Annotated in this window: 33 protein-coding genes, 3 tRNA genes, 3 rRNA genes, 1 other RNA gene and 1 pseudogene (1 of these 41 running past the window's edge); 23 read left to right on the top strand and 18 right to left on the bottom strand. The window is 43.1% G+C overall.

Annotated elements, in window-relative coordinates; genetic code table 11:
* From F597_RS22735 to F597_RS0116700, 8 genes are all read left to right on the top strand, one after another.
* A partial coding sequence (locus tag F597_RS22735; RefSeq protein ID WP_026327029.1) for a hypothetical protein occupies positions 1–266 on the top strand: 266 nt, incomplete at its 5' end.
* Between the two features lie 113 nt (positions 267–379).
* Positions 380–1,910: ribosomal RNA gene (locus F597_RS0116725) — 16S ribosomal RNA — on the top strand.
* 209 nt (positions 1,911–2,119) lie between these two features.
* Complete coding sequence (locus F597_RS23000; RefSeq protein ID WP_281167170.1) at positions 2,120–2,245, top strand: hypothetical protein; 126 nt, start codon at positions 2,120–2,122, stop codon at positions 2,243–2,245.
* Positions 2,223–2,296: transfer RNA gene (locus F597_RS0116720), tRNA-Ile, on the top strand. Before F597_RS23000 ends, F597_RS0116720 begins: the two co-directional genes overlap by 23 nt.
* 50 nt (positions 2,297–2,346) lie before the next feature.
* Positions 2,347–2,420: transfer RNA gene (locus tag F597_RS0116715), tRNA-Ala, on the top strand.
* 510 nt (positions 2,421–2,930) lie between these two features.
* A 23S ribosomal RNA gene (locus tag F597_RS0116710) occupies positions 2,931–5,851 on the top strand.
* 172 nt (positions 5,852–6,023) lie between these two features.
* Positions 6,024–6,135, top strand: a 5S ribosomal RNA gene (gene rrf / locus F597_RS0116705).
* Together the 16S, 23S and 5S rRNA genes with 2 tRNA genes alongside form the textbook arrangement of a ribosomal RNA operon.
* A 312-nt stretch (positions 6,136–6,447) precedes the next feature.
* Entirely contained in the window at positions 6,448–8,457 is a 2,010-nt protein-coding gene (locus F597_RS0116700) for a retaining alpha-galactosidase (RefSeq protein ID WP_425413907.1), read from the top strand.
* A gap of 89 nt (positions 8,458–8,546) precedes the next feature.
* Here F597_RS0116700 and F597_RS0116695 read toward each other — a convergent pair whose 3' ends face one another.
* Entirely contained in the window at positions 8,547–9,413 is an 867-nt protein-coding gene (locus F597_RS0116695; protein WP_019540904.1) for an AraC family transcriptional regulator, read from the bottom strand.
* Between the two features lie 346 nt (positions 9,414–9,759).
* Here F597_RS0116695 and F597_RS0116690 point away from each other — a divergent pair, with 346 nt between their 5' ends.
* Genes F597_RS0116690 through F597_RS0116655 form a run of 8 tightly spaced genes read left to right on the top strand, consistent with a single transcriptional unit; the run spans position 9,760 to position 22,306 of the window.
* A complete protein-coding gene (locus F597_RS0116690) occupies positions 9,760–11,337 on the top strand; it encodes a sodium:solute symporter (RefSeq protein ID WP_019540903.1) in 1,578 nt (525 codons plus the stop codon).
* Positions 11,338–11,389: 52 nt separating this feature from the next.
* Positions 11,390–12,406, top strand: a complete 1,017-nt coding sequence (locus F597_RS0116685) for a glycoside hydrolase family 130 protein (RefSeq protein ID WP_019540902.1) — start codon at positions 11,390–11,392, stop codon at positions 12,404–12,406.
* A 49-nt stretch (positions 12,407–12,455) separates the two neighbouring features.
* Positions 12,456–15,596: a SusC/RagA family TonB-linked outer membrane protein gene (locus tag F597_RS0116680; protein WP_019540901.1), complete on the top strand. Its 3,141-nt coding sequence runs from the start codon at positions 12,456–12,458 to the stop codon at positions 15,594–15,596.
* Positions 15,597–15,610: 14 nt separating this feature from the next.
* Positions 15,611–17,149: a RagB/SusD family nutrient uptake outer membrane protein gene (locus F597_RS0116675; RefSeq protein WP_019540900.1), complete on the top strand. Its 1,539-nt coding sequence runs from the start codon at positions 15,611–15,613 to the stop codon at positions 17,147–17,149.
* Between the two features lie 30 nt (positions 17,150–17,179).
* The gene (locus F597_RS0116670) at positions 17,180–18,139 is read left to right on the top strand and encodes a hypothetical protein (RefSeq protein ID WP_044060419.1); all 960 of its coding nucleotides are present in this window, start codon (positions 17,180–17,182) and stop codon (positions 18,137–18,139) included.
* A 4-nt stretch (positions 18,140–18,143) separates the two neighbouring features.
* A complete protein-coding gene (locus tag F597_RS0116665; RefSeq protein WP_019540898.1) occupies positions 18,144–19,613 on the top strand; it encodes a hypothetical protein in 1,470 nt (489 codons plus the stop codon).
* A 5-nt stretch (positions 19,614–19,618) separates the two neighbouring features.
* On the top strand, positions 19,619–21,109 hold the full coding sequence (locus tag F597_RS0116660; protein WP_044060417.1) for a glycoside hydrolase: 1,491 nt from the start codon (positions 19,619–19,621) through the stop codon (positions 21,107–21,109).
* Between the two features lie 3 nt (positions 21,110–21,112).
* A complete protein-coding gene (locus tag F597_RS0116655) occupies positions 21,113–22,306 on the top strand; it encodes a glycoside hydrolase family 26 protein (RefSeq protein ID WP_019540896.1) in 1,194 nt (397 codons plus the stop codon).
* Positions 22,307–22,384: 78 nt separating this feature from the next.
* On the opposite strand, the gene F597_RS0116650 is transcribed toward F597_RS0116655, so the two are convergent.
* The 4 genes from F597_RS0116650 to F597_RS0116635 all read right to left on the bottom strand — a co-directional run bounded on the left by F597_RS0116650 (position 22,385) and on the right by F597_RS0116635 (position 24,696).
* Positions 22,385–22,795: an SH3 domain-containing protein gene (locus F597_RS0116650; RefSeq protein WP_019540895.1), complete on the bottom strand. Its 411-nt coding sequence runs from the start codon at positions 22,793–22,795 to the stop codon at positions 22,385–22,387.
* A 7-nt stretch (positions 22,796–22,802) separates the two neighbouring features.
* Positions 22,803–23,288, bottom strand: coding sequence for a BON domain-containing protein (locus tag F597_RS0116645; RefSeq protein WP_019540894.1), 486 nt, complete (start codon positions 23,286–23,288; stop codon positions 22,803–22,805).
* 108 nt (positions 23,289–23,396) lie between these two features.
* Positions 23,397–24,245, bottom strand: coding sequence for a bifunctional methionine sulfoxide reductase B/A protein (locus F597_RS0116640; protein ID WP_026327559.1), 849 nt, complete (start codon positions 24,243–24,245; stop codon positions 23,397–23,399).
* A 124-nt stretch (positions 24,246–24,369) separates the two neighbouring features.
* Positions 24,370–24,696, bottom strand: a complete 327-nt coding sequence (locus F597_RS0116635) for a hypothetical protein (RefSeq protein WP_019540892.1) — start codon at positions 24,694–24,696, stop codon at positions 24,370–24,372.
* 173 nt (positions 24,697–24,869) lie between these two features.
* On the opposite strand from F597_RS0116635, the gene ahcY reads away from it, so the two are divergent.
* Together ahcY and F597_RS0116625 are read left to right on the top strand one after the other, a co-directional pair.
* A complete protein-coding gene (gene ahcY, locus F597_RS0116630; protein ID WP_019540891.1) occupies positions 24,870–26,288 on the top strand; it encodes an adenosylhomocysteinase in 1,419 nt (472 codons plus the stop codon).
* A 345-nt stretch (positions 26,289–26,633) separates the two neighbouring features.
* Positions 26,634–26,706 (top strand) — tRNA-Lys (locus F597_RS0116625).
* A gap of 85 nt (positions 26,707–26,791) precedes the next feature.
* Here the strand turns inward: F597_RS0116625 and F597_RS0116615 are convergent.
* The 6 genes from F597_RS0116615 to F597_RS0116590 all read right to left on the bottom strand — a co-directional run bounded on the left by F597_RS0116615 (position 26,792) and on the right by F597_RS0116590 (position 34,989).
* Positions 26,792–27,022: a hypothetical protein gene (locus F597_RS0116615; RefSeq protein ID WP_019540890.1), complete on the bottom strand. Its 231-nt coding sequence runs from the start codon at positions 27,020–27,022 to the stop codon at positions 26,792–26,794.
* Positions 27,023–27,029: 7 nt separating this feature from the next.
* Positions 27,030–28,256 (bottom strand): S8 family peptidase, encoded by a 1,227-nt coding sequence (locus tag F597_RS0116610; protein ID WP_019540889.1) that lies wholly within the window; start codon positions 28,254–28,256, stop codon positions 27,030–27,032.
* Positions 28,220–28,840: a hypothetical protein gene (locus F597_RS0116605; protein WP_019540888.1), complete on the bottom strand. Its 621-nt coding sequence runs from the start codon at positions 28,838–28,840 to the stop codon at positions 28,220–28,222. Before F597_RS0116605 ends, F597_RS0116610 begins: the two co-directional genes overlap by 37 nt.
* Before the next feature lie 662 nt (positions 28,841–29,502).
* Entirely contained in the window at positions 29,503–31,818 is a 2,316-nt protein-coding gene (locus tag F597_RS0116600) for a response regulator (RefSeq protein ID WP_169337994.1), read from the bottom strand.
* Positions 31,819–32,215: 397 nt separating this feature from the next.
* Positions 32,216–32,602, bottom strand: a complete 387-nt coding sequence (locus F597_RS22475) for a helix-turn-helix domain-containing protein (protein ID WP_157279209.1) — start codon at positions 32,600–32,602, stop codon at positions 32,216–32,218.
* A 749-nt stretch (positions 32,603–33,351) separates the two neighbouring features.
* Entirely contained in the window at positions 33,352–34,989 is a 1,638-nt protein-coding gene (locus F597_RS0116590) for a tetratricopeptide repeat protein (protein WP_019540885.1), read from the bottom strand.
* 538 nt (positions 34,990–35,527) lie between these two features.
* Between F597_RS0116590 and F597_RS0116580 the strand changes: the two are divergent.
* Positions 35,528–36,067: pseudogene (locus F597_RS0116580) on the top strand (30S ribosomal protein S16); the annotation flags it as partial.
* 221 nt (positions 36,068–36,288) lie between these two features.
* On the opposite strand, the gene pdxB reads toward F597_RS0116580, so the two are convergent.
* The 3 genes from pdxB to F597_RS0116565 form a co-directional block, all read right to left on the bottom strand.
* Positions 36,289–37,398 carry a 4-phosphoerythronate dehydrogenase PdxB gene (gene pdxB, locus F597_RS0116575; RefSeq protein WP_019540883.1) on the bottom strand — a complete coding sequence of 370 codons (1,110 nt, stop codon included), beginning with the start codon at positions 37,396–37,398 and terminating at the stop codon, positions 36,289–36,291.
* 66 nt (positions 37,399–37,464) lie between these two features.
* Positions 37,465–38,937, bottom strand: a complete 1,473-nt coding sequence (gltA, locus tag F597_RS0116570) for an NADPH-dependent glutamate synthase (RefSeq protein ID WP_019540882.1) — start codon at positions 38,935–38,937, stop codon at positions 37,465–37,467.
* A 53-nt stretch (positions 38,938–38,990) separates the two neighbouring features.
* Entirely contained in the window at positions 38,991–39,776 is a 786-nt protein-coding gene (locus F597_RS0116565) for a sulfide/dihydroorotate dehydrogenase-like FAD/NAD-binding protein (RefSeq protein ID WP_019540881.1), read from the bottom strand.
* Positions 39,777–39,934: 158 nt separating this feature from the next.
* Between F597_RS0116565 and F597_RS0116560 the strand changes: the two genes are divergently transcribed.
* Together F597_RS0116560 and ssrA are read left to right on the top strand one after the other, a co-directional pair.
* Positions 39,935–41,218: a DUF3472 domain-containing protein gene (locus F597_RS0116560; protein WP_019540880.1), complete on the top strand. Its 1,284-nt coding sequence runs from the start codon at positions 39,935–39,937 to the stop codon at positions 41,216–41,218.
* Positions 41,219–41,481: 263 nt separating this feature from the next.
* Positions 41,482–41,881: a transfer-messenger RNA gene (ssrA, locus tag F597_RS22110) on the top strand.
* 638 nt (positions 41,882–42,519) lie between these two features.
* Here ssrA and F597_RS0116545 read toward each other — a convergent pair.
* The 4 genes from F597_RS0116545 to F597_RS21075 are packed head-to-tail and all read right to left on the bottom strand — an operon-like array spanning position 42,520 to position 45,185.
* Positions 42,520–42,990 (bottom strand): hypothetical protein, encoded by a 471-nt coding sequence (locus F597_RS0116545; RefSeq protein WP_139224199.1) that lies wholly within the window; start codon positions 42,988–42,990, stop codon positions 42,520–42,522.
* Between the two features lie 37 nt (positions 42,991–43,027).
* Complete coding sequence (locus F597_RS21795) at positions 43,028–43,444, bottom strand: hypothetical protein (RefSeq protein ID WP_019540877.1); 417 nt, start codon at positions 43,442–43,444, stop codon at positions 43,028–43,030.
* A 53-nt stretch (positions 43,445–43,497) separates the two neighbouring features.
* Positions 43,498–44,043: an RNA polymerase sigma factor gene (locus F597_RS0116530; RefSeq protein ID WP_019540876.1), complete on the bottom strand. Its 546-nt coding sequence runs from the start codon at positions 44,041–44,043 to the stop codon at positions 43,498–43,500.
* A 56-nt stretch (positions 44,044–44,099) separates the two neighbouring features.
* Positions 44,100–45,185 carry a tetratricopeptide repeat protein gene (locus F597_RS21075; protein WP_019540875.1) on the bottom strand — a complete coding sequence of 362 codons (1,086 nt, stop codon included), beginning with the start codon at positions 45,183–45,185 and terminating at the stop codon, positions 44,100–44,102.
* A 388-nt stretch (positions 45,186–45,573) separates the two neighbouring features.
* Here F597_RS21075 and prmA point away from each other — a divergent pair, with 388 nt between their 5' ends.
* Positions 45,574–46,413, top strand: coding sequence for a 50S ribosomal protein L11 methyltransferase (gene prmA, locus F597_RS0116520; protein WP_019540874.1), 840 nt, complete (start codon positions 45,574–45,576; stop codon positions 46,411–46,413).
* Positions 46,414–46,482: 69 nt separating this feature from the next.
* Positions 46,483–47,671, top strand: partial view of a putative transporter gene (locus F597_RS0116515; protein WP_019540873.1) — the 5' portion only. It continues 482 nt past the right edge of the window; the window shows 1,189 of its 1,671 coding nt (coding positions 1–1,189); the start codon lies at positions 46,483–46,485; its stop codon lies off the right edge, out of view.

Here is a 47,671-nt window from a genome sequence, read left to right as displayed (position 1 = left end):
AGTCTCTATCTTTGCACCCGCTTTCAGGAAATAATTACTGGGAAGCGGAATATAAAAAGCGATCTTTAGGATATTTACATATACGTTTTAAAGAAGACAAAGCAGAGTATACAAGGGATCTCGGGGCGTTAAGCCGCCGAGATCAAATTGGTACCCGTTCAATAAAAACAGGAACTATTTCGATAAGCCGGGGACAGAGGCAAACTTGTTTTGCCATGACAAGGCGCGGAATAGTGTCCGGCAGGAAAAAAAGAGATAAATCGTGAATTCGGAGGGTCCGGGGGAGAGAGTCTTTGCGTGGTTTTTTGTTTGTCCGCTTCACGGTTCAGTCCGTGGAGGCGGGGGAGGATATTTCAAGGAAATATAAAAAAACAAATATACAACGAAGAGTTTGATCCTGGCTCAGGATGAACGCTAGCGATAGGCCTAACACATGCAAGTCGAGGGGCATCACATGAAGTAGCAATACGGATGGTGGCGACCGGCGCACGGGTGAGTAACACGTATGCAACCTGCCTTCAACAAGGGGATAACCCGTTGAAAGACGGACTAATACCCTATAACACAGGGGCCCCGCATGGGGATATTTGTTAAAGATTAATCGGTTGAAGATGGGCATGCGTTCCATTAGCTAGTTGGTGGGGTAATGGCCCACCAAGGCAACGATGGATAGGGGAACTGAGAGGTTTATCCCCCACACTGGTACTGAGACACGGACCAGACTCCTACGGGAGGCAGCAGTGAGGAATATTGGTCAATGGACGCAAGTCTGAACCAGCCACGTCGCGTGAAGGAAGACGGCCCTACGGGTTGTAAACTTCTTTTGCAAGGGAATAAAGTGAGTCACGTGTGACTTTTTGCAAGTACCTTGCGAATAAGGATCGGCTAACTCCGTGCCAGCAGCCGCGGTAATACGGAGGATCCGAGCGTTATCCGGATTTATTGGGTTTAAAGGGTGCTCAGGCGGGCGATTAAGTCGGCGGTGAAATTTTGCGGCTCAACCGTAAAAGTGCCTTCGAAACTGGTTGCCTTGAGTGTGGATGAGGTAGGCGGAATTTGTGGTGTAGCGGTGAAATGCATAGATATCACGAGGAACTCCGATTGCGCAGGCAGCTTACTAAGCCATAACTGACGCTCAAGCACGAAGGCGTGGGGATCAAACAGGATTAGATACCCTGGTAGTCCACGCAGTAAACGATGATTACTGGCTGTTTGCGATATAATGTAAGCGGCTGAGCGAAAGCGTTAAGTAATCCACCTGGGGAGTACGTTCGCAAGAATGAAACTCAAAGGAATTGACGGGGGCCCGCACAAGCGGAGGAACATGTGGTTTAATTCGATGATACGCGAGGAACCTTACCCGGGCTTGAAATGCATCTGGCGTCTCCAGAGATGGGGATTTCCTTCGGGACAGATGTGTAGGTGCTGCATGGTTGTCGTCAGCTCGTGCCGTGAGGTGTCGGCTTAAGTGCCATAACGAGCGCAACCCTCATCGTTAGTTGCCATCAGGTCAAGCTGGGGACTCTAACGAGACTGCCATCGTAAGATGCGAGGAAGGTGGGGATGACGTCAAATCAGCACGGCCCTTACGTCCGGGGCGACACACGTGTTACAATGGGTGGTACAAAGGGCAGCTACATGGCGACATGATGCCAATCTCCAAAACCACTCTCAGTTCGGATCGGAGTCTGCAACTCGACTCCGTGAAGCTGGATTCGCTAGTAATCGCGCATCAGCCACGGCGCGGTGAATACGTTCCCGGGCCTTGTACACACCGCCCGTCAAGCCATGGAAGCTGGGGGTGCCTGAAGTCCGTAACCGGTGAGGAGCGGCCTAGGGTAAAACCGGTGACTGGGGCTAAGTCGTAACAAGGTAGCCGTACCGGAAGGTGCGGCTGGAACACCTCCTTTCTGGAGAAATGCCGCCTTGCTTGAGGCAAACGGAAATACAACCGGCAAAAAGCTTTATTGACGGAGCTTCCGGTTCACGGTTATTTTTTTTCTGAAAAGAAAAGGAAGAAGACAGGGTACCAATGGTATAGATGTATAAAGCTTTGTGAAAAGATGAAAGGTCCTGATTTTGAATCTTGAATCTTGAATTGACGTAAACGTATATTTAAATGAATGATATAATCCACTATAAGGGAAGACATCCCCCCGTTGCAGACGGCAAGCAAGTATGGAACGAGGCAGAAAAAGAGGGATGCCGACACGAAACCAGCCAGTCCTATAGCTCAGTTGGTTAGAGCGCTACACTGATAATGTAGAGGTCGGCAGTTCAACTCTGCCTGGGACTACTTGAAAATCAATTGACAATTGACAGTTGACAATTGACAATGAAGGAAACGGGGAATTAGCTCAGCTGGCTAGAGCATCTGCCTTGCACGCAGAGGGTCAACGGTTCGAATCCGTTATTCTCCACCGTTTTTTTAAGGGTGAAAAGGTGACAGGGCGGGAAGGCTTGAAAAGCAGTGGACAAGAAGGCGGGAGGCATGCGAGCCCGAAGCGCGAATAAAGGAAATATTGATGTTTGAAGTCCGTCGGGGACACGAATAATGGAAGCATGGACAGGATGCGGTGGAAAACCGGAGGATCCTTCATTTTCAATTGTCAACTGTCAATTGTCCATTAGGGAAGAGCGGTTCGACTCCGTGCCAGACAGCTATCGATTGCCCGTGTGACCGAAGGGACGCACAAGGGGATGACAATTGAAGAGAGATCTTTGACATGATGAAATAAAAACAAGAGCAAAAAACAAAAAAAAGAGTTCATTGAAAATGGCTTTCCCGCCATGGCAGACGTCAAGTTTGCCCCCATATGGCAATAAGGGGAAAGACAGACAGATCAAAGACGCTAAAGTATATTTATCATACCCGGCTGTCTTTTTATCCGGTGCGAGCACTGAAAGGAAAAGACATACCGGACGGCGAAATAAAAGTGAATAAGGGCACATGGGGGATGCCTAGGCTCTGGAAGGCGAGGAAGGACGTGATAAGCTGCGAAAAGCCGCGGGGATTGGCAAATACGAATCGATCCGCGGATATCCGAATGGGGCAACCCGGCACGCGAAGAGCGTGCCATTCCGTTGAATGACGGGAGGCGAACGTGGGGAACTGAAACATCTAAGTACCCATAGGAGGAGAAAACAAAAGTGATTCCCGGAGTAGTGGCGAGCGAAACGGGAGGAGCCCAAACCGGATCTGTTTCGGCAGATACGGGGTTGTAGGACTGAGGCATGGCAAGAGACCAGGAAAGTGGAACCATCTGGAAAGTTGGATCATAGAGGGTGAAAATCCCGTACACGACTTTCTGGCGAAGCCTATCAGCATCCTGAGTAACGCGGGACACGAGAAATCCTGTGTGAAACCGGCGGGACCATCCGCCAAGGCTAAATACTCTCCAGAGACCGATAGTGAACCAGTACCGTGAGGGAAAGGTGAAAAGAACCTCGAACAGAGGAGTGAAATAGACCCTGAAACCATGTGCCTTCAAGCGGTCGGAGCCCGTTTACGGGTGACGGCGTGCCTTTTGCATAATGAACCTACGAGTTACTCTTGCCTGGCAAGGTTAAGTACAACGATGTATACAGCCGCAGCGAAAGCGAGTCTTCACAGGGCGCACAGTCAGCAGGAGTAGACGCGAAACCAAGTGATCTACCCTTGGGCAGGTTGAAGTATTGGTAACACAATATGGAGGACCGCACCGGTAAACGTTGAAAAGTTTTCGGATGACCTGAGGGTAGGGGTGAAAGGCTAATCAAACTTGGAGATAGCTCGTACTCCCCGAAATGCATTTAGGTGCAGCCTCGGACTACGAACTTATATGAGGTAGAGCTACTGATTGGATGCGAGGGCTTCGCCGCCTATCAAGTCCAGCCAAACTCCGAATGCGTATAAGTGATATCCGGGAGTGAGGGCGCGGGTGCTAAGGTCCGCGTCCGAGAGAGGAACAACTCAGACCATCAGCTAAGGTCCCGAAATATATGCTCAGTTGCATTTAACGAAGTCCTGCCGCAGCGACAGCTAGGATGTTGGCTTGGAAGCAGCCATTCATTTAAAGAGTGCGTAACAGCTCACTAGTCGAGTGGCGGGGCGTGGATAATAATCGGGCATAAGCATATTACCGAAGCTATGGAATTGGCAAATCGCCGCAAGGCAATTTGCCACATTGGTAGGGGAGCATTCCATCACGGCGTTGAAGGCGCACCGCAAGGTGTTCTGGAGCGGATGGAAAAGCAAATGTAGGTATAAGTAACGACAAAGGGGGAGAGAAACCCCCTCGCCGAAAAACCAAGGTTTCCTGATCAACGCTAATCGGATCAGGGTTAGTCGATCCTAAGGATAAGCCTAGAGGCGATTCCGATGGAAGAAACGGTTAATATTCCGTTACTGTCATGATAAGCTACGCGGGGACGCAGGAGTGACACCACTGCCCACTGACGGAAATGTGGGTTGAAGGGGGTAGGCGTCGAGAGGGGTAGGCAAATCCGCCCCTCGAGCCGAACCTGAAAGTATGGCAAGTCTTCGGATGAGCCAATAACGTGGGTAAGCCGACTGCCAAGAAAAACCGCTACGCGCCAATTATCATGGCAATCGTACCGCAAACCGACACAGGTGGTTGGGTTGAGAATACTAAGGCGCTCGAGTGATTCACGGTTAAGGAACTAGGCAAAATAGTCCTGTAACTTCGGGAGAAAGGACGCCGGCAGCAATGTTGGCCGCAGAGAAATGGAGAAGGCGACTGTTTAACAAAAACACATGGCTATGCAAAGTCGAAAGACGCGGTATATAGCCTGACACCTGCCCGGTGCTGGAAGGTTAAGAGGAGATGTCATCTGTCAAAGGAGAAGCATTGAATTGAAGCCCCAGTAAACGGCGGCCGTAACTATAACGGTCCTAAGGTAGCGAAATTCCTTGTCGGGTAAGTTCCGACCTGCACGAATGGTGTAACGATCTTCTCACTGTCTCGACCGTGAGCTCGGTGAAATTGTAGTATCGGTGAAGATGCCGATTACCCGCGATGGGACGAAAAGACCCCGTGAACCTTTACTATAGCTTTACATTGATGTTGGGCATCCGATGTGTAGGATAGGCCGGAGGCAATGAATCGGTGACGCCAGTCATCGTGGAGCCGACGTTGAAATACGGCCCTTCGGGTGTTTGACCTCTAACCCCTTTTGAAGGGGGACACTGTATGGTGGGTAGTTTGACTGGGGTGGTCGCCTCCAAAAAAGTAACGGAGGCTTCTAAAGGTGCGCTCGGGACGATTGGTAACCGTCTTTGTAGAGTGTAATGGCATAAGCGCGCTTGACTGGGAGACCCACAAGTCGATCAGGTAGGAAACTAGAGCATAGTGATCCGGTGGTTTCAGCATGGAATGGCCATCGCTCAAAGGATAAAAGGTACTCCGGGGATAACAGGCTGATCATTCCCAAGAGCTCATATCGACGGAATGGTTTGGCACCTCGATGTCGGCTCGTCACATCCTGGGGCTGGAGAAGGTCCCAAGGGTTGGGCTGTTCGCCCATTAAAGTGGCACGCGAGCTGGGTTCAGAACGTCGTGAGACAGTTCGGTCTCTATCTATCGTGGGCGTTAGAGATTTGCGAGGCCCCGACACTAGTACGAGAGGACCGTGTTGGACAGACCTCTGGTTTGCCGGTTGTTCCGCCAGGAGCACTGCCGGGTAGCTAAGTCTGGGCAGGGATAAGCGCTGAAAGCATCTAAGCGCGAAGCCTACCTCAAGATTAGATCTCTTTATAAGGGTGGTTGCAGACTACGACCTTGATAGGCTGCAGGTGTAAAGGCGGTAACGTCACAGCCGAGCAGTACTAATTGCCCGTAAGCTTTGTTTTGTCAGGTCCCTGCAGGGTTTGATAAATAGCATTTGGAGCGTCCGGAAGGATTTGAAGGTGATCTTGGATATTTTTGGATAATTGCTCTTGTTTTTCGTCATGTCAATTTTATGGATTAAGGGTTAAGGGTGAAGAATTTCATTATTCACTATTCATTATTAACTTACAATATTAAGGTGGTTATAGCGTTGGGGATCCACCTCTTCCCATTCCGAACAGAGAAGTTAAGCCCAATGGCGCCGATGGTACTGCATCATTTGTGGGAGAGTAGGTAGCCGCCGTCCTTTACACAGTCAAGCCTCCGAAGTGAACTCTTCGGGGGCTTTTTTATTGCCATGCCGTGGAACACTGTTTTTTAGCTATGGCCTATTTTTTGTGCCATGCGGTTAACGGCTTGATCGATAAAACAATTTTTTCATTATGAATGTAATAAAATCGATTAATAGATGCTACATTTGCATTAGGAGGGGATATGAGTGTATAAATTCTTTATTTGGAGATTCTTTAGGGTATCGTTTCTAAAGAAATATACTTAATTATCTTTTCCGGTTCTCGGTTTGGTTTTGAGATTTAATTTCTATTTATATATAATTATCATGATGCAACAATTTAAATTCATCGTCGTTTTAGCTTTTTTATTTTCTGTGAGCTATTCTTTTGCCGTAAAGCAGCATACTTTGAACTCCCCGAACGGGAAAATCCAGGTGGGTATTTCGATAGGACATTCGATAGAATATACCGTAAAGCATGCTTCGGATGTAATAATTGCTCCGTCTCCCATATCTATGGAATTAGATAACGGTATTGTTTGGGGTGCAGATCCTGAATTACAGAAAGTTTCGACCCGTGCCGTAAACGAAGTTATTCCTGCGGCCATTTACAAGAAAAAGGAAGTGTCAGATCATTTCAATGAATTGACACTGGCCTTTAAAGGTGATTACTGGATTATCTTCCGGGCCTATGATGATGGGGTAGCATATCGTTTCGTCTCCACATCAAAAAAGCCTTTCCGGGTGAAGTCAGAACAGGCGGTATTTAATTTCCCTTCCGATTATAAAGCTTATATCCCCTACGTAAGGGAAGACCGTACAAACAGTTTTGAAGAACAGTTTTTTAATTCATTTGAGAATTTGTATACTTATACTAACTTGTCGGCTTGGGATAAAAAGAAATATGCATTTGCTCCTCTTCTGATAGAAGCAAATAACGGAAAAAAGATCTGCCTGACAGAAGCGGACCTGATAAATTATCCTGGTATGTATCTTTATAATGAAGACGGCTCAAATTCGTTGAAGGGTGTTTTTGCTCCTTATCCCAAAGAGGTTGAACAAGGAGGGCACAACGAGTTGCAGATGCTCGTGAAATCACGTGAAAATTACATTGCTGCCTATGATAAAGGAACCGGGTTCCCATGGCGTACGGTTATTATCGCTGAGAATGACCATGAACTCGCAGATAATGATATGGTGTACAAATTAGCGACTCCTGCTATCGACATGGATTTCTCCTGGGTAAAGCCAGGAAAAGTGGCCTGGGAATGGTGGAACGACTGGAATTTGTATAATGTCGATTTCAAAACCGGAATAAATAACACGACCTATAAATACTATATTGACTTTGCTTCCAAACATGGAATTGAGTATGTAATATTAGATGAAGGCTGGGCTGTGAATAAGCAAGCCGACCTGTTTCAGGTGGTTCCGGAAATAGATTTGCCGGATTTAACTGCTTACGCCAAATCAAAAAATGTGGGTTTGATCATTTGGGCCGGTTATCATGCTTTCGACCGGGATATGGAAAGAGTGTGCAAGCATTACAGCGAGATGGGTATCAAAGGCTTTAAAGTGGATTTTATGGACCGCGACGATCAATATATGGTAGATTTTCATCGGCGTGGAGCCGAAATGGCCGCCAAATATAAACTATTGATAGATTATCACGGGACATATAAGCCTACAGGACTACACCGCACCTATCCGAATGTAATCAATTTCGAGGGAGTACATGGACTGGAACAGATGAAATGGTCATCTCCTTCGGTGGATCAGGTTGTTTACGATGTGACAATACCTTTTATTCGTCAGGTGGCAGGCCCCCTGGATTACACTCAGGGAGCAATGCGCAATGCCTCGAAAAACAATTATCGCCCTGTAAATAGTGAAGCTATGAGCCAGGGCACAAGATGCCGGCAATTAGCGCAGTATGTTATATTTGAATCGCCATTGAATATGCTTTGCGATAGTCCTTCCAACTATGAAGGTGAAAAAGAATGTACAGAATTGATTGCTTCGATTCCGACAGTATGGGATGAAACCAAGGCCCTGAATGGTAAAGTAGCAGAATATGTCAGTATTGCAAGGAGAAGAGGGAATAATTGGTATATAGGTTCCATGACCAACTGGGAGTCACGCGATCTGGAGATAGACCTTTCTTTTTTGGGAGAAGGGGAGTATAAGGCTGAGATATTCAGGGATGGCGTGAATGCCGACAGAGTGGCAAGAGATTATAGAAAGGAGATCATTACTATTCCGGACAACCGGAAATTAAAAATACATATGGCTTCAGGCGGAGGGTGGATTGCCCGTGTTTATCACGTTGAACAATAGAGAAACGGCATATGAGTTAAGTAAATGATTAATCTGACAATATAGTTGAATCTGTACAAACAAACGAGGGTGAGATCATCCTCGTTTGTTTAATACTTATTGAGCATCTGTTCCATCAATGCCCGGTATTCACCGGGAGTGGATCCTTTTCTTTTCTTGAATACCCGAATAAAATTGGAGAGATTATTAAAACCGCATTGGAAGCAGATCTCTGCTACTGAATGAGTGGTTTCAGATAACATCTGGCAAGCTTTCGCAACACGTAGATTGATAACATAATCTATGAACGATGAACGTGTTTTCCTCTTGAAAAAATGACTGAAAGCCGATTCCGACATATTCACGCTGGCTGCCACTTCACTAAGCACGATCTTCTTGTCAAAATTCTTCTCGATATAATCGCATACCTTGGCGATTCGTCTGCTTTTGGACGTTCTTACGATAGATTGGGTGTCGTAGATATTTTCCATCAATAGCCGCTTTTCTGAGATAGATAAACGGTGTAGGATCATCAGAAATTCAATAACTGTCTGGAAACCACTCAACGTAGTGAGATTCAATACCTTGTCCCGTATTTCAATCTGTGTCTCCTGAGGAAAACAAATACCCTGTTGTGAAGCATATAGCAACTCCTTTATTTGTTGGAAAAGGCGTTTCTCAAGCATGGGATAGTGCAATATCTTATCGGAAAACTGGATTGTGATCACGTGATTTCCCTCAATTATTTCGCCCTGCCATGCATGAGGAATGTTAGGACCGATCATTACCAAATCGAGTTCTGAAAACTCTTCCTGTGAATTTCCTACTATCCGCTTACCGTATGTATCCATTACCAGGTTTATCTCATAGTCTGAATGATGGTGTATGGGATAATCGAATTTTGCAGAAGGATGATTGAGTACGATAAAAAGATCATTATCGGACAGCGGTGTGATTTCTTTATGTATTCCTTTCATGATGTATATAACGTCTAAATAAGCAGTATAATAGGTTATATCTATATCTCACAGGCAATTATATCGGAAATAAAGTCTGATACCTGCAAATATATGGCTAATTTTTATATAAAGTGGCAAAAATGTTCACTAATATTTTTCTTTTATATTTTTTATCTTATAGTTAAATCACATGCATGTAATTGATATATAGTTAGGAATAGATGTTTTTGTCACTATTGTATCTGATCCTACCGTGTAGAACATTTCTAAAGTGTCAAAAAAGTACAATGTTTTAGTTGAATTGTATACAGAACAGGAGAAAAGGGGCAATATCTTTGCATCGTGAATAAATTTTAAGAAGAGTATGCAAAATTTTTCAATCAGTACGCTGGACATAATCATATTGGTAGGTTACATCCTGTTTATTATTTGGTGGGGACTGAAAAACGGGAAAAGTACCGATTCTCAATCTTATTTTCTTGCAGGTCGTTCCATGAAGTGGTGGATCGTGGGACTCTCACTCTTTGCTACAAGTATATCAAGTACCACCCTGATAGGGCAATCCGGCGATGCCTATGATACAGGGCTTGCCGTCTTCAATTATAATCTGACCGGAGTAATCGTGATGGTGTTCTTTGCCATCTTCCTGTTACCACTTTATATCCGTTCCAAGGTTTTCACTATTCCTGAATTTTTGGAGAAACGTTTCGATAAACGGTCGAGATTTTATTTCTCCGCCATTTGTATTATCGGGAATATTTTTCTGGATGCAGCAGGAGCGCTTTACGCATCGGCACTTATTATTAAGTTGATATATCCTGCAGCCGACTTACAGGTGATAATCCTGGTTTTTGCTGCTATTTCCGCATCTTACACCATTCCGGGAGGATTAACCTCAGTAATCAAGACCGAAATTATCCAGGCAGTGATCCTGATTGCAGGCTCTGTGTTGCTGACAGTCTTTTGTATGAAAGCAGGAGGAGATTATTTTGTAGATCTTTACCGGGAGGGAGATATCCTCTCCAAACTGATCAGGCCAATGGATGATGTGGCAACACCCTGGCTGGGACTTATTGTGGGGATGCCGGTATTGGGTCTCTATTTCTGGGCGAATAACCAGACTATGGTGCAAAAGGTACTGAGCGCGAGAAGCGTGGATGAAGGAAGAAAAGGGTTGATGCTAAACGGATTTCTTACCATTTCAACTCTTTTTATCATCGCTATCCCCGGTCTGACTGCAAGAGGGCTATTCCCGGGGCTTGAGCGACCCGATATGGTGTATCCCGCCATGATCATCAATCTCATGCCAAACGGATTGCTGGCAGTCTTACTGGCGGCATTGTTGTCAGCCCTTATCTCCACTATAAGTGCGATCCTTAATTCGACTTCTACTCTTTTTACAATGGACTTTTATGCCGCTTTCGATAAGAAGGCTGATTCGAAAAAACTGGTACGTATCGGTAAATTGGTTTCGTTGGCGATTATTGTCATAGCTTCATTCTGGGCTCCCCAGATCGGTCGTTTTGATTCGCTTTTGAAATATTATCAGGAAATGCTTTCCTATATCTCTCCGCCAATTGTGGCAGCTTTTATCCTGGGTATATTTAGCAAAAGGGTAAATGGAAACGGGATATTTACCGGATTGATCACAGGACTAGTCATTGCCGCTGGTATGCTTTTCTTCAGAACAAATATATTCGGGGATCTTCACTTCCTGCTGATTGTTCCGTTCCTTTTTGGGGTGAGTTTACTGGTAATGATCGTTGTCAGTCGTTTCTCTTCTGCACCCCGTACTGAAAAACTGGCAGATACTACGTTCCGCAGAGAAGATTTTGTCTCTGAGGTAAAAGCGATGAAAGGCCAAAAATGGTATAAGAGTTATTTAAGTTGGGCTATTATATTACTTGCAATAAGTGCTTTGTTGTGGATATTCTTTAGTTGACCGATAGTATAAAAGAATAGAATTTTTATCACTGTATATTATTAATTGATTTATGAAGTTGAAAAAATATAGGGGAAACCCTATTTTATCTCCCAATGAGAAAAATGATTGGGAAGCGTTGGTCACCTGTAATCCGGGTGTAATTTATGATGATGGTGTTTTCTACATGCTCTATCGTGCAGCAGGAAATGATGAAAATCATATCATAAGGCTGGGACTGGCTACCAGTGACGATGGGTTTAACTTTAGGAGGGTACTCGATCAACCTGTCTTTAGTCCTTGTGAGAATAATTTTGATGCAGGATGTGTGGAGGACCCCAGGATTGTGAAGATAGCCAATGAATTCTATGTTACCTACGCTTACAGACCTTTTCCTCCGGGACAATACTGGCGATTTGAACATGATGTGGTAAATGTTCCTGATTGTGGTCCTGACACACCTGCAGCATTGAAAAAAAATCTGGGAAATACGGGATTGGCCATAACGAAAGACTTTATTCATTACAGAAGACTCGGACGTATTACTTCTCCTGTACTGGACGACAGGGACGTGATATTATTTCCGGAAAAAATTAACGGAAAATATGTACTTCTGCACCGTCCTAAAGAGTATGTAGGTGAGAAATATGGAGTGAAATATCCTTCTATCTGGATGAAATTTTCCGATGACATACTCAATTGGGAAGATAAAGAGAGCCATTTGCTATTGACCGGCATTGAAGGAACATGGGAAGAGAAAATAGGAGGGAGTACTCCTCCCTTGAAAACAGAGAAGGGCTGGCTGATGATTTATCATGGTGTGGAAAATGGCGGATGCGGGTTTTACAGGGTAGGAGCCCTTCTGTTGGATCTGGAAAACCCGCTGAAAATTATTGCCAAAGCACCTGATTTTATACTCGAACCGGAATTTGACTATGAAATTGAAGGATATTACCGTGGGTGTGTATTTCCTACCGGCAATGTGATTGTGGATGACACGCTCTATGTGTACTATGGAGGTGCAGATAAGTATGTGGGAGTAGCAACCTGCAATGTGAATGAGCTGATAAATGCTTTTATAGAAATATGAGAAAAATGAGAATTGTTAACAGAATGTAATAATTTAATAACTGAAGAGAATGAAAAGTGAAAATTTTAGAAAGAGAAGCAATGCTATCATCACTTTCTTGGTTTTTGTTGCTGTTTTATGGGGCAACTCCCCGGTGCTATATGCTAAAACTCAACAGGAATCCGGAAAGATTAACGTGAGCGGCATTGTGACAGATGAAAAGGGTGAGCCTCTTATCGGAGTCTCGGTAATAGTGAAAGGTGCGCAAATACTTACCGGGACAGCAACCGATATGGATGGGAAATATCAGTTGTATGGAGTACCTGCAGACGGTGTTTTGGAATTTACCAGCATTGGAATGACCAGTCAGGAGGTTGCTGTGAATAACAGAAACAAGATTGATGTGATAATGAAGGATGATGCCATTATGCTTGGTGAGATGGTGGTAGTAGGATATGGTACAATGAGAAAAAGCGATTTGACCGGTGCTGTAGCCAGTGTAAAAACGGAGGTCATAGCTGATATTCCTGCTAACTCAATAGAAGGATTGCTTCAGGGACGTGCCGCAGGGGTACAGGTGATCAACTCTTCGCAGGATCCCGGAGCCGGATCCACAGTGAGGATTCGGGGTAACAGCTCCCTGCGGGGATCGAATTCTCCACTTATTGTAGTGGATGGTTTTCCTCTTGGTGATGCCGGTGACCTGAAACAGATCAATACGGATGATATTGTGTCTATGGAAGTGCTGAAAGATGCGTCGGCATCGGCAATTTATGGCTCGCGTGGTGCAAACGGGGTGATTCTTGTAACGACCAGAAGAGCCAGGGAAGGGACTACTTCGGTAACTGTCAAGCAACAGATGACTATCTCGGAATTCTCCACAAAATTAGATCTATGGAGGGATCCCGTTCTTATGGCGATGCTGAATAACGAAAGCCGTGTTAATGGTGGACTACAACCTCTCTATATCGGTGAAAGAAATTCTGCCGGTGTATATTATCCCTCCATTGAAGAATTACAGACAACATGGACCACAAACACCAGATGGGATGAGTTGGTTTTCAGAAAAGCACCGGTATCGAATAACACTACGATCGGGGTTTCAAGTGCGAATGAAAAAACAAGTTTTAACTTGAGCGCCAACTATTTTACCGACAAGGGTATGTATGTGGATGACGATTATATGAAAGGAGGATATAATCTGAACGTGGGGCATAAATTATACGATAATTTTACTATTCGTGCTTCGAACATACTTTACCTGGGTGATAGAGACAGTAATGGAGGGCAATCTTACTGGAGAAATCCCATCTATCCGGTGTATAATGAAGATGGAACTTATTATCAAACAACTTCGTACGACTATGACCATCCAATAGCTATTCGGGAACATTCTTACAATAGAACCAAAATGCTGGATGTAATATCTTCAGGTGCATTCGAATGGCAGTTATTACCGGAATTAAAGTTGACGAGTCAACTGAATTATAAATTCGGTAAATCGACTAACGACCAGTATTGGCCGCAGAGATATACACAGGTCGGAACAGAGAATAGAGGCCGGGGAGTTATAGGCAATACCGAAAACCAGAATTTTGTATCAGAGAACTTTGCGAACTACACGAATACGTTCAATGACCGGCATGAAATAGGAGTGATGTTGGGACACTCGTATGAATGGTTCCAATACCGTGATTCGTATCTGACGGCAAACGGGTTTGTGAATGAATCGCTCGGTAATGAAAATATGGGCGCCGGAGAGAAAGCAAATAATATTATCTCTAACGGTTATTCAAAGAGTAAGTTATTGTCCGGAATGGGTCGGTTGAATTATGCATTGGATAATAAATACCTCGCTACAATTACTTTTCGGGCCGATGGTTCTTCTAAATTCGGAAAAAATCAGAAGTGGGCCTATTTCCCATCTGGTGCGGTTAGCTGGAAAGCACACGAAGAGGATTTTGTAAAGAAATGGGATATCTTTGATGAACTGAAATTCAGATTGAGTTATGGTATCTCAGGAAACCAGGGGATAAGCCCATATCAAACACTCAGCCGCTACGGTACTACCCAATACTATAACGAGGGACAATGGTTGACTGCCATAGGACCCGGATATGTATCGGGATACACCGGCCAGGATGGAATATGGATGGTATGGAGCGGCATACCTAATCCCGATTTGAAATGGGAAACCACCTCACAAGTGGACTTTGGGATCGATCTGGCTCTTTTAAAGGGAAGATTAAGAACTACCATTGATTTTTATCAGAAGGAAACCTCCGACCTGTTGCGTGAAAGAAACCTGCCGTTCTCATCCGGATACGACAGGATGTGGGTCAATGACGGGAAAATCATGAACAAGGGTTTTGAAGTAACATTAGACGGTATAATTGTCGACACAAAAGACTGGGGATTGAACAGCACGTTGATCTTTTCAATGAACCGTAATAAAGTACTCGATCTTGGAAGTAGTATTGAATCGGGATTGTTAAAAGATGCGCGTACCGGTATGGAGTATGAGGTGATTGGCAATCTGAGGGAGCAATACCGTTCGTATACCAATATATTGGCAATCGGACAACCTATCAATGTCTTTTACGGATATAAATTCGATGGTATCATTCAGGATATCAATGAAGGATTGAATTCCGGCCTGTTGGGCGACGATGCATTGCCGGGAGAATTCAAATACAGGAATATTTATGATGACGATAGTGCAAAGGGTGTGATCAATGAGGATGATAAAATGATCATAGGTGATCCGAACCCCGATTTTACGGCAAGTTTGAATATTGGCGTGCGTTGGAAGAACTTTGATGCAAGTATTTTCCTGAATGGGGTTTTCGGGAACGACGTACTCAATACCAAAATGTTCGGAGATCCACATAATGCAGCTTTCAGGTGGACACCTGATAATCCTACCAATAAATATCCCAGTCTCAGGGACGGACGTCAGACCCGTTTTTCTGATTACTGGATTGAAGACGGATCGTTTGTAAGGATACAAAATGCCAGTGTGGGTTACACATTTGATTTGCCGAAAGAGAGGGTATTCGCTTCAAAGATCCGCCTCTATCTGAATGCTTCGAATCTGTATACCTTTACGAAATTCGACGGGTATGATCCTGAAGTGGATCAGATGGGCATCTATACCGGTGGATATCCGCGTCTCAGGAAATGGACAATAGGATTAGATCTAACCTTTTAAATTGCAGAACGACAATGAAAACGAAAATATTACTTTTATCTATCTTATGCGGAATAATAGCGCTCCACTCATGTAGTCTGGACGAAGAGCCGTACGGTTTCTATTCCGAAGATAACTTTTATAAGACAGAGGGAGATGCAAAAGCTGCCATTAATTATGCTTTCGCTACGCTCACCTATATAGAATACTCACGTGCCCTCTATTTTATGGGGGATATGCCCACCGAGATCCTTACCACCAAAGGAGATGCTTCTGTAGATAACAGGGCATTGAATTTATGGAGAATAGATAACTTTGACACGAACGGTACATTGGTAAATTTCTTCAAGTATTCTTATATCGCTATAAACAGGGCCCATGCAGTTTTAAAGAATATGCCCAATACCGATATCGACCAGAGACTCAAAGATCAGTATATGGGTGAAGCATATTTTCTGAGGGCCTATAATTATTTCTGTCTTTCCCGTAACTTCGGACTTGTGCCGATGCATTCCGATTTAGTGGAAACATTGCATCAAACCGGTGCTCCACTGGCGAAAAATATGGACGAGGTATATAACCTGATGATCGAAGATTGTCTGAAAGCGGAAGAACTACTTCCGGTATATAACTCCCCGGTGATGGGGCGTGTAGACCGCGTTGCCGCGCAGGCGCTATTGGCCAAGATATATCTTTATGCCGCATCGGCAAAAGAGAATAACGTGCCGCTTTACAGGGATATGAGTAAAGACGTTACTGAAATGTATGCCGAAGCAAAGAAATATGCCGGTCGGGTTTTGAATTTTGACTCGAATTATGCACAGCATACATATGGATTTGAAAATGATCTCCTCTCGATATATGATGTGGAAAACGTTACAGGCAGAGAGAATATATTTTTGATGTCCATGCACAGAAGCGGTGAATCGGAAGGGCAATACTCCAAAATATCGAAAATGTTCCTTCCCTATATTGAAGGTGCAACCATCTGGTTGAAACAAGGCGAAACCGATCAGTATATCAGGTCGCATGACGGTTGGGGTGAATACCAGACCGAAATCGATTTCTACAATGAGTTCGAAGATGATGATTTAAGAAGAAAACATCTGATCGCGGATAAAGTCTATAATGCCAATGGAGAGATCGTTGCCCAATGGAATCCGGGTGGTGGAGGAAATCTTGAATATCCTTTCAGCCGGAAATATATTGATCCCCAGTTTGATGGAGATAAAACCAGTACACGCCCCTTTCTCTTGCGTTTTACGGATATTGCCATGGTTTATGCGGAAGCTGCAGGTCCTGTTCCCGAAGCCTATGAAGTGATGAATTTTATCCGGAACCGGGCGGGCTTGAATGACCTGACACCGGGACTTTCCACGGCAGAGTTCAGGGAAAAAGTGTACAATGAAAGAAAATTTGAAATGGCTTTTGAGGCCGACAGAATGTACGATATACGCAGATGGGGGAAAATTGGAGAGATACAGGAGGTGATAGATGCCGGTTTGAGTGAGAACCAGTATACTTTTTATCCATTGCCGCAAGAAGAGATCAACCTGAATCCAAGTCTGAGATAATAAATTAATACGTAACAGGATATGCAACCAATGAAAATAACGAGATATTTTATATGCTTTCTTGCCGTTTCACTCATGCTTTCATGTGTAAAAGATATGCAGGATGAGTTGAACAAGGGAGCGTGGAATCATGAACGTTCGATCATCAGCTTGAAATTTAAGAATCAGGTCGGACAAGCCGAAATAAAAAGAGTAGATGAAAGCAAGGGTGAAGTACTGGTTACCCTTAATGTAGGCGCCATCGAGGATATCTCTAAAGTAGAGATAGAGAGTATTGTACTTTCATACCATGCCACTTCAAGTGTAGGGAAAGGACAAACACTGGATTTTAATAATCCCGAAAGGAAAGCATCGATTACTGTTGCTTCTCCTTTGGGAGAAGAACGGCAGTATGTTGTCTATGCAAATGAATTCCGGGAAACCCTCGAAGGGATATGGTCCATAGACGAATTTGTCCTGTATGGCGGTACCGGCCCTGAATATGGTGGTGGAAGGGTCTACTCGTTCATGGATAAGCCCTGGTGTTGGTATGATGAATTTGCACCATCTGTCGAATATGACAATACGCTGGAGTTTACACTTGAAAGTATCACAGACGATGGCAATACAATGGGTACATGCATAAATCGTCCGGGGTCCGACGGTAAATATGCCGATTTTATCTTTAAAGCCTCTTCTAATCCGGAGAATGGTGTCGATGTTGATAAAAAGGATTATTACCGGAAGATACCGGAAGGGGAAAGTCAATGGATACGTAATTATGCTACAGGAACCATTACCTTTATAGATAAAGACGGGAAAGAATCGACAGGAACACTGGAGAATGCAGGAACGTATGATATGGGATATAATCATTCGGTGACGGTTGCCAATAATGCTTTTGCTTTCAATATCAATGGTGTGGATGACTGGACTTATATCTATACCGACTATGATGTGTTTGTGAAAAAAGCACGTAAATACTTTATTATGGTAACAAAACAGGAATAATAATATGAACATATTTCGTGTACTATTCTTTTCCCTGATTCTATCATTACAGGTTTCATGTGCGCCCCGGAATCCGGATGTGGTTATATCATTCGACTTGAATACTGTTATCAATGATGATTACATTGGAAACGGCGTGCAGTGGGATCCCTATCAACTGGATTACGGTATGGGACGTATGGAGATTTCGGAAAGCGACTGGAATAAACTGTATGAAAGGCTTGATTTCATGCGCCCGCAATTTATCAGAATGATGATCAATACCTCCTCGTTTCTTGACAATGGGAAATTGGTTCCTGAAAAGAATATGGATGTATTGGAGCGTATGCTCGGTTACTGCCAGACCCGTGGAGTGAAAGTGATGTTTGGGGATTGGGGATGGAGTGTGATTAACCGAGGGACGACCGGGATCAATAAGAAAAATATGCTCCATGCGGTTGAACTGTTGGATTATCTGGTGCACAAAAGAGAATTTACCTGTATTGAATTCTATAACCTGATCAACGAACCGAATGGGGATTGGTCGGCCACCAATACCAGCCACACTCTATGGATTGCAGCCATGAAAGAATTTTATGGACATCTGAAAGAGTTTGGGTTACATGATAAAGTGAAAATGGTGGGCCCTGATATCGCTATCTGGGACGATAGAGAGGCATGGTGGATGGATAGTACGGTGAATGCACTAGGTGAAGTCGTTGAACTGTACGATATACATACCTATCCCTCTAAAATTACTGTCAATTCGGGTGAATATAGTGAAATTATCCGTGCCTACAAAGAGAAGATTCCCGAAGGGAAAAGAATAGTCATGGGTGAGATCGGCTTTAAGTTTGTAGAAGAAGCAGACTCACTATACCACAGGGAGAACATACGCCGGGCGAAAGCTGCGGCGTATGCCTCACCCGAGGATTCGCAGATGTTCGTATATGACTTCATGTATGGCACCGATATGGCTGATGCCCTGTTCCAGACGGTGAATGAAGGTTATTCCGGGTGTATCGTATGGATGCTTGACGATGCCATGCACTCCAACGAGAGTCCCGATAAACTGAAAGTGTGGGGCTTCTGGAATATTTTGGGCGAAGAGTTGTTTGGCGCTTCGGAAGAAGAAGTTCGTCCCTGGTTTTATGCATGGTCTTTGCTTACAAAATATATGCCCGCCGGCTCTGTCATATACCAGACGGATGTTTCGGGAGATACAAATATAAAGGCCATTATGTCGGAAAAAGACGGAAAACAGATGATTGCCGTAGTAAATGTGTCGGACGAAGCAATGACAGTGAAGATGGAGAGTCCGGGCATAGCTGAAATGGCGGATTGTCGTAAATTTGTGTATCATAGAACCACCTTAAAGAGAGAAGGAGATCACAAACTCCTCCCCAATGAGGAAGGATTGCAGCTTAATCTACACGATGGAGTAGTGGTTGAGATGTTACCGGAGTCATTGGTCGTTTTCACGAATATGCAATAGACGAAATGAAGAAAATAATAATATTTATAGTGCAGTTGAGCGTTATGCTCTTTTTCCTCTCATGTTCCCCATCCGGAAATGAGAAAGTAAATATTGTCATCAGCAGTGAGGCTGTCAGTACCGGTTATCTGGGCAATGGAGTTGAATGGGATCCGTATGATGAAGCTGAAATATGGGGTTCATCCGTTTCTGATGAGGACTGGCAAAAGCTGTTCACACGGGTTGATTTCATGAGGCCCGGTTATATACGCTTAATGATCAATAGCCCCTTCCGCTACTTTAATCCTGAAACCGCAGAGTATGACAGGACAAGAAATATAGAATCTCTTGTACGTCTTCTTCAATATTGTCAGGATAATGATATTACGGTGATGTACGGGGAATATAACCCGCCGACCTGGGAAATGAAAGACGATCAGCGTTGGGTAGATATGTCGGTGGATTACCTGAATTATCTGGTGAATGATCTCGGTTTTTCATGCATCAGGTACTTTGTCATTTTCAATGAACCTGATGGTGACTGGGCTTCCACGAACGGCGATTATGAATTATGGAAGTCTATGTTGATCAGATTCTCGGAGAAAATGGGAGAATATCCCGGTTTAAGCGAACAGGTGCGGTTTGCATCGCCGGATGTAGTGATGGATTACAAAAATCCGGTGTCGGAGTTTGACGCTCCCGGATGGATAAATAAAACGGCAGAAGATGTAGACGATTTGGTCGGCTTATATAATGTCCATGCTTATCCCGGTCAGCATCAGGTGAGGTCAGGCCAGTTTGCCGATATCCTTGCGGATCATAAAGCGGGTGTTCCGGAAGGGAAAAAGATTGTACTTGGAGAGGCCGGTTATAAGTACTGGCGGGAAGAGGATTCCATTCTGATGAAAGAGTACCAGCAAAGGGCGAAGGCACATCCTTTCACGGAGGGGAGTGATGCCAATCTGTTAGTATATGATTATTTTTATGGTTTGGATATGCCTTTTCTCTGTATGGAAGTAATGAATGCGGGTTATTCGGGTATTGCAGCCTGGATGCTGGACGATGCAATGCACAGCAACGGGGATTCCGGCAACACGAAAGATATAAAACTATGGGGCATGTGGAATGTCCTGGGTGAAGAGGTCTTCAATGATCCTTCGGAAGAGGAAATTCGTCCGTGGTATTATACATGGGCATTAATGTGTAGATATTTCCCGTCAGGAAGCGATATTCTGAAGTCCGAACTGAATAGTGACAATAATCTTCGCGTAGCGGCTGCGGTTCATAATGGTCGCTATGTGCTGGCAGCCGTAAACGTGGGAGAAAAGGATAAGGAACTGTCGGTCTCTTTTCCCGAAAAGATAGAAAATCTATCTCTTTATGTGTATGAAGAGGATCAACGCCCTGTAAATAAAGACGGACATCCCATTCCCGTGAAAACAGGAATCAACATAGGCAATCGTTTTGAAACAAAAATAAAGGCTCAAAGCTTTATATTATTAACCAATATGGAATAAAGGATGAGAGATATCGGAAAAAAAGAATACTTGTTTCTATCCTTCTTTATACTGTTCATGTCCTATTGTTCCAAAGTGGAAGACGTGCCGGAAGTAAAACAGGAAGAAGAAGAGATAACGGAACTCAGTATGGTAGATAAGAGTTCAACCCCGGAAACAAAGGCGCTTTATGCTAATCTATGGGTAATACAGTCAAGAGGTTTTATGTTCGGGCACCACGATGATCTATGGTATGGACGGAAATGGTATAATGAAACCGGACGTTCGGATACGAAAGATGTGTGTGGTGATTATCCCGCAGTATTCAGTTTTGATGTGGGTGAAATAATGGACGACAGGTATGAAAGTCCCGGGAACCTGATCCGCAGGAGAGTAGCTATCGAAGCATATAACAGGGGTGAGGTATTGACGGTTTGTGCCCATTTGAATAATCCGTTGACTGGTGGTGACTCATGGGATAATTCCAGCAATCAGGTAGTGAAGGAAATTCTGAAAGAAGGAAGCGATACCAATGTGAGATTTAAAATATGGCTTGATCGTTTTGCTGATTTCGCACTTAATTTAAAAGGAGCGGATGGGAAATTAATCCCTGTCATCTTCAGGCCATATCATGAACACACGCAAAATTGGTCATGGTGGGGTAGATCGTGTGCCACCCAAAGCGAGTTTATCGATTTGTGGCGATTCACCGTAAATTACTTAAGGGATATAAGGGGTGTGCATAACCTGATCTATGCTATCTCACCGCAGATCGACTCGGTGCAGGGACGTGAGAATTTTCTTTTCAGATGGCCGGGTGACGAGTATGTGGATTTTCTCGGTATGGATGCGTACCACGGATTGAATCCGGTTACGCTGACGACTAACCTTAACACCCTGTCAAAACTCTCTAAAGAATTGAAAAAGCCTTGTGGTATTACGGAGACAGGAGTGGAAGGGATACAACATAATGGAGTGCCGGAAAAGGATTATTGGACTCAACAGATACTTACACCCGCTACCGGTCAATTTATCAGTCTTATTGTAATGTGGAGGAATGAGTATGATCCTTCCGGGAACGGGAATCATTTCTATTCGGTATTTAAAGGACATCCGTCGGAGAGCAGTTTCCTGGAAATGTATAACAGTCCGTTATCCTTCTTCTCCGGTGATTTACCTGATATGTACCGTATGCCTGAAGGTGTTACCATTGAATAAGACCTGTCTTACAGAAAAGTGTAATAACAAAAAAGGTTGCTTACGGGCAACCTTTTTTGTTATTGATCGTTCATTTCATTACTGCACCGGTTCCAGGTATTGCGAGTAGCAATAACCCTCTTCACCGTCGTTATCACGCACCAACCACCACTGGTCGTTTGCTTTACTGATAAGTGTGATAACATCTCCCTTTTCGGCTTTTCCTACGACAGGTTGATCCGTTCCGGGGCCTTTGCGGATGTTCAAACGACTCTCCTGCGTTACAACCCTTACTTTGCTTCCGTCTCTAACGGCAGTCTTTACATTCAATACCAGATCGTTACTCTTAAAATGGGGATCGATCCGTTTGTAGATTTCCCACATCTTGTCTTTCACCTCGGCGTTAGAAACGGTACCCTCTATTTTCAGTACATTTCCCGATTCGCTGACCAGGAGACTGTGCAACCTGGACAGATCAATCAGTTCTTTGTATTTTTCTGTCAAAGCCATAAATTTACTATTTTACAGTCAAATTATTGACGATCTGTACGGGGTTTAATGCATTCAATTTCTCCATCAATACCTGCAAATCGCTTTCCTTGATTTCACCGTTTAGCGTAATAACACCGTCCTGTACGGTGGCTGTCACAGTACTGTGGTCCTTGAGCACATCAGGTAATGCTGCATTGATAGAGGCATCAAGTGCAGTATGATCGGGTGCGGGCGGAACTACTTCCACCTGGTTGACAACCGACGTCACGTTTTGCACTCCTGCTACCATACTTTCTGCATAAGCTTTGGCAGAGTCATCGCTCACAGTTCCGGTCAGGGTGGCAACTTTATTTTGCACACTTACCGTAACTCCCGCCAGTTCAGGGTTTGCATCCAGCAATTCCTGTGCTGCGCTTTGAATGTCTGCGTCATTTACCTGGTTACATGATGTTACACCCACTCCAAGTGCAAAGATGAGTGTCACTACGGATAATAAACGTAATGCTTTCATAATTTTTCTTTTTTAATTAAACAATTCTATTTAAACGACATTAATTAAACGTATGAAAATTTGAATTGTTTTCAAACCGGGCGGATTTTTACGAAAGCATCCGTTTTGTCAGAAGATTTTTGTATACTTATGGCAGTAGGGCAGGGTACCTTTGTATTCGTAATACTGTTGATGGTAATCCTCTGCCTTCCAGAAAGTGGAAGCCGGTTTCAGCATGGTAGCTACCCTGTATCCCTTTTCTGTCAGTATATCGACATATTTATTTGCGATCGCTTTCTCGGCAGGATCGGAATAGAATATGCATGAGAGATACTGCGGCCCTATATCCGGTCCCTGTCCGTTGGTCTGTGTGAAGTCGTGGGTTTCGAAGAAAAGCTTCACCATCTCTTCGTAGGATGTCACAGCAGGATCGAAAACCACTTCTGTCGTTTCCAGATGCCCGGTATTCTTCTGGCACACCTGTTCATAGGTGGGGTTTTCTACGTGGCCGCCCATAAATCCCACAGAGGTCTGCTTCACACCCGGGGCTTTCATAAAGAAATATTCCGTTCCCCAGAAACACCCGGAGGCAAAATAGGCAGTTGTGAGCCCTTCCTTTTTTGCAGGGACAAACTTCATCGAGATGGAGTTCACGCAGTGACGCGTCTGTTTGGGAGTAAACCCTTCACCCAGGAAAACATGTCCCAGGTGTGCTCCGCAGTTGTTACAAACGATTTCTGTACGGCGCCCGTCAGCATCGCGTATACGTTTCACGGCACCCTCGATCTCGTCGTCGAAAGAAGGCCATCCGCAATCCGAATCGAATTTATCTTCCGAACGGTAGAGTGGGGCGTCACATCGTTTACAATAATATGTTCCCGCTACCTTATTATCCAGATACTCGCCCGTAAAAGGACGTTCTGTTCCCTTGTGGATGATCACTCTTTCTTCTTCGGGGGTCAATGTATTATAGTTCATAAGCTCATTTTTATTTTTTGTAATAGCCGATTCTTTTTGATTACCCTGTCCACATGCAGTGACAAGAATGAGGGTAAACAGAAACAGCAGATATGTTCTCCTCATTGTAATAATTCTTTGATATTTACAGATATTTTATAAAAGCATACCGCCTTCTTTGTTGCAGATAGAGTGGGTCGGTATCATTATCATATGCTTCACGCTCGAAACAGATATTCCTGTAGGCGGTGTACCTGTCTTTACAGCGGATCCATCTGAATATCCATTCCATCACATACCAGATATAAAATCCGATCACCAGCAGCTCTACCATCTGCCGGGTATGAACGGATTCATGGGTGAGGATACGCTCATCCAACCCTGGCTCTTCCTTTCTTGCAAAGATGACCCCGAAAAGGTTGATTGCTCTGAATCCTTTTACCGGTAATAAACCAGAATAGATAACTTTCATGCATACATTCATTTCAAATGCCAAAAAATCAATAATTATGACATCATCATTACTTGTCCCGATCTATCGGGATCACCACATCATCATACCTTTCATTCATTCAAAGGTAGAAACATTCCGTAAATTTCGTAACTTTGCAGACTTAAAAATCGATAAATCAAAATAGAATAAAAATGGATATGATTTTCTCCCCCGATCTTCCGTATAAGGTAGCGGATATTTCGTTGGCCGACTTCGGAAGGAAAGAAATAGATATAGCCGAACATGAGATGCCCGGCTTAATGGCGATACGGAAGAAGTATGCTTCGAAAAAGCCTTTGAAAGGTGCCCGTGTGATGGGTTCGTTGCACATGACCATTCAAACGGCTGTGCTGATAGAGACCCTGGTGGAATTAGGTGCCGATGTGCGTTGGGCCAGTTGTAATATTTTCTCCACACAGGATCATGCCGCTGCAGCCATAGCCGCTGCAGGTGTACCTGTGTTTGCCTGGAAAGGTGAAACGCTGGAAGAATACTGGTGGTGCACCGAGATGGCTTTGCGTTTTCCCGGCGGGGAAGGGCCTAATCTGATCGTAGATGATGGCGGTGATGCATCGTTACTGGTACATATGGGATATCAGGCTGAAAATGATGCTTCTGTCATCGACAGAAAAGGATCCAACCGGGAAGAACAGGCTATTCTGGATACGCTGAACCGGATACTGAAAGAGGACGGTCAGCGTTGGCACAAAACTATAGCCGGAATGAAAGGGATCTCCGAAGAGACTACCACAGGCGTGCACCGATTGTATCAGATGATGGAGAGAGGTGAATTGCTGGTTCCTGCCATCAATGTGAACGACTCGGTGACCAAATCGAAATTCGATAACCTGTATGGTTGTCGCGAATCGCTTGCGGACGGTATCAAACGGGCTACCGACGTGATGATCGCCGGCAAGGTGGTGGTAGTCCTCGGTTATGGCGATGTAGGCAAGGGATGCGCTCATTCGATGCGTACCTATGGTGCACGTGTGATCGTTACGGAGATCGACCCTATCTGTGCCCTACAGGCAGCCATGGAAGGTTTTGAGGTGACTACGATGGAGGAAGCGGTAAAAGAAGGTAATATATTTGTCACTACGACCGGAAACCGTGACGTGATCACCATCGGGCATATGCAGCAGATGAAAGACCAGGCTATCGTGTGCAATATCGGTCATTTCGACAATGAAATACAGGTGGACCGTCTGGTGACCTTCTCCGGAATTGAACACCTGAATATCAAGCCGCAGGTAGACAAATATACTTTTCCCGCCGGTAATTCGATATTCCTGCTGGCTGAAGGTCGTTTGGTGAACTTAGGCTGTGCCACGGGGCATCCCTCGTTTGTGATGAGCAATTCATTCACTAACCAGACACTGGCGCAGATTGACCTCTGGAAGAATAATTATGAAGTAGGCGTATACCGTTTGCCGAAACATTTGGATGAAGAGGTGGCAAGACTCCATCTTGAACGGATTGGCGTAAAGTTGACTACCCTTACACAGAAACAGGCCGATTATATAGGTGTACCGGTAGAAGGACCTTACAAGCCGGAACATTATCGGTATTGAGAAGTGGAAATCTGCGGGTAAGGGAGTGTAAAAACAGGCTTGCCTGATTTTACCGAGTGTGAGCAGATTCTGCGAAGCGAAAGGTGGAAAGTTTGATAATTCGATGATCCCGATCTATCGGGAAGTAGTGCTGATTTGATGATTTTCAAATATCCAACCCCAAATTCGTGATTGAAAATTGATCTGTGAAATAAAAATGCAAAAAAAGTCTGTTTGGAAACCTTTTCGGTCTTAGCTGTTTAGCCGCAACAGCACAAAAAATCCGGTTTTTTATGGCTTTTAAGGTTGCATAATTAAAATAAAGATTTTATCTTTGCACTCGCTTTTGAAAGAAAGCATCAGGTCGATTCGCTAGCTCAGCAGGTAGAGCACATCCCTTTTAAGGATGGGGTCCTGGGTTCGAGCCCCAGGCGGATCACAACCAAAAGAAAAAGCCCGCTATTTAGCGGGTTTTTCTTTTTAAACCATTCAAGTTGTGTAATTACGGGAGCATTTTATATTCATTATTGAATCTCCGAATCGGGTGGAGGAATATTTACCTGTTTTTCTTCTACCAATGAGGCCACTTCTTTATGATCGCGTATTTTAGGAATGACTTCCTCTTCCGCCATGCCGATAATAACCCCGAACTCATAGAGTTTAATTATGAGCAGTCCCTCCTGATGAAGTTGTTCCGCCACAATATTCAACCGGTCCAGGTAAATTTCCGATATAGTGATTATAATCTGTCGCATATTCTTTTTATTCAGGGGCTATGGAGAGCCCTACACCCACATCTTCGGTCGGTAAAGAGAGAGTCCGGGCATTCTTTCTCAATTCATCTTCAATCATTGCAGGAGTAGCATCCGGATATTTCTCGAAGAAGAGGGCTGCAATACCTGCCACATGAGGAGTAGCCATACTGGTACCAGACAAGGTCTGGTATCTTGCCGGCATAGGCCAGGAAGAGTAAATATCTACCCCTGGTGCAGCAATATCGATCAGTCCGGAGGGGTTAACGGCACGATTCGAGAAGTCGCCGACTTGTAATTCCGAATTTATTGCAGCTACGGCAAGGATAGAGGGACAATCGGCCGGGCTTGCCACGGGACTGAATTGGTTTTTTGACCGTTGGCTGCCATTCCCTGCCGCGGCGACGATGAGTGTTCCTTTAGAAAGGGCGAATTGGGCCGCCCGCTCATAGGCTATATCGTAACTCTCTCCTTCCGATACGGGGGAACCGAGAGACATGGAGAGCACCTTACATCCCTCGTTGGCAGCCCAGGTCATGCCGTTCAGTATCCACGACTGTGCACCGCTCCCCAGGTTGCTTAGTACTTTTCCTGCATAGATATGGGCACCGCTTGCCACACCATAACGTTCTCCCTGTTCATTGACCGATCCGCATGCGGTACCGATACAATGGGTTCCATGCCCGTGGAGGTCATCAATCGGTTCATCGGGGACAAATGAAGTGCTGGTGATCTCCCGTCCTTCAAAATCGGGATGACTTATATGGAATCCGGTATCCAATACCGCTACTTTGATTCCGGCACCTGTATATGGCGAATGAAGCGCTTCGGTAATGTGTATTCCCCAGGTTGCGCCGTTGCTGTTGTTATCTTCCGAGGGAATCTCATCCTGAATGTAAACGACCTTTTCCGGTACAATCAAAAAACCGGTGCCGGATAATTTCATCTGTGCTACCTTTTCTTCTTCCACTCCGACCAATGCTACGCCCAGCTCGTTGAATACAAGTGCATCGGCATCTTTTAATTGGGTTTCATCCGGTGGTGTAATGATAAAATCTGCTGTGGTGGCTACGGATAGTCCCCATCTTTTTTCAAGCAGGCGAATGGCTTCCAGTATCTCTTTATTGTTTTTGTCGAGAATCAGGAAGTAGCGGCCGGTATAACGTGGGTTACCGGAGGCCGCCGAGACGATATTGTCTTTCAGGAAGGTTTGTCTTCCGAGTTTTGGTGGTTGCATAATTGTTCTTCTTTTTTCCGTACCTCTTCCCTCCAAAGAGCGATTTCAGCCTTTTGTCTTCTGTTTTCCTCCATGATGGAGAACAGGTTTGGGAGATAAATCCTTGTATAAAAATAACCAGTAATAAATCCGGCGACGAGAGAATAGATGATCAGTGCAATCAGAAGAGGTCTGGCAGAATCCACCTGAAGCATCAGACTGCTATTGTCAATAAGATAATCGGCCAGGCTTTGCAGGTAACCGGGTATTTTGCCCAATTGTGTAAGGGTAACTCCGATAATTATCTTGGTGAGCCAGTCCGATACATCTTCCAGGTTAGTATTCGGCATGTATTTTGTACTTCTGTCATAATCTTCCCGGGGATTGTAATTTCTGTTCAGTTTGGGAATTCCGAACAGAAAGCCCAACAGCCCGCCTGACAACATGCAGGCAAAAGTAATGATGACCAACAGCCCGAAAAGCCCCCAGTAGTTTTGGGATATATCGGCATAGGCGAAGCAGGTGATCAGCCCGGGCAGTATCATTGCAAGAGGGAACAGGTGGATATAGCGCCCCGTTCCGGTTGAAAGTTTGTTTGCGTTCATGGTTTTTAAGTATAATTACTCTTTTTACTTCGCCCCCCCATGTTACCGTTAATGGCGGGAGACGGTCTATACCCTACACCGGTAGTAGGTTACACTGTCTGAAGGCCAGCATGTTTATGCGGAAAACTGTGCAGGCCGATTACTTCGCATTACGACTGCAAGGTAATAGAATATTTTGATTCCGGCAAGGTAAACGTGAAAAAAGGCACCGGTGTTTCCACCGATACCAGTCGCTGTGATAAATAAATGTTTAGAAAGATCAAACCATTCAATGAAATAGTTTGCCGATAGGTTTCTCCATCAATATTATATATAATTGTAATGGATTGGTTGTCGTATAGGGAGCTGTGAATGTATAGTTTCCGTTTGACGTAACCTGTATGGATGCCGCCACCTACAGGAAACGGCGATCCCCAAAAGAATAAAAAAGAGTTTCTTCATATTGTTTTTTATTTCCAGCAAAGTAATGGCTTGTTTTCGATATATATTTGTCTTTAAAATGCAATATTTATAATTCAGTAAGCTTTAACATTAGTTAAATTGTGACTCAAAATGCAATACAGTGTTATTATGTTGTTGATTATTAGTTAACTATTAGATCAATTCTGATAGTGAAAAAAAGAGATATATAAAGTATTTCCATGTAACATAGACAATTCGGACTAATTTATAGAGTGGGGAAGGCGTTGGAAAGAGGTGGGCGTCATTCCAAACTCTTTTTTGAACGATCGGGAGAAGTAAGCGAAATCATTAAAACCGCAGTTCATGGCAATTTCACCAATCGGTTTCCGGGATCTGGAGAGGAGTTGTGCTGCTTTATTCAATCTTACTTTCAAAATATAGTTGGAGGTTGTCATTCCGGTAGCCGCTTTTATCTTACGGTTCAGTTGAGAAGAACTCAGGCAGATTTTATCGGATATTATTTCAATGATATTTTGCGTATTATCAATTTCTTTATAGATCAAGTTGGTAATTTGTTTGAGGAACTCTACAGCAGTATTCTTTTTTACGATGTCGTGCTCTATGTCTTTTCCTGTGTTTATCGCGGTGAGCGCGTATTTACTCCACATCAACTTCCGTGCATCCAGGAGTTGATTGATCACCGCCAACAACTCCTCTTCAAAGACCGGTTTGGACAGAAATGCATCAGCTCCGCACCGGAATCCTTTTATACGATCTTCTTTAGAACCGCAAGCAGAGAGTAGGATAACCGGTATGTGTGCGATGGCATCCGAATTTTTTATCTCTCTGCATAAATCATAACCGTTCATACCGGGCATCGTGATGTTTGAAATAATAATATTAGGCACCGTTTCGGCTGCTTTTTGAGCGGCTCTCCTTCCGCTATCTACTGTAAAAATACAGTAGTTTTCCTGCAGAATAGAAGAGAGATAAGAAATCATATCTTTGTCATTTTCCACTATGAGCACCGTCGGGTTTTCTTTTGAAATGCAGCTCTTTTCAACATTATTTTCCGATTCCTTACTGTAAGTGACGGTATTGTTTGTGGTTATAGAGTATCCGTTTTCGCGTGTTGTTATGTCGGATTTTACCCATTTCTGCATGTTTGTTTCAGGTAATATACTATCTATCAGGAAAAGGAGATCCTGTGACTGACGGACGAGTATATCCAGATTTGTTGAATTTTTGTGAAGATCATTTGTATCCAGATTATTTCTAAGTCTCTGGGTTAATTCGGTAATAATAGTGACAGGTGTTTTTAACTTATGTGCAATATTAACGCAAAAATCCAATTTTATCTTTTCCTGGCAAGGATAAGTCTCAACCTTTTGTTTCTTTATTTGGAACAGTTGGACTAGGATGATGATGAAACCGGTTAAAGCAATAAAAATCGATAGAGCAAGGTGTGTAGCTTTCGTTTTATTTCTCTCAATATTTTCAAGTTGTGTCGTCAATAATGTTTCCTTTGTCTCATTTGATTTTTTTTCATAAGCCAATCTGTGTGTCATAATCCGGTTGATGTCCCGTCCACTTCGGAATGCTTTTGCATAGGAAACGCTCTTCTCGTAAGCTTCGAGGGCTGCAGCGTTATTACCCTGTTGCTTGTATAATTCTGATAGGAGCATGGAGGCTTTTTCCAGATAATTAGGTAATTTAAGTTCATCCGATACTTTTAATCCTTTATGTAGAAGGGTTTCGGCTTTCAGGTAGTCTCCTTTTCGGATGCAAATATTTCCGAATGAAAAGCAACTGTTCAGCCAGTTTAATTTGTCCGATGTGTGCTGGAGGGAATTATATGCGCTTTCGATATATACCAAAGCACTGTCGTATTTATCTTGCAGCATATACAGGTTGCCGATACGTTCAAAGCAGGAAGACATCCCCGATACGGAATTGGTTTCAATATACAAATTCAGTGCCCGGTCGAAATATTGGTATGCTGAATCATACTCCATTCTGCTTTCGAAAGATAAGCCGATGTCTGCCAGATTCTTTGCTTGTCCCAAAATGTAATTATTTCGTGTCTCTATTTGTAGCGATTTTTGTAAGAATAATAGGGCATCATCTGGTTGATTGATTCTTAAATAAATATTTCCCAATCCGTTTAGTGTTTTTGCTTTTTCCGATAGAATTTCTTTATTGTTGTTTTTGGGTAATTTATTTAGTTGCGATAGCGCCTTAAAATAATATTCAGACGATTCACCCAACATGCAAATAGCTTTATAATCATAAGCCAGTGTGTTTAGCGCCTCTATTTCCCGGATTGGATCGCTGTACTCTTCTGCCGTGTTCAAGTAATATATATGGTATTGTATCGCTTTTAAATAAGCATAGCTATTCAGATAATACAAACCCAACTGACGATAGGTTTTCATCTCGGCATAACAGTCCCGGGTGGACTGTGCCAACGAAAGGTAATTAAAAAGGGCAATGGTATCGTTTGAAATCCTGTTTAGTAATGAGTCTATCGAATTATGATTTTTGTCCACGAAAGAGCTGCCTGGGATTGATTTCATATTGTTCTTATTTCCCGGGCTACATGCAAATAAAATAAGATAGGACACAAAAATAAACCATTTTTGCAAGTTCAGATCCATAGTCTGTTTTTTCTGTTGCTTAAACATATGTGAAGAGTTCTCTGGTTATTTAGTATTTTTCAATACTATGCGTTTAAATACAGACAATATTCTTATAAAAAAAGATACATATGGTAAAAATACATACACAATTATATATTTAATATCTGTCTTAAATATGAAATAAAATTGTCTGCTAAAGTAAAAAGGAGAGATCTTAATAGGTGGTAAAGTCGGCAAAACTTTATTGCTGATTTTACCACAATTAAAAAATAGACGATTTCCTATTTTTTTGATAAAAACAGACAATTGCTGCTCGTTTAGATAATCGGTTTAATCACAGGTGTTTTTCTTTCCATTGTGAAGCTGTAATTCCTATATATCTTACAAAGCATTTACTAAAATAGCTTTTGTCAGTATATCCTACCTTTTCGCTTACTTCTTCAATAGTCATATTTTTATTGTTTGCCATCAGTTTTTTTGCCTCCTCAATACGCAACTCGTTGATCCATTCATTGAAAGTTTTTTGTTTCGACCTGTTGATGTATTGCGACAGATATGACCTGTTGGTGGAAACCTGTGCCGCTACCTTAGTAATGGTAATTTTCGGATTTGTGAATAGCTTTTGTTGTTCCCATTTTCCCACTGCTTTTTCTATCTGAGAGAATGTGATCTCAGATGACTTTATCGGTTTTTCCTCCTCTTCCCTCAGTACTGGTACCATAATATTAAAAATATTTTTGTAATTGAGAAAGTGAACGGCATAACCAATATAGAAGAGAATGGCAAATATGTAAAATGGTATTATAATCTTCAGTGTGGTAAAGAGGGCAATTACAACAGTTATGCCGGAAATTAGTATGAACAGATGGGAGGTTTGTATCCATTTCAGGCGGTCGGTTCCAATTCCGGTAAAATAATTGTCTACTCTTTTCCGGTATTTCGCGTAGTGGCTAAAGAATAATTGAGTAATGATGAGGAGGGAAATTACAAAGAATAATAACAGACTATAAAAGATTATATTGACAATTCTTTCTTCCCAATTTAAAAGATTCGACAATATGCTGATCAGACCCAAGATAAACACCGGGATTAATTGATATATCAATAATTTGAATGATAAATACCTATAATTGATCAGGGTCAGACTTACATGCGTGAAGAGAAACAGTTGGAAGGAGAAAAAAATGAGGACGAATATCTTGAGAGAAGGAAGATCCAGCTTTTGTAATTTACCGGTTATTATAAACAAGCTGAAAACCGTGAATAGTAAATAGATAAAAGCCATAATATATCTAGCCTTGTTGTAATTACGCAAGAACTTGCTTTGTGGTGTTGCACTGAAGGCAAAAACCAAAGAGAGTACTAGTGTGGTCCAAAAACCTCCGGTAGCGAAGAAAATGTGAAGATTATCGATCATAGCCTTGCAGGTTTAAAGTATTCGAAAAATAAGTTGATTCGCTAGCATGATATTTATGTCGTCTCCGATTCACCTTTTTGAGTATTTTCATTATCGCGGATCTTTGTATGCTGGATTTTTTCTTTGAATTGACGGGGCGTCATTCCTGTTTCCTTCCGGAAGGAGTCAAAAAATACGGACTTAGTATTAAAGCCAACTGAGAGTGCTAATTCGTTTATGGTATGATTATTCCTATGGTCATTTTTATTTTCGAAAATACTTATTGCTTCTTGAATCCGATACTTGTTGATAATTTCCGTGAATCTTAAACCTTGTGAGTTGATAGCTTTTGAGAGATAGCTGCGGTTCGTCCCCATCTCCGAAGCAACCTTGCTTAAATCGAGATTGGGTTGCAGATATCTTTTACCGTCTTCTAACCAGGCTTTAAAATTATTGAAGAGGAAAGACTCTTTTGATTCGAGGGAATAGCGCGGTTTTTTGTTTTTTACCCTTTTTCTCATATTGCTGATCAGGATAAATGTGATATTGACTCCTATCAGGAAGCCGAGAGCAGTATGAAATATGATCCGGTTTCTTCTTTTGACCCTCTGTAGTTGATTTATTTCACGGGCAGCCTTGTCCAGTTCTATTTGTTTTTCCGTGAAGTCTACAATTCCTTTTGCCGATAATTGGTGGTACTTATTCCTGCTGACTTGGGCGGAATCAAGAAAAATCTGCGCTTTCACCTGATCGGTTGACAGAAAAGCAGTCGATAATTCGTTGTAGGCATCGTGTTGTAAATTTTCCCATCCGTGATCTTTGATGGTCTCAATTGCCTGCATGGCATATTTTTTTGCTTCTTCGTGTCTGTTGAGTTTATTGTAAACAGAAGCCAGGCCAATGAGAGCTACCGATTTTTGTCTTTCGGATCCGAAGAAATTATCATCTATCCGGATCACTTTTTCAAATGATTGGATGGCTACAGGATAATTTTCCTGCAAACTCTCAATCGTTCCCATATAATTATAGATGGAAGCCTGCTTTTGCTGGTCACGGGTAAAGTCTACGGTCTCCATGGCCAGCTTTGCGTAGTATTGCGCACTGTCTGTCCGCTGTAGATTGAGATAAGTTTTAATCCCCACAATATAGAGGTAGTAGAGCTCTTCCTTATCATCGTACTTCTTTAACGTTGTTTCTGCCTCTTTGATTTTTTTTGTGGCTTCATCGAATGAGCCCAATTCTGCATAGAAACTTGCCAGAAATTTTTGGTTCACAGCTGCGCTCTTCTCTAATCCGGCCTCACGGTAATGTTCTTCCGATTGGTGAAGTAAACTGATGGCGTGCTCATAATTTTCGTAATAGTACATGATCCTTGCCATCACACGCTCAATCAGGGCACGGCATCTTATATCGTACACTTTACTTCCCACAAATGCAGAGGCTGTCTGAAAAGATTCATGAAGCCGATTCAGGCGAAATTGGGTTAATGCCATGACTCCGTTATAGTAGTAGAGGTCACGGCCCTGTAACTCTTCGGGACAGATACCCTGCAATATAATTTTGGCGCTGTCGGCTCTTCCGGATTCACTGAGCGCTCCAGCTTTGAAAATATCACTCACATGCCGGATATTTTCGGACAGGTATTTCTGATCCCGATCTTCTAAATGTAACAGGCTGTCATTCTGATTCTCGATGAAAAAAAGGTCTATCATCTTTTCCAACCGAACTGGGTATTGGGCCGTTGATTGCCGGAGACAAGACTGGAGGAAAAACGACAAAAAGAACCACAGAAAAGGAATTCCCATTGCTTTTATATAGCAGGTGACAGACATACTTGGACTATTTAGTCAAATGATTAATATGTAAATATTGTTTCAAACCTATCAACCAATCGTGGCTGTCAGCTATTCCAAACAATAAAGTAATCACATCTCTATCAAACTCCAATAAGCTATTATTAGCTTGGGTTTTCCCCATGGGGTTTGGTCATCCTAATAAAAAGACGATAATATGCTGTCAAATATATGGAATTTTGTGAAAAGTTCCAAATAGAAATTATTTTTTAATATAAATACTGAATAATAGAGCTACCTCGTTGGATGGAAAGGCTGGGATCCTCATGGATTTCAAAGAAATTACCGATTCAGAGATAAATATCCAGAATGGGATGATTCAATTTTGAAGATAAGGAATTAATCACTATCTTTGCACCCGCAAATGCAAAAAATCAATTTTAAAAGAAACTACTAAATGGCAACAAAACTTCGTTTACAGAGAAGAGGACGTAAAAATTATCCCTTCTATCAGATTATTGTTGCAGATAGCAGAGCACCACGAGATGGAAAGTACATTGAGAGGATAGGTTCTTACAATCCGAACACACATCCTGCTACGATCACTTTAGATTTCGAAAGAGCTTTGTATTGGCTGCAGACTGGAGCACAACCCACCGACACGGTGCGGAATATCTTATCGGAAGAGGGCGTATTATTGAAAAAGCATCTTCTTGGAGGTGTGAAAAAGGGCGCTTTTGATGAAGCGGAAGCTGAAAAAAGATTCGAAGCATGGAAAAATTCGAAATCGCAGCTTACCCAGAAAATCAAAGATAAGGACGATGAGCAAAAGCGTGCTGAAGAGAAAGCCCGTCTGGATGCTGAAAAAGAGGTTAACAAGACCAGAGCGGAAGTTTTGGCTAAGAAAAAAGCCGAAGAAGAAGCTGCTAACGCTCCTGCTCCCGTAGAAGAGGAAGCTCCGATTGCTGAAGAAACAGTTGAAGTAGCTGAACCGGCCGAATCAGTAGTTGAAGAGACTGTTGAGGCAAAGGTTGAAGAAGTACCTGCAGAAGTGGAGGAAGCGCCTGTGAAGGAAGAAGTTCCTGCTGAAACTCCCGAAGAAGCTCCTGCTGCTGAAGAAAAACCTACTGCTGAAGCTGCTGAAGAGAAAACAGAAGAGTAAGATAAATAATAAAACATACATTATAAAAAGGCCCGATGCTCATGCACCGGGTTTTTTTATTCCCTGAATCCCAGACTGAGTAGAGTTGGCATAACCATGGGATCCGCTTGGAGTATCTGGTAAGCACGGTACTCCCTCCGTAAAGGATAATTGGAGCGGAACCAATAGAATTTCTCTGGTGCGGATTTCAGTGCGGTTGTCTCTGCCATCGGATTATAGGTCTGCCAAACCGTGTGTTGAAGTTGATGTTCGGGAGCAATTTCCTGAAGATCAATAATAGGTTCTGAAGGAGAAGGTATCTCCTGATAATGTATGTTTTCTATTCCTAAATTGAAGAAATTATTGAGATTTTCGAGGCTCATCTTTGTGGCTGTCCATTTGCCATCGGCACTATAGCCGGCGATATGGGGGGTAGCGATATCGGCCAGTCGGAGTAATTCTCTGTCTATCTCGGGCTCATTTTCCCAGCAGTCGATTACCACTCCGGAAATATTTCCATTATGAATTGCCTTTTTTAGTGCCTGATTATCTGTCACGCCTCCCCGGGCTGCATTGATAATATATGGCTTCTTTTCGACTGATGCCAGAAAATGATCATCTGCCAGATGGTGGGTTTTGTATTTTCCTGTTTTCGTCAAAGGAGTGTGGAAGGTGATAATATCCGCTTCCCGTTGGATAGTTTTGATATCGGTAAAAAGGGCAGAACCTTCATGTTCTTCTCTCGGAGGATCGTTCAGCAGAATCCGCATCCCTAATTTTTTACAGGCAACCTCCACTTTACTTCCTACATTCCCTACACCTACTATCCCGATGGTTTTCTCTTTCAGATCGAATTGATGTTTTTCAGCCAGATATAGCAGGGAAGCTGTTACATACTGTTCTACCGAAGCAGCGTTACAGCCGGGTGCCGTACGCCAGGTCACTCCGTGGGCGTCACACCATGCCGTATCGATATGATCGAACCCGATGGTGGCGGAGCAAATCAGCTTCACTTTCGTTCCCGAAAGGATCTCTTCTCCGAAATGAGTGACCGTACGCACGATAAGCGCATCTTTTTCCCTGATAGCCTCCCGGTTGAATTGATTTCCCGGAAGGTATTCCACTTCGCCAAACTGTTCTGCAACTCCTTTCAAATAGGGGATATGTGCGTCAGCCAGTATCTTCATGAAAAATTTAATTTGGAGATTTACTTATGTGTTGATTAGCTAATTAATCAGCACATCATCAAATCGTTAAATCATTGCATCAGCTAAGTATTGATCCATTGCCTTGGCAGCCTTTCTCCCGTCACCCATGGCCAGAATGACAGTCGCTCCTCCACGCACGATATCACCGCCGGCAAAGATCATCTCGTCGGCAGTCTGCATAGTGTCACTGTTGACAACAATGGTGCCCCAGGAAGTGACTTCCATTCCGTCAAAACTCTGCGGGATCAATGGATTGGGGGATACCCCCACACTCACAATCACTTCATCTACTTCGAGCCAGATTGTGTCGCCCTCAATTGCTACGGGACGGCGACGGCCGGACTGATCGGGTGCCCCCAACTCCATCCGTTGTAACAGCATCCGTTGCACGTGACCCAGTTCATCTCCTTCATACCGAAGAGGATTATGCAGTGTATAGAACTCTATCCCTTCCTCTTTGGCATGCTTGATCTCTTCCACGCGGGCAGGCATCTCTTCTTCGGAGCGACGATAGATGATCATTGCTCTCTCGGCTCCCAGTCGTCGTGCGGTACGGACGGCATCCATGGCGGTATTGCCACCTCCCACTACTGCTACTTTTTTCCCTTTATAGACCGGGGTATCACTCTCCGGATCGGCCGCCTGCATAAGGTTTACACGGGTAAGATACTCATTGCACGACATAATGCCTATCAGGTTCTCACCGGGAATATTCATAAAGTTGGGCAACCCGGCGCCGCTACCTACGAAAATACCTTTGAATCCTTCCGCTTTGAGATCTTCCTGTGAGATCGTCTTGCCTACAATACAGTTGGTCTCGAACTTCACACCCATCTTTTTCAGGCCATCGATTTCCACATCCACTATGTCATTGGGCAGACGGAACTCGGGAATACCGTAACGAAGTACACCTCCCAACTCATGGAGAGCTTCAAATACGGTGACATCGTATCCCAGTTTCACCATGTCGCCTGCAAAAGCCAGTCCGGCCGGACCGGAGCCGACTACGGCAATCCTGATACCGTTGGCAGGAGCGGTCTCAGGTATGGAAATATTACCACTCATACGTTCGTAATCGGCTGCAAATCGTTCCAGATGACCTATAGCTACAGGTTCCTTCTTCAGCTTCAACGTATAGAAACACTGGCTTTCACATTGTCGTTCCTGCGGACATACACGACCGCAAACTGCCGGCAGGGCACTGGTTTCCTTTAATGTTTTGGCTGCTTCTAAGAATTCACCCCGCTCGATATTTTTGATGAATTTGGGGATATTGATCTCTACGGGACAACCGGTGATGCAGGTGGGATCTACGCAGTCGAGACAGCGATGCGATTCGTTGACAGCCAACTCTGGTGTCAATCCGAGGTTTACTTCGTCATATGTACGACTACGTACCACGGGATCCACCTCGGGCATTTTTACCCGGGGGATGGTAATGCGATCTTTGTTCTTTATCGACTTGCGGAGCGCTTCACGCCACTCCTGCGCCCGTTCGGCTTTCAGATATTCACTCATATATATGCTGTTATTCTACATTTCAAATTCAAGATTTTAAATTCTCCACCTTTTCACCTATCATATGCCTTTAATCGCATCAGCATTTCATTGAAATCCACTTGATGTGCATCGAATTCAGGCCCGTCGACACAGACAAAACGGGTTTGTCCACCCACAGTGACGCGGCATGCCCCGCACATTCCAGTGCCGTCTACCATGATCGTATTAAGCGACGCCACGGTAGGAACATCATATTTTTTTGTCAGTTCCGACACAAATTTCATCATGATAGCAGGACCAATAGTGACACACAGATCGACTTTTTCACGTTGGATCACTTTCTCCACGCCGGCGGTGATTAACCCTTTATTCCCGTAGGAACCGTCATCAGTCATGATTATCACTTCATCGGAATATTCACGCACCTGCTCTTCAAGGATGATTAACTCCTTTGTCCGGGCTGCGAGTACCGAAATCACCCTGTTGCCCGCTTCTTTCATGGCTCTCATGATGGGCAGCATCGGTGCAATACCCACGCCTCCCCCTGCACATACCACTGTTCCGAAGTTTTCTATGTGAGTGGCTTTTCCCAATGGACCTACCATGTCTGTGATATAATCTCCCACATTTAATTCACATACTTTCTGTGATGATTTCCCTACCTTTTGAATGACTAAGGTGATAGTTCCGTTTTTCACATCAGCATTTGCAATGGTGTACGGTACACGTTCTCCTTTTTTTCCTACGCGTACAATCACGAAATGGCCGGCTTTGCGGCTTTTGGAAATAAGTGGAGCTTCCACTTCAAACTTCACCACTCTGTCGGATAAGTACTCTTTCGAAACGATTTTGTTCATGTTGTGTTGGATTCAATAAATCGGAATACAAAAGTAGGTTATTTTGAGGGTTTCTAAAAGTAATTAATGTATTTTTGTGGGAGTTTTAATACGCTTTGTAGCTGATTTCCGTCAAGAATGGAAATTTTAAAAGCTAATTGCCCAATTAACATATAAAAATGAAAACCAAATTACCCTTTTTACTTTGCATTCTGATATTTGTATCTCAATCATCGGCACAAAGCGTAAGTAAAAAAGAAGTCCGACTGAGTGGAAATGCATATGTCACGGCACAGGGTGCCGGTGCAAAAATCGGCCGTCACGGGTTGGAAAAATGGACGGATCCAAAAAGTGAGGTAAAAACATTTGTCTATTTTTCCAGACCACAGACGGTACGGGTAACTCTTAACGGTTCCCTCGACGAAGGAAAATCACGGATAAAAGTGGGGATAGAACATCAGGGCGTTCAGCAAAAATCCCAAAACATTCAACTAAATGCCGGAGAGTTTAGCGTAGAGTTGAAGCCTTTCCGTATCGTCGAACCGGGGTATGTCGCAATAACGTTACAGGGTATCTCTAAAACGGGAGAGGATTTTGGGGTAATTGGATCGCTAACTATTGAGAATGATGATGACAAAATGGTTTATGTTGATGATTTTGCCGACTATTGGGGGCGGAGAGGACCCTCTGTACACCTTTCTTACACCATGCCGGAAGATACCATTGAATGGTTCTATAATGAGATAACGGTACCTCAACATAATGATGTAATCGGGAGTTACTATATGGCAAACGGTTTTGGAGAAGGGTATTTCGGGATACAATGCAATTCGGAAAACGAACGAAGAGTTCTCTTTTCTGTGTGGAGCCCGTTTGAAACGGAAGATCCGAAACTGATCCCGGACAGTATGAAGATTGTAATGCTCAAAAAAGGAGAGGATGTATATACCGGTGAATTCGGTAATGAAGGTGCGGGAGGACAGAGTTTTTTGCGCTATCCGTGGAAAGCTGAAAACACATACCGTTTCCTAACCCGTGTAGTGCCCGATCATAAAGGAAACACTATCTATACTTCATGGTTTTTCGCACCCGAAGAAAACCGATGGCAGCTTATTGTATCGTTTCTGCGCCCGAAAACCGATACTTATTATAAGCGAGCGCATTCTTTCCTTGAGAATTTTATTCCGGAGCAGGGGTATCTGACGCGAATGGTCTATTTCGGGAATCAATGGTTTCGCACCAAATCCGGGGAATGGATCCCGGGAACGGAAGCATCGTTTACCTACGATGCCACTGCAAAAGCGGGTGCTCGGATCGATTATCAGGGAGGATACCATTCACAATCGAACCGGTTTTTCCTGAAAAACTGCGGATTTTTTCATGATTCCACCGAATTTTTATCCAGGTTCCAGCGTACGGCTGCGAGCCAACCGCCGGAAATAGATTTCAACGGACTTCCGTGAAGAAGATTTCAAATTCAAGATTTGAGTGACAGTATCCCTAAACCGGCTTTAGGATGTAATATTTAGGATGTAAGGTGCAAGAAATTGGGAATCATCTACATGAATAAGTCATTTTGATAGTTCTTTTTTATTTCATTGAAAATTGCTATCTTTGTACCAAAGAAGTGAAAGTATTGTTGAAAAACATTTTTGTTACTGATGTGTTATTTATATACTCAATAATATTCCGTTTCTTTTGAGTAGAAGACGCTCTTTAAAAATATGGGGTTGACCGGTTTTGACAGCGGGTAGAAGAGGTTTGTAAGCATGCAGTGCGTTGTCGGTTTGCACTTTAATCTCAAACGTCAAACAATTAACTGGCAATAACAATTACGCTCTTGCTGCGTGATCGAAGTATAGTAGATCAATCGCTTAATTCCGTCACATGTGACGGAACAAGACATCACCCGGAAGCTGTGGCTTCGAAGCGTTCCGATCAGGTGGTGCAGGTAAATCGGAGATAGGATAGGCGATGCTTCGGCGCCTTTCCGAAATAAAGAAGATAAGGATGGAGTATGGTGGCTTCAGTCGCGCTCCTTCCCGACAATCAAAATGAAGCTAAGCATGTAGAAAGCAGATTGCTTCCTCGTTTGGACGAGGGTTCGACTCCCTCCAGCTCCACGAATACTGCTGATATTCAGTTTATTATTAAAATTACGCCCGATTTTACATCCAAGAATGTAAAGTTGGGTGTTTTATTTTCTATACAATCCATTTCATATTTATTCTGAGAAACTGTATGTTATCACTGATTTTGTATTATTATCACACGTGATGATAACGATACAAAATCAGGATTATTGATATAAAGTAATCGTTGATCCATGATATATACATCGTTGATAATTGTATGTTTGATTTGTGGTGGTTTTTATGATTGACTGAATTTATTCTCCTTTACTTAGTACCTGGTATAAATCCATTGTTCTCTGATGATTTTTGAAATTGATATAAATCGGTACACGATCCTGTGATTTAATCATAATATAGGGAATAATTCCTTTTTTGATAAATAGTTTTGAGTGGCTATCGTCTGCCAGTTTAAAATTCCCTATCAGAGTCTTTGCTTATGTGTCCGTACAAATTTAAATAAAAAGTTGAGATTTTATAAAACGGGGTAAGTAGAAAGAGTTTATCACAGGTATGCTGATAAAAAAATAAACCCCGATATTCGCGGGGTTTAGTGTCAAATAATATATGAATATGTAGCTGTTTCATTGTTTCATCAACAGGGTAGGGAGGACGTTTACATCTAAGCCGCTTCACTGCCTTCTGTTGCTTCTCCCCTCGTTCCTGAAATTCGTTACTTCGCGCTGAATAAAATCTCTCTCGGCTTGCTGGGCTTTGAACAATTTTTCGGGAGAGAGTACCTTTTCGAATTTGGCAGAATATTCTTTATCAAGTTCCGCCTCTTTGAGTTTGACATCTACATCGTCTTCCAGCATTCTCCTATACTCTTCGTCGGAGATATTACTGTTATCTTTGATTCGCTGTACTTTATCGCGATGGCTCCTATGCAGTTTAAACTTTTTTTGTGTCAATTCATTACTCAAGGGAAAATATTTACTGGCCTCATCCTGCGTGAGACCTGCCTCTTTCGTCACATACTCCTTCTTCCTTTTTTCATAATCTGCCATATTCATTTTCCTGTTCTGGGGAGTCTGGGCAGAGAGAATTAAAAAGTTAGCAGGTAGTGTAAGCACACACAAAAGCAAAATAACACTTCTTCTCATTACAAAATTTGTTTTTAAATGATGTATGATACTTTCTTCAGTTCAAATAATACTGATGATACATATAATCGAAATAGCTGTCTTCGATCAACTGCTCTTCGAGATATTGATAGAATTCCTCTTCGGTTATCTGTACGGTAGACCAATAATTATCAGTATTACCGGGTAAACCCGAGAGTGTTTGTTGAGTCGCCACCTGGTTTTCAGCCAGATTATCGTTCCCCGGAGCTTTCATCAGAAAATTAATGGTGATGTAAAGCCCGACGAACATGGCAGCCAGATAGACCCACGGCTTAGCTCTGTCCCATAATGAGACCGGTTCCGGGGCTACTATCTCCTTTTCTGGCAGACGATTCATTATTTCTTCATTGAATTGCGCGAAATAATTTTCGGGAACTTTAAAAGGATTTTCAGTCTTATCTATTTCTTTTAATTTGTTAATTTTTGTCTCCATACCTCTTATTTTTGCGCTGCTCTGTTGAATAGACTTAATGAATCGATAAAAGTTTAATGCGGTTCACTTAAAAATTTTTCAATTTTTTTTACCGCATGATGGTAAGAGGCTTTGAGTGCTCCCACCGAAGTACCCAATATATCGGATATATCTTCATATTTCATCTCTTCGGAGTATTTCATATGAAAGACGAGACGCTGCTTTTCCGGAAGGGTAAGAATGGCTTTCTGAAGAAGTTTTTGTGCTTCGTCGCCGTCGAAATAGGGGTCGCTCTCCAATGTATTCAGCAGAAACGAACTGTCGTCATCTAAAGCAATATGGTTTTGACTCCGTTTCTTATTGAGGAAGGTAATACTTTCATTAATCGCAATACGGTAGAGCCAGGTGGTAAGTTTGGCCTCACCCCTGAAGTTCTCAAGATTCATCCAGGCTTTGACGAATACATCCTGTAAAATGTCATTGGCATCATCATGTGAAATCACCATCTTTCGTATCTGCCAATAGAGTCTTTCACTGTATTCGGAAACAAGCCTGGCAAATCCTTTTCGACTTGTTTGCGGATCACGCAATTCTTCCAGTAACTGTTCCTCGTTATTCATTTCCTTATATATGTGGAATTCAATGCAAAGGTAAACGATTTTTATTAACTTTTCTATTAATCCTCATCCCCTTTTTCAAACCAGATCACAAAATCTACAGCATCCCCCGGATTTTGTTGCCACCATTCCATGGATTCGGGAAAGTAGGATACACTGATATAGCGGCAGAAGGTATCGTAATAGTCAGATTCTGCAATATGAGAGAAGAAGGGAATATAAAAAGTCCAGAAAACGCCCTCTTTAGCACCTTTGCTCTCCCGGGTGAGTACATTCATAATCTCTTTGTTGACTGTTTTGAAAAGGATGAAGTCATCTTTTTCTTCAGATGAGTTTTTCAGTGAATCGAGCGTAGTCGTAATAGCATGGTATACAAAATTGCGATTCAATCCATCTTCAATACTCAATGGAGGAATTTTGTCGGACTGTGGTATTGTATCAGGGTTATTACGCATCATCTGTTGCTGGATGAACGACCTTTGTACAGGTTCTTCAGCCGTTTTAATGCGCATGATGTTCAACATTTCCTCGAAGGCGCTCTTCGACCGTTTACTGTCCGGTTCTAACAGGAGAAACATCTGGAATGATAATATGCTTTGTACCCATAATCCGCTATCGTTAAGTGCATACGCATTCAGTAAAAAGGCGCCACTATGAGATTTATCCAGGTCGATGGCTTTTTTTACATGTTCCAGCGTTTTGTCGATATCCCCCCTTTTATAATAATTCAGTGCTAAGTTGAAATGCAACAGGAACTCATCCCCGTTTTTTATCAAACCTTCCTGAAGTAGAGCGATGGCTTCATCCACTTTGTCCAACCCCGCCAGTGCCTCGCTTTTTACCGCGTATGCACCGGAAGACAATTGTTTGTTGCCGGAGTTGATTACCTGTGTACTGTATTTTGATGCGTTTAGGTAATCCTGTAATGCCAGGTAGGATAATGATAGCTCATAAGTTGCATGTACCGATTTGGGATCGACTGTGAGTGCCTCATTATATTTCTCAATGGCTTCCTTGAATTCCCCTTCATCATGCAGTTCAACGCCTTCCTGGATCAACTCCTCCGCTTTGGCATTCTGCCCGTATGAAAGAAACAGCGAGGAGGAAGCAATCAATAAAATGATAAATAATATAGTCCTTTTCATTATTGTGTAGTCTAATATAATTGAACTTTTTCGTTAAGCTAAATGAGCAAAGTCAAACTTGTTTGAACTTTGCCATAGCGAGAAAACGACTAACTTCAGTGAACTTATTCGTTAAGTGATATACAGAAGACGAATTTGTCCGGATTATGTTATCACAAAAGAACGATTAATTTTTTAAGCGAATAAAAATAGGACAAAAAAAGATAAGTTCCGGTTCTTATCGGCAAAATCAACTTCATTTGTAACACAAATAAACAAATGACTCCCTAAAGTAAAATGATTTTTACATTTTTTGGTGTCACCATAAAGTTCAAACAAGTTTGTCTGTTGTTCGTATTACTTATCGAAATAGTTGACTACCTTTGTCCTTTATTTTTGAATAATCATCATGCAATATATACAGGTCCAATTCAATTGTGAACCCAATACAGAGGTGTTGACAGATGTTCTCTCGGCTCAGTTAGGTGAGATCGGGTTCGAGTCGTTTGTCCGGACGGAAACGGGGCTGGAGGCTTATATCCCTTTACCAGTACTATCACTGGAAAAAGTAGATCAACTTCTATCCGACTTTCCGCTGGAAGCGGAGATCACTTATTCATACAGTGAAATGGAAGACAAAAACTGGAACGAGGAGTGGGAGAAGAATTACTTTCAACCCGTCGTTATTGATGATGTGTTATGCATTCATAGTTCATTCCACAAGATTGGGGGTGAGTTCAGATACTGTATATTGATAGATCCCAAAATGTCATTCGGCACAGGTCATCACCAAACCACTGAGTTGATGATGAGAGAACTGTTGAAAATGGATCTGCAAGGCAAATCTCTTCTCGATATGGGCTGTGGTACCGCTGTACTGGCTATTCTGGCATCCATGAGGGGCGCTTCACCGGTAACTGCCGTCGATATAGATGAATGGGCATACCATAATGCGATGGAAAACGCGCGATTGAATGGTATCGACAACATTAACCTGTTACAGGGCGGAGCGGAATTGCTCGGCGATGAAACGTATGATGTGATCCTGGCCAATATCAACCGGAATATTCTCCTGCAGGATATACCGGCTTATACGCAGGTGCTGAATAAAAATGGAGTGTTGATAATGAGTGGTTTTTATAAAGAAGATATTCCCGCTATCCGTGCTGCTGCTGAAGCACAGGGATTAACTTACGGACACTTTTCCGAAATAGACCAGTGGGTTACGGCTATATTTTGTTTTCAATAAAATAAGCGCTACTTTTGCACTGATTTTCAAAAGGACTAATAAATTTAACGGTTTTTAGGTTATTAAAATATGGAGTGGTTGATAGAGTTAATTGCCGGAACGGGCATTGCGCATTCAATACTTGTGATGGCATTGGTGATTTCGGTCGGATTGTTACTGGGCAGGATAAAGATTTTCGGTATTTCGCTCGGGACGACGTGGATACTCTTTTTCGGTATATTTCTCGGGCATATCGGTCTGCAGATCGATGAAAATGTGCTTCATTTCCTGAAGGAATTCGGACTGATTCTGTTTATCTACTCCATAGGGATGCAGGTGGGTCCCAGCTTCTTTTCATCGTTTAAACAGGGAGGGATCACTCTCAATATGCTCGCATCAGGTGTAGTGCTGCTGGGAGTATTTATCACCTATATTATCCATTTAGTAACCGGATTGCCCATCGCCACTATGGTAGGCATATTGTCGGGGGCAGTTACCAATACCCCGGGATTAGGGGCTGCGCAACAAACCTATACCGATGTAACGGGAACTACCGATCCTACTATTGCTACGGCTTATGCAGTTGCCTATCCCCTGGGAGTAGTGGGAATCATTATGAGTATCGTTCTTTTCAGATATATATTCAAGATCAATTTTGCCAAAGAGAACAGCACGCTGGACAATAATGATGCCTCCAGGATGACGGAAGCACACATGTTTTCCTTGCAGGTGATTAATCCCTCTATCTTCGGAAAAAATATCCGACAAGTGAAGCGGTTGATCGATAAAGAGTTTGTCATATCGAGGGTATTACATGCAAGAACAGGCATGCTGGATGTTCCTCAAACAGAGACGGTACTCGAAGAGAACGACAGGGTACTGGTAGTTTCCAACCTGAAGAATATTGATGTGATTGAAGCCTTTATCGGACAGCGTATTGATATGGACAGGGGGGAATGGAATAAATTGGATTCACAACTGGTTTCACGTAGAATATCGATTACCAAACCGGCAATTAACGGACGCTCCATAGGCAGTCTGAAATTGCGGAATCTGTTTGGCATCAATATTACCCGGGTGAATCGTGCAGGGGTCGACCTGATTGCTGACTCCAGGCTTCAGTTGCAGTTGGGCGACCGGGTGACAGTCGTAGGCTCTGAAGAAGCTATCGCCAACGTTGAAAAGTTCCTTGGTAACTCGTTGAAACGCCTTAGGGAACCTAACCTTATCTCTATTTTTATAGGTATTGCATTGGGGGTACTCGTGGGAAGCATTCCCT

Origin of the sequence: Proteiniphilum acetatigenes DSM 18083 (genome assembly GCF_000380985.1) — a bacterium.
Classification (GTDB): Bacteria; Bacteroidota; Bacteroidia; order Bacteroidales; family Dysgonomonadaceae; genus Proteiniphilum; species Proteiniphilum acetatigenes.
The sequence above is the reverse complement of the archived record's forward strand: the minus strand, read 5'-3'. Positions and strand labels throughout refer to the sequence as shown.

What these genes read in the sequence shown, in the direction of transcription:
- F597_RS23000 (WP_281167170.1), top strand. Translation starts at nt 2,120, where the DNA reads ATGAATGATATAATCCACTATAAGGGAAGACATCCCCCCGTTGCAGAC.
- F597_RS0116700 (WP_425413907.1), top strand. Translation starts at nt 6,448, where the DNA reads ATGATGCAACAATTTAAATTCATCGTCGTTTTAGCTTTTTTATTTTCT.
- F597_RS0116695 (WP_019540904.1), bottom strand. Translation starts at nt 9,413, where the DNA reads ATGAAAGGAATACATAAAGAAATCACACCGCTGTCCGATAATGATCTT.
- F597_RS0116690 (WP_019540903.1), top strand. Translation starts at nt 9,760, where the DNA reads ATGCAAAATTTTTCAATCAGTACGCTGGACATAATCATATTGGTAGGT.
- F597_RS0116685 (WP_019540902.1), top strand. Translation starts at nt 11,390, where the DNA reads ATGAAGTTGAAAAAATATAGGGGAAACCCTATTTTATCTCCCAATGAG.
- F597_RS0116680 (WP_019540901.1), top strand. Translation starts at nt 12,456, where the DNA reads ATGAAAAGTGAAAATTTTAGAAAGAGAAGCAATGCTATCATCACTTTC.
- F597_RS0116675 (WP_019540900.1), top strand. Translation starts at nt 15,611, where the DNA reads ATGAAAACGAAAATATTACTTTTATCTATCTTATGCGGAATAATAGCG.
- F597_RS0116670 (WP_044060419.1), top strand. Translation starts at nt 17,180, where the DNA reads ATGAAAATAACGAGATATTTTATATGCTTTCTTGCCGTTTCACTCATG.
- F597_RS0116665 (WP_019540898.1), top strand. Translation starts at nt 18,144, where the DNA reads ATGAACATATTTCGTGTACTATTCTTTTCCCTGATTCTATCATTACAG.
- F597_RS0116660 (WP_044060417.1), top strand. Translation starts at nt 19,619, where the DNA reads ATGAAGAAAATAATAATATTTATAGTGCAGTTGAGCGTTATGCTCTTT.
- F597_RS0116655 (WP_019540896.1), top strand. Translation starts at nt 21,113, where the DNA reads ATGAGAGATATCGGAAAAAAAGAATACTTGTTTCTATCCTTCTTTATA.
- F597_RS0116650 (WP_019540895.1), bottom strand. Translation starts at nt 22,795, where the DNA reads ATGGCTTTGACAGAAAAATACAAAGAACTGATTGATCTGTCCAGGTTG.
- F597_RS0116645 (WP_019540894.1), bottom strand. Translation starts at nt 23,288, where the DNA reads ATGAAAGCATTACGTTTATTATCCGTAGTGACACTCATCTTTGCACTT.
- F597_RS0116640 (WP_026327559.1), bottom strand. Translation starts at nt 24,245, where the DNA reads ATGAACTATAATACATTGACCCCCGAAGAAGAAAGAGTGATCATCCAC.
- F597_RS0116635 (WP_019540892.1), bottom strand. Translation starts at nt 24,696, where the DNA reads ATGAAAGTTATCTATTCTGGTTTATTACCGGTAAAAGGATTCAGAGCA.
- ahcY (WP_019540891.1), top strand. Translation starts at nt 24,870, where the DNA reads ATGGATATGATTTTCTCCCCCGATCTTCCGTATAAGGTAGCGGATATT.
- F597_RS0116615 (WP_019540890.1), bottom strand. Translation starts at nt 27,022, where the DNA reads ATGCGACAGATTATAATCACTATATCGGAAATTTACCTGGACCGGTTG.
- F597_RS0116610 (WP_019540889.1), bottom strand. Translation starts at nt 28,256, where the DNA reads ATGCAACCACCAAAACTCGGAAGACAAACCTTCCTGAAAGACAATATC.
- F597_RS0116605 (WP_019540888.1), bottom strand. Translation starts at nt 28,840, where the DNA reads ATGAACGCAAACAAACTTTCAACCGGAACGGGGCGCTATATCCACCTG.
- F597_RS0116600 (WP_169337994.1), bottom strand. Translation starts at nt 31,818, where the DNA reads ATGAAATCAATCCCAGGCAGCTCTTTCGTGGACAAAAATCATAATTCG.
- F597_RS22475 (WP_157279209.1), bottom strand. Translation starts at nt 32,602, where the DNA reads ATGGTACCAGTACTGAGGGAAGAGGAGGAAAAACCGATAAAGTCATCT.
- F597_RS0116590 (WP_019540885.1), bottom strand. Translation starts at nt 34,989, where the DNA reads ATGATAGACCTTTTTTTCATCGAGAATCAGAATGACAGCCTGTTACAT.
- pdxB (WP_019540883.1), bottom strand. Translation starts at nt 37,398, where the DNA reads ATGAAGATACTGGCTGACGCACATATCCCCTATTTGAAAGGAGTTGCA.
- gltA (WP_019540882.1), bottom strand. Translation starts at nt 38,937, where the DNA reads ATGAGTGAATATCTGAAAGCCGAACGGGCGCAGGAGTGGCGTGAAGCG.
- F597_RS0116565 (WP_019540881.1), bottom strand. Translation starts at nt 39,776, where the DNA reads ATGAACAAAATCGTTTCGAAAGAGTACTTATCCGACAGAGTGGTGAAG.
- F597_RS0116560 (WP_019540880.1), top strand. Translation starts at nt 39,935, where the DNA reads ATGAAAACCAAATTACCCTTTTTACTTTGCATTCTGATATTTGTATCT.
- F597_RS0116545 (WP_139224199.1), bottom strand. Translation starts at nt 42,990, where the DNA reads ATGAGAAGAAGTGTTATTTTGCTTTTGTGTGTGCTTACACTACCTGCT.
- F597_RS21795 (WP_019540877.1), bottom strand. Translation starts at nt 43,444, where the DNA reads ATGGAGACAAAAATTAACAAATTAAAAGAAATAGATAAGACTGAAAAT.
- F597_RS0116530 (WP_019540876.1), bottom strand. Translation starts at nt 44,043, where the DNA reads ATGAATAACGAGGAACAGTTACTGGAAGAATTGCGTGATCCGCAAACA.
- F597_RS21075 (WP_019540875.1), bottom strand. Translation starts at nt 45,185, where the DNA reads ATGAAAAGGACTATATTATTTATCATTTTATTGATTGCTTCCTCCTCG.
- prmA (WP_019540874.1), top strand. Translation starts at nt 45,574, where the DNA reads ATGCAATATATACAGGTCCAATTCAATTGTGAACCCAATACAGAGGTG.